The sequence below is a fragment of the Azospirillum sp. RU38E genome (genome assembly GCF_900188385.1).
In the GTDB taxonomy this organism is placed as follows: domain Bacteria; phylum Pseudomonadota; class Alphaproteobacteria; order Azospirillales; family Azospirillaceae; genus Niveispirillum.
In genome coordinates this window covers 113,098-170,768 of sequence record NZ_FZOI01000002.1, presented here as the reverse complement: position 1 = coordinate 170,768, position 57,671 = coordinate 113,098, and the positions used below count along the sequence as shown (strand labels likewise).

General features: G+C 63.6%; 51 protein-coding genes (2 of these 51 only partly in view). 25 read left to right on the top strand and 26 right to left on the bottom strand.

Translation table 11 applies throughout. The features are described from left to right. Window positions 1-854, bottom strand: the 5' portion of a protein-coding gene (locus CHB97_RS06015; protein ID WP_089287060.1) for a LysR substrate-binding domain-containing protein. Its footprint begins 16 nt before the window's first position; 854 of the gene's 870 nt are visible here — the first part of the coding sequence; the start codon lies at window positions 852-854; its stop codon lies beyond the left edge, outside the window. 150 nt (window positions 855-1,004) lie between these two features. Between CHB97_RS06015 and CHB97_RS06010 the strand changes: the two genes are divergently transcribed. From CHB97_RS06010 to CHB97_RS06000, 3 genes are read left to right on the top strand one after another with little or no spacing between them, the layout of a single operon-like run. Next, window positions 1,005-2,042 carry a putative 2-aminoethylphosphonate ABC transporter substrate-binding protein gene (locus CHB97_RS06010; RefSeq protein ID WP_089287059.1) on the top strand — a complete coding sequence of 346 codons (1,038 nt, stop codon included), beginning with the start codon at window positions 1,005-1,007 and terminating at the stop codon, window positions 2,040-2,042. Beyond that, a complete protein-coding gene (locus CHB97_RS06005) occupies window positions 2,039-3,175 on the top strand; it encodes an ABC transporter ATP-binding protein (RefSeq protein WP_089287058.1) in 1,137 nt (378 codons plus the stop codon). Before CHB97_RS06010 ends, CHB97_RS06005 begins: the two co-directional genes overlap by 4 nt. Window positions 3,176-3,177: 2 nt before the next feature. After that, window positions 3,178-4,875, top strand: coding sequence for a putative 2-aminoethylphosphonate ABC transporter permease subunit (locus tag CHB97_RS06000; RefSeq protein WP_089287057.1), 1,698 nt, complete (start codon window positions 3,178-3,180; stop codon window positions 4,873-4,875). Between the two features lie 18 nt (window positions 4,876-4,893). On the opposite strand, the gene CHB97_RS05995 is transcribed toward CHB97_RS06000, so the two are convergent. Together CHB97_RS05995 and CHB97_RS05990 are read right to left on the bottom strand one after the other, a co-directional pair. Beyond that, entirely contained in the window at window positions 4,894-5,769 is an 876-nt protein-coding gene (locus CHB97_RS05995) for an ATP-binding protein (RefSeq protein ID WP_244559423.1), read from the bottom strand. Between the two features lie 188 nt (window positions 5,770-5,957). Further along, entirely contained in the window at window positions 5,958-6,704 is a 747-nt protein-coding gene (locus CHB97_RS05990) for a response regulator (protein WP_200819854.1), read from the bottom strand. 128 nt (window positions 6,705-6,832) lie between these two features. Here CHB97_RS05990 and CHB97_RS05985 point away from each other — a divergent pair, with 128 nt between their 5' ends. From CHB97_RS05985 to CHB97_RS05955, 7 genes are all read left to right on the top strand, one after another. Beyond that, window positions 6,833-7,879 carry an efflux RND transporter periplasmic adaptor subunit gene (locus CHB97_RS05985; RefSeq protein WP_089287054.1) on the top strand — a complete coding sequence of 349 codons (1,047 nt, stop codon included), beginning with the start codon at window positions 6,833-6,835 and terminating at the stop codon, window positions 7,877-7,879. A gap of 3 nt (window positions 7,880-7,882) precedes the next feature. Continuing rightward, on the top strand, window positions 7,883-10,921 hold the full coding sequence (locus CHB97_RS05980) for an efflux RND transporter permease subunit (RefSeq protein WP_089287053.1): 3,039 nt from the start codon (window positions 7,883-7,885) through the stop codon (window positions 10,919-10,921). A gap of 247 nt (window positions 10,922-11,168) precedes the next feature. Beyond that, on the top strand, window positions 11,169-12,557 hold the full coding sequence (locus CHB97_RS05975) for an efflux transporter outer membrane subunit (RefSeq protein ID WP_089287052.1): 1,389 nt from the start codon (window positions 11,169-11,171) through the stop codon (window positions 12,555-12,557). Window positions 12,558-12,797: 240 nt separating this feature from the next. After that, window positions 12,798-13,970, top strand: a complete 1,173-nt coding sequence (locus CHB97_RS05970) for a hypothetical protein (protein WP_089287051.1) — start codon at window positions 12,798-12,800, stop codon at window positions 13,968-13,970. Beyond that, window positions 13,967-14,749: a glycosyltransferase family 2 protein gene (locus CHB97_RS05965; protein WP_200819836.1), complete on the top strand. Its 783-nt coding sequence runs from the start codon at window positions 13,967-13,969 to the stop codon at window positions 14,747-14,749. Before CHB97_RS05970 ends, CHB97_RS05965 begins: the two co-directional genes overlap by 4 nt. Beyond that, entirely contained in the window at window positions 14,746-16,056 is a 1,311-nt protein-coding gene (locus tag CHB97_RS05960; protein ID WP_200819835.1) for a lipopolysaccharide biosynthesis protein, read from the top strand. The genes CHB97_RS05965 and CHB97_RS05960 overlap by 4 nt, the downstream gene beginning before the upstream one ends. Then, window positions 16,053-17,153 carry a glycosyltransferase family 4 protein gene (locus CHB97_RS05955; RefSeq protein WP_089287050.1) on the top strand — a complete coding sequence of 367 codons (1,101 nt, stop codon included), beginning with the start codon at window positions 16,053-16,055 and terminating at the stop codon, window positions 17,151-17,153. Before CHB97_RS05960 ends, CHB97_RS05955 begins: the two co-directional genes overlap by 4 nt. Here CHB97_RS05955 and CHB97_RS05950 read toward each other — a convergent pair. Genes CHB97_RS05950 through CHB97_RS05920 form a run of 7 tightly spaced genes read right to left on the bottom strand, consistent with a single transcriptional unit; the run spans window position 17,134 to window position 24,789 of the window. Continuing rightward, window positions 17,134-18,015, bottom strand: coding sequence for a formyl transferase (locus tag CHB97_RS05950; protein ID WP_200819834.1), 882 nt, complete (start codon window positions 18,013-18,015; stop codon window positions 17,134-17,136). The genes CHB97_RS05955 and CHB97_RS05950 overlap by 20 nt on opposite strands. Before the next feature lie 12 nt (window positions 18,016-18,027). Continuing rightward, window positions 18,028-19,401 (bottom strand): sigma-54 dependent transcriptional regulator, encoded by a 1,374-nt coding sequence (locus CHB97_RS05945; protein ID WP_089287049.1) that lies wholly within the window; start codon window positions 19,399-19,401, stop codon window positions 18,028-18,030. A 2-nt stretch (window positions 19,402-19,403) separates the two neighbouring features. Further along, window positions 19,404-21,146 carry an ATP-binding protein gene (locus CHB97_RS05940; protein WP_089287048.1) on the bottom strand — a complete coding sequence of 581 codons (1,743 nt, stop codon included), beginning with the start codon at window positions 21,144-21,146 and terminating at the stop codon, window positions 19,404-19,406. Further along, a complete protein-coding gene (locus tag CHB97_RS05935) occupies window positions 21,143-22,291 on the bottom strand; it encodes a GNAT family N-acetyltransferase (RefSeq protein ID WP_089287047.1) in 1,149 nt (382 codons plus the stop codon). Before CHB97_RS05935 ends, CHB97_RS05940 begins: the two co-directional genes overlap by 4 nt. Then, window positions 22,281-23,141: a carboxylesterase gene (locus CHB97_RS05930; protein WP_089287046.1), complete on the bottom strand. Its 861-nt coding sequence runs from the start codon at window positions 23,139-23,141 to the stop codon at window positions 22,281-22,283. The genes CHB97_RS05935 and CHB97_RS05930 overlap by 11 nt, the downstream gene beginning before the upstream one ends. Next, complete coding sequence (locus CHB97_RS05925; protein ID WP_089287045.1) at window positions 23,138-24,091, bottom strand: arginase family protein; 954 nt, start codon at window positions 24,089-24,091, stop codon at window positions 23,138-23,140. Before CHB97_RS05925 ends, CHB97_RS05930 begins: the two co-directional genes overlap by 4 nt. Window positions 24,092-24,102: 11 nt before the next feature. Further along, complete coding sequence (locus CHB97_RS05920) at window positions 24,103-24,789, bottom strand: HAD-IB family phosphatase (protein WP_244559420.1); 687 nt, start codon at window positions 24,787-24,789, stop codon at window positions 24,103-24,105. Between the two features lie 323 nt (window positions 24,790-25,112). Between CHB97_RS05920 and CHB97_RS05915 the strand changes: the two genes are divergently transcribed. Genes CHB97_RS05915 through CHB97_RS05895 form a run of 5 tightly spaced genes read left to right on the top strand, consistent with a single transcriptional unit; the run spans window position 25,113 to window position 29,276 of the window. Beyond that, window positions 25,113-26,456: an aspartate aminotransferase family protein gene (locus CHB97_RS05915; RefSeq protein WP_089287043.1), complete on the top strand. Its 1,344-nt coding sequence runs from the start codon at window positions 25,113-25,115 to the stop codon at window positions 26,454-26,456. 11 nt (window positions 26,457-26,467) lie between these two features. Further along, window positions 26,468-27,265 (top strand): MipA/OmpV family protein, encoded by a 798-nt coding sequence (locus tag CHB97_RS05910; RefSeq protein ID WP_089287042.1) that lies wholly within the window; start codon window positions 26,468-26,470, stop codon window positions 27,263-27,265. 10 nt (window positions 27,266-27,275) lie between these two features. Further along, window positions 27,276-27,635 carry an EamA family transporter gene (locus CHB97_RS05905; protein ID WP_089287041.1) on the top strand — a complete coding sequence of 120 codons (360 nt, stop codon included), beginning with the start codon at window positions 27,276-27,278 and terminating at the stop codon, window positions 27,633-27,635. Beyond that, window positions 27,632-28,018: a multidrug efflux SMR transporter gene (locus CHB97_RS05900; RefSeq protein WP_244559419.1), complete on the top strand. Its 387-nt coding sequence runs from the start codon at window positions 27,632-27,634 to the stop codon at window positions 28,016-28,018. Before CHB97_RS05905 ends, CHB97_RS05900 begins: the two co-directional genes overlap by 4 nt. After that, window positions 27,999-29,276, top strand: a complete 1,278-nt coding sequence (locus CHB97_RS05895) for an aminotransferase class I/II-fold pyridoxal phosphate-dependent enzyme (protein ID WP_200819833.1) — start codon at window positions 27,999-28,001, stop codon at window positions 29,274-29,276. Before CHB97_RS05900 ends, CHB97_RS05895 begins: the two co-directional genes overlap by 20 nt. A gap of 26 nt (window positions 29,277-29,302) precedes the next feature. Here CHB97_RS05895 and CHB97_RS05890 read toward each other — a convergent pair whose 3' ends face one another. The 6 genes from CHB97_RS05890 to CHB97_RS05865 all read right to left on the bottom strand — a co-directional run bounded on the left by CHB97_RS05890 (window position 29,303) and on the right by CHB97_RS05865 (window position 37,124). Beyond that, window positions 29,303-30,274 (bottom strand): FecR domain-containing protein, encoded by a 972-nt coding sequence (locus CHB97_RS05890; protein WP_089287039.1) that lies wholly within the window; start codon window positions 30,272-30,274, stop codon window positions 29,303-29,305. After that, the gene (locus tag CHB97_RS05885) at window positions 30,271-30,783 is read right to left on the bottom strand and encodes an RNA polymerase sigma factor (protein WP_160105605.1); all 513 of its coding nucleotides are present in this window, start codon (window positions 30,781-30,783) and stop codon (window positions 30,271-30,273) included. The genes CHB97_RS05890 and CHB97_RS05885 overlap by 4 nt, the downstream gene beginning before the upstream one ends. A 223-nt stretch (window positions 30,784-31,006) precedes the next feature. Then, window positions 31,007-33,757 carry a TonB-dependent receptor gene (locus CHB97_RS05880; protein ID WP_160105603.1) on the bottom strand — a complete coding sequence of 917 codons (2,751 nt, stop codon included), beginning with the start codon at window positions 33,755-33,757 and terminating at the stop codon, window positions 31,007-31,009. A gap of 235 nt (window positions 33,758-33,992) precedes the next feature. After that, window positions 33,993-34,523: a molybdopterin adenylyltransferase gene (mog, locus tag CHB97_RS05875; RefSeq protein WP_244559418.1), complete on the bottom strand. Its 531-nt coding sequence runs from the start codon at window positions 34,521-34,523 to the stop codon at window positions 33,993-33,995. Between the two features lie 107 nt (window positions 34,524-34,630). Further along, window positions 34,631-36,670, bottom strand: a complete 2,040-nt coding sequence (locus CHB97_RS05870) for a TonB-dependent receptor (protein WP_200819832.1) — start codon at window positions 36,668-36,670, stop codon at window positions 34,631-34,633. Window positions 36,671-36,773: 103 nt separating this feature from the next. Further along, on the bottom strand, window positions 36,774-37,124 hold the full coding sequence (locus tag CHB97_RS05865) for a DUF2946 family protein (RefSeq protein WP_089287035.1): 351 nt from the start codon (window positions 37,122-37,124) through the stop codon (window positions 36,774-36,776). A gap of 272 nt (window positions 37,125-37,396) precedes the next feature. Here CHB97_RS05865 and CHB97_RS05860 point away from each other — a divergent pair, with 272 nt between their 5' ends. The 10 genes from CHB97_RS05860 to CHB97_RS05815 all read left to right on the top strand — a co-directional run bounded on the left by CHB97_RS05860 (window position 37,397) and on the right by CHB97_RS05815 (window position 46,150). Beyond that, window positions 37,397-37,879 (top strand): cytochrome c, encoded by a 483-nt coding sequence (locus tag CHB97_RS05860; RefSeq protein WP_089287034.1) that lies wholly within the window; start codon window positions 37,397-37,399, stop codon window positions 37,877-37,879. 13 nt (window positions 37,880-37,892) lie between these two features. Next, window positions 37,893-39,251, top strand: a complete 1,359-nt coding sequence (locus tag CHB97_RS05855) for a cbb3-type cytochrome c oxidase subunit I (RefSeq protein ID WP_089287295.1) — start codon at window positions 37,893-37,895, stop codon at window positions 39,249-39,251. A 69-nt stretch (window positions 39,252-39,320) separates the two neighbouring features. Beyond that, window positions 39,321-40,127 (top strand): CbbQ/NirQ/NorQ/GpvN family protein, encoded by an 807-nt coding sequence (locus CHB97_RS05850; protein WP_089287033.1) that lies wholly within the window; start codon window positions 39,321-39,323, stop codon window positions 40,125-40,127. A gap of 6 nt (window positions 40,128-40,133) precedes the next feature. Then, a complete protein-coding gene (locus tag CHB97_RS05845) occupies window positions 40,134-42,041 on the top strand; it encodes a nitric oxide reductase activation protein NorD (protein WP_089287032.1) in 1,908 nt (635 codons plus the stop codon). 262 nt (window positions 42,042-42,303) lie between these two features. Further along, window positions 42,304-43,431, top strand: coding sequence for a copper-containing nitrite reductase (nirK, locus tag CHB97_RS05840; RefSeq protein ID WP_089287031.1), 1,128 nt, complete (start codon window positions 42,304-42,306; stop codon window positions 43,429-43,431). A 69-nt stretch (window positions 43,432-43,500) separates the two neighbouring features. Next, on the top strand, window positions 43,501-44,322 hold the full coding sequence (locus tag CHB97_RS05835; RefSeq protein WP_089287030.1) for an SUMF1/EgtB/PvdO family nonheme iron enzyme: 822 nt from the start codon (window positions 43,501-43,503) through the stop codon (window positions 44,320-44,322). A gap of 106 nt (window positions 44,323-44,428) precedes the next feature. Continuing rightward, window positions 44,429-44,860, top strand: a complete 432-nt coding sequence (locus tag CHB97_RS05830) for a pseudoazurin (protein ID WP_089287029.1) — start codon at window positions 44,429-44,431, stop codon at window positions 44,858-44,860. Window positions 44,861-44,898: 38 nt separating this feature from the next. Continuing rightward, window positions 44,899-45,276, top strand: coding sequence for a hypothetical protein (locus CHB97_RS05825; RefSeq protein ID WP_089287028.1), 378 nt, complete (start codon window positions 44,899-44,901; stop codon window positions 45,274-45,276). Between the two features lie 35 nt (window positions 45,277-45,311). Next, complete coding sequence (locus CHB97_RS05820; protein WP_160105601.1) at window positions 45,312-45,887, top strand: cytochrome c oxidase subunit 3; 576 nt, start codon at window positions 45,312-45,314, stop codon at window positions 45,885-45,887. Window positions 45,888-45,892: 5 nt separating this feature from the next. Next, on the top strand, window positions 45,893-46,150 hold the full coding sequence (locus tag CHB97_RS05815; protein WP_089287026.1) for a hypothetical protein: 258 nt from the start codon (window positions 45,893-45,895) through the stop codon (window positions 46,148-46,150). A 57-nt stretch (window positions 46,151-46,207) separates the two neighbouring features. Here CHB97_RS05815 and CHB97_RS05810 read toward each other — a convergent pair whose 3' ends face one another. From CHB97_RS05810 to tssG, 10 genes are all read right to left on the bottom strand, one after another. Beyond that, window positions 46,208-46,843, bottom strand: a complete 636-nt coding sequence (locus tag CHB97_RS05810) for an SPOR domain-containing protein (RefSeq protein ID WP_089287025.1) — start codon at window positions 46,841-46,843, stop codon at window positions 46,208-46,210. Next, on the bottom strand, window positions 46,840-47,592 hold the full coding sequence (locus CHB97_RS05805) for a hypothetical protein (RefSeq protein WP_143270736.1): 753 nt from the start codon (window positions 47,590-47,592) through the stop codon (window positions 46,840-46,842). The genes CHB97_RS05810 and CHB97_RS05805 overlap by 4 nt, the downstream gene beginning before the upstream one ends. Before the next feature lie 118 nt (window positions 47,593-47,710). After that, window positions 47,711-48,736, bottom strand: a complete 1,026-nt coding sequence (locus CHB97_RS25795) for a hypothetical protein (RefSeq protein WP_143270734.1) — start codon at window positions 48,734-48,736, stop codon at window positions 47,711-47,713. A 167-nt stretch (window positions 48,737-48,903) separates the two neighbouring features. Then, window positions 48,904-49,293: a DUF4280 domain-containing protein gene (locus CHB97_RS05800; protein ID WP_089287023.1), complete on the bottom strand. Its 390-nt coding sequence runs from the start codon at window positions 49,291-49,293 to the stop codon at window positions 48,904-48,906. A gap of 3 nt (window positions 49,294-49,296) precedes the next feature. Continuing rightward, window positions 49,297-49,908: a toxin-antitoxin system YwqK family antitoxin gene (locus CHB97_RS05795; RefSeq protein WP_089287022.1), complete on the bottom strand. Its 612-nt coding sequence runs from the start codon at window positions 49,906-49,908 to the stop codon at window positions 49,297-49,299. A gap of 12 nt (window positions 49,909-49,920) precedes the next feature. Next, window positions 49,921-51,933, bottom strand: a complete 2,013-nt coding sequence (locus CHB97_RS05790; protein WP_089287021.1) for a type VI secretion system Vgr family protein — start codon at window positions 51,931-51,933, stop codon at window positions 49,921-49,923. Next, window positions 51,930-54,584: a type VI secretion system ATPase TssH gene (gene tssH / locus CHB97_RS05785; RefSeq protein WP_089287020.1), complete on the bottom strand. Its 2,655-nt coding sequence runs from the start codon at window positions 54,582-54,584 to the stop codon at window positions 51,930-51,932. The genes CHB97_RS05790 and tssH overlap by 4 nt, the downstream gene beginning before the upstream one ends. A 59-nt stretch (window positions 54,585-54,643) precedes the next feature. Then, window positions 54,644-55,324 carry a hypothetical protein gene (locus CHB97_RS05780; RefSeq protein WP_089367398.1) on the bottom strand — a complete coding sequence of 227 codons (681 nt, stop codon included), beginning with the start codon at window positions 55,322-55,324 and terminating at the stop codon, window positions 54,644-54,646. Between the two features lie 540 nt (window positions 55,325-55,864). Further along, on the bottom strand, window positions 55,865-56,881 hold the full coding sequence (locus CHB97_RS05775; RefSeq protein ID WP_089287018.1) for a DUF4157 domain-containing protein: 1,017 nt from the start codon (window positions 56,879-56,881) through the stop codon (window positions 55,865-55,867). 109 nt (window positions 56,882-56,990) lie between these two features. Then, a protein-coding gene (gene tssG / locus CHB97_RS05770; protein WP_089287017.1) for a type VI secretion system baseplate subunit TssG crosses the window boundary here: on the bottom strand, window positions 56,991-57,671 show its 3' portion. It continues 378 nt past the right edge of the window; only the last 681 of its 1,059 coding nucleotides appear in the window; its start codon lies off the right edge, out of view; the stop codon is at window positions 56,991-56,993.

The window sequence follows — 57,671 nt, the reverse complement described above, 5'->3', positions numbered from 1 at the left end:
GCCTCCCCCACCGCCAGAAAGGCGCGGACAATGCCCAGGCGGCTGCGGTCACGCAGGCACAGGACATATTCGTCCAGATCAATCCGCAGCCCCTGCAGCGGTCGCAGCACCATGTCGCTGTCGCCGCTGAATTCCGTCTTGCAGATGAAGGCCAGCCCCATGCCGGCCTTCACGGCCGCCAGTTGTGCCTCGCGGGAAGCGATTTCGATGGTGTCGGTCAGCACCAGTTCGGCTTCCGCCAGCACCCGTTCCACTACACGGCGGGTCATGGAACCCGGTTCCCGCACCAGCACCCGTTCCTTGGTCAGCTCCACCGGGTCCACATGGTCACAGGCGGCCAGCCGGTGACTGGCCGGCATCATCACCATCACCTGATCCCGCCCCAGCGGCAGCCCGGTCAGGCGCGGGTCGATGGTGGGGCTGGCCAGCACCGCCACATCCAGCCGCATCTCCAGCAGATCGCGGCGGATGGTTTCCGCATTCCCCAGCGACAGGCGCAGCTTCACACCGGGATGCCGGCGGGTGAATTCCGCCACCAGCGGGATGGCCAGCACCGGCCCGTCGGCCCCCACATTCAGCGTTCCGCCCGTCAGGGCCCGGTGACCGGACAGCAGTTCCAGCGCCTCCTGCTCCGCCGCGAACAGCCGGTGGGTAATCTCCTGCAAGGCTTGCCCGGCCTGGGTCAGTGTCACGCCGCGCCGTTCCCGCAGGAACAGCATGATGCCATAGCGTTCCTCCAGCGCCTTCACCTCTGCCGACAGGGTGGGCTGGGAAATGGCCAGCGCCCGGGCCGCCAGGGTGAAGCTTCCTTCCCGCGCCACCCAGTGAAAGGCCCGCAACTGTGTATGAAGCATGACCACTCCTATAGATTTTATCTATATCTGCCATTGATACGATGGATTTCCAATATAGTTCCCCCGCCTTCATGGTGCGGCCGGAATGGTCTGCCCGTCGCCAAAACGGCTCCCCGTCCCTGATCTGCTTCGTCCTTTGAGGATGCCCCCATGCGCCTCCGCCGCCTTTCCATCCTGCCGCTCGCCCTTGTCGCCCTGGCCATGGGGTTGGCAGCGCCGGCCAGCCGGGCGCAGGAAAAGACCAGCCTGACCGTCTATACCGGGTTGGAGGCTGATCAGTTGAAGGCCTACAAGGCGGCTTTCGAGGCGGCAAACCCCAGCGTGGAAATCCGCTGGGTGCGTGACAGCAACGGCGTCATCATCGCCCGGCTGCTGGCGGAAAAGGCAGCCCCCAAGGCCGATGTGGTGATGGGGGTGACCGCCACCTCCCTGATGCTGATGGACCAGGAAGGCATGTTGGAACCCTATGCGCCGGCTGGTCTGGCGCAGGTGAAGCCGGCCCTGCGCGACAGCCGGCCGCAACCCACCTGGGTCGGCATGGATGTGCTGAGTTCAGCCTTATGTGTCAGCAAGGTGGAACGGGAAAAGCTGGGGCTGGCCCTGCCCACCCGCTGGACCGACCTGACCGATCCGGCCTGGAAGGGCCGCATCACCATGCCCAACCCCGCCTCCTCCGGTACCGGCTTCCTGATGGTCAGCGCCTGGCTGCAGATGATGGGGGAAGAAAAGGGCTGGGCTTTCATGGATGCGCTGGACCGCAACATTGCCAGCTATTCCCATTCGGGTTCCAAACCCTGCAAGCAGGCAGCGACCGGAGAATTTGCCATCGGTCTGTCCTTTGAATATCGCGCCAGCAAGCTGATCGAACAGGGGGCACCGCTGGAACTGGTGCTGCCGGCGGAGGGGCTGGGCTGGGACATGGAAGCTGTCGGTATCGTCAAAGGCACGCCCAAGCTGGCGGCGGCCCGTACCCTGCTGGATTGGGCAGTCACCCCGGAGGCCAACGCGCTCTATGCGCAGAACTTCGCCATCGTCGCCCGGCCGGAGGTACAGCCCAAGGTGCCGCATATCCCGGCCGATCTGGAAAGCCGGCTGGTGAAGCAGGATTTCGCCTGGGCCGCCGCCAACCGCGACCGCATTCTAGCCGAATGGTCGCGCCGTTATGATGCCAAATCGGAAGCGAAATGATCCCTGGTTCTATTGCTGCCAACACCGCACCGGCCCATCTGGTCCTGTCGGGGGTCGGCCATCGTTTCGGTTCTTTCACAGCCCTGGCGGGCGTTGATCTGACGGTGCGGCGGGGGGAATTTGTCACCTTGCTGGGGCCGTCCGGTTCCGGCAAGACGACGCTGCTGCGCGCCATTGCCGGGCTGGCCCCGCCGACGGAAGGCAGCATCCGGCAGGATGGGGCCGATGTCACCGCCGTGCCGGTGGAACGGCGGGATGTCGGGATCGTCTTCCAATCCTATGCGCTGTTCCCCACCCTCAGCGTGGCGGACAATATCACCTATGGGCTGCGCGCCCTGTCGCGTGCGGCCCGGCGGGACCGGCTGGATGCCATGCTGACCCTGATCGGCCTGACCGCCCATGCCGGCAAATATCCCGGCCAGTTGTCGGGCGGCCAGCAGCAGCGCGTGGCGCTGGCCCGCGCCCTGGCCCCCGGTCCCGGCCTGCTGCTGCTGGATGAACCGCTGTCGGCCCTGGATGCGGAGGTGCGGCGCGATCTGCGCGGGGAACTGCGCCGCCTGCAGCGCCAGCTGGGCATCACCACGCTGATGGTCACCCATGACCAGGAAGAGGCGCTGACCCTGTCCGACCGGATCATGGTGCTGAGCCAGGGAAAGGTGGAACAGGTCGGCAGCCCGGTTGACCTGTATGACCGGCCGGCCAGCCTGTTCGTCGCCGGTTTCATCGGCGCGATGAACCGGTTGCCGCTGACAAGCGCGCCGGATGGTTCCCTGCTCCTCGGGCCCTGGCCGCTGCCAGGGCTGGAACTGGGTAACAACCAGCCGGGGCAGGCCCCCGTGCTCTGCCTGCGGCCGGAATGGCTGGGGCTGGATGATGCCGCGCTGGACCGGCCACAGATCGATGATGGCCATCTCTGCCTGCCCGGCCGGGTGACCGACAGCGAATATCGCGGTGCCCAGATCATGGTGCAACTGGCATTGGATGCGCCGGAACTGGCGGGCCTGTCGCTGACCAGCTTGCAACCGGCCTGGGCTGGTGCAGTCGCCGGTGGGGACTTGGCCCCGGGTCGCCGGCTCCGGCTGCGATTGCCTTTGGGCCGGCTGCGCTTGTTCGCCGATGGGGTCGCCGCGTGACCATGCCCCAAGCCCTATACCGGCCCCGCCTTGCCGGGCTGACGCGGGCGACCATTTCACTGCTGGCCATCACCCCCAGCCTGCTGTTCCTGCTGCTGGCCCTGGCCTTGCCGCTGGCCGCCCTGCTGTCGCAGGCGCTGCATGATCGGGCGGGGCATTTTGTCGGGCTGGCCAATCTGCGCGACTATCTGGCCAACCCGTCGCTGCTGGCCGCCCTGGGCAACAGCCTGATCCTGTCGCTGGTCAGCGCCGGCATCACTGTCACCCTGGCCTTTCTTTATGCCTATGGGCTGACGCGGACCCGGATGCCGGGGCGCGGCCTGTTCGCACTGATCGCGCAATTGCCCTTGCTGGCGCCGTCGCTGCTGCCCGGCATCGCCCTGATCTATCTGTTCGGTAATCAGGGCATACTGAAGGGGGCGCTGGGCGGGCACAGCATCTATGGCCCCATCGGGATCGTGCTGGGGGAGGTGTTCTGGACCTTTCCCCATGCCCTGCTGATCCTCACCGCTGCGCTGTCGCTGGCTGACGCGCGGCTGTATGAGGCGGCGCGCGCCTTAAAGGCGGGGCCATGGCGGCGCTTTGCCACCATTACCCTGCCATCGGTACGCCCAGGTCTGATCTCTGCCTTCGTCGCCGTCTTTGCCATGGTCATCACCGATTTCGGCGTGCCCAAGGTGATTGGCGGGCAAATGCCCCTGCTCTCCACCGACATTTACCGGCAGGTGATCGGCCAGCAGAATTTCCAGCGCGGGGCCGTGGTGGCCCTGCTGCTGCTGCTGCCGGCCCTGCTGGCCTTCCTGATCGACCGGGCAATGGCGGCGCGGCCAGGCGCCGCCTTGGGGGGTAAGGCGGTGGCGCTGGTGGCAGAACGCAACCGCGCGGTCGATACCGTTTTCCTGATCTTCTGCGCTGCCGTGGCCGGCTGCCTGCTGCTGATCCCGGTAACGGCCCTGTTCGCCTCCCTGGTCAGGCTGTGGCCTTATGACCTGACCTTGGACCTGTGGCATTATCAGTTCGACATGGCGGACAGCAGCGGCTGGGAAGCCTATGGCAATTCCGTGAAACTGGCGGCTTTCACCGCCCTGTGCGGCACGTTGGTGATTTTCCCCGGTGCCTGGCTGGTGGTGAAGGGCCGGGCGGCGGCGGCGATGCGCCAGGGCATCCATGCGCTGGCGCTGCTGCCCCTGGCCGTGCCGGGGCTGGTGCTGGGGCTGGGCTATGTGTTTTTCCTGGCCGATCCGGACAATCCACTGCGGATGCTGCAGGGCACGCTGGCACTGCTGGTGATCTGCACCATCGCCCATTATTACAGCGTGCCACACCTGTCCGCGATGACCGCCCTACGCCGGCTGGACCCGGAGCTGGAGGAAGCCGGCCGGGCGCTGAAAGTATCGCCCGCCGTGACACTGCGCCGTGTCACCCTGCCGCTGACGCTGCCGGTGGTGCTGGACATGGCCTCCTACCTTTTCCTCAGCGCCCTGACGACGGTATCAGCCGTTGTCTTTCTCTATGATCCCGACACAAGTCTGGCAGCCTTGGCGGTGCTGGCCATGGATGATGCCGGCGATACCGCCCCGGCCGCCGCCATGGCAATGCTGATCTTCGCCACCGGCGCCGTGGCCCGCATCGGCTGGGCCCTGGCGACAGCCGGGCTTCGGCGGCGAACAGCGCGTTGGCAGACACGGAAGGACGGTTGAAACGGGCGGCGCGGACGGTCACCCCGGCAAGGTAAGGTCAAAGATCGTGCCGCCCTGGCCGGATGGCAGGCAGCGCACATCGCCACCATGGGCGCGGGCAATGGCGCGCACCACGGCCAGCCCCAGCCCGCTGCCCTGCCCGGACCGGGATTTCTGGCCCCGGTGAAAAGCATCAAACACGCTTTCCCGGAACGCCGCCGGAATGCCCGGCCCCGCATCCTCCACCTGCAAATGGTAGAGACCATGGCGGCGGAAGGACCGGATATGCAGCGGTCCGGATTCGGCATGATTGATGGCATTGTCCAGCAGGGCCATCAGGGCCTGACGGATGCGCACAGGGTCGCACACCACCTCATCCGCCGCCATTTCCAGCACCGGCACCAGCCCGACGCTGCGGAGATTGGGCTCCAGCGTTCCCACTGCATCGCGCAGGCTGGCGGCCAGATCGCATTGTTCCAGCTGGATATCCAGCCGTCCGCTCTCCCCCAGCCCCAGCACGCGCAGATCCTCCACCAGCCGGGCCAACCCTTCCACCTGGCTCAACAAGCCCGCCAGCAGGGCGGGTGTGGGCTGGAAAACCCCTTCGGTCATGCCCTGCAGCCGGCCGCGCAGCACCGTCACCGGCGTGCGCAGCTCATGCGCGATGGCGGCGTTCCAGAAAGCCCGGTCCTTCGCCATGCTTTCCATCTGTTCGGCCAGATTATTGAAGTCCAGCACCAGCCGCGTGGCTTCCCCCATCGGGCTGCCCTCCATGCTGGCGCGGGCGGAAAGATCGCCCTCTGCCACCCGGCGCAGGCTGGCCGCCACGGAATTCAATGGTGCCAGGATGCGCCGGGCCAGTTTCACCGCAACGCCCGTCGCCAAGATCAGCGCGGCCAGCAGGGTGCTGGCCATCCAGATGATCTCTACCGGGTTGGGAACAATGTCATCGGAAATACTGGAAGGAAAATATGTATAAAAATATGCATAAAAAGCATAAGAACCCAGGATAACAAGCAGTACCACACTGGTTGCGACGGCTGCCATCGACAGGATGATTTGACGTCGCAAGCCAGAGCCCTTTGGAGGCGCGATCCTTGGCGTCATACATCACCCAGTCGGTAACCGACGCCCCGGACATTTGTCGGCACGCCCGCAATACCTTGTGCCTCCAGCTTTTTGCGCAGCTTACTCAGATGGCTGTCCACCGTCCGTTCCAGCGCCTCGCCTTCCGGCAGGCAGGCCTCCAGCAGTTCCATGCGGGTAAAGACCCGCTTCGGCATCCGGGCCAGATGCACCAGCAGCCGATATTCGGTCAGGGTCAGATCCAGGGGCAGGCTGTCGCCATCGGCTGTTTCGATCAGCGCTTGATGACCTTCCAGGTCGATGCGCAGGGGGCCGAAGCGCAGGACGCGCTGGGAACGGCCGCCACCCTCCCCGCTACAGCGCCGCAGCACGGCCTGGACGCGTGCCACCACCTCCGCCGGGTTAAACGGCTTGACAACATAATCATCCGCCCCGATGCGCAAGCCCATCAGCTTGTCGATATCCTGGTCGAGCGCGGTCAGCATGATGACGGGGGTATTGCCGCGATGGCGGATTTCGGCCAGCACCTGCCAGCCATCCAGCCGCGGCAACTGCACATCCAGCAACACCAGATCGGGGCGCAGGGTCAGATGCAGGTCCAGGGCCCGCCGGCCATCCTCGGCGCGGACCACCCGCAGCCCTGCCCGTTCCAGATAGGCGGTCAGGATATCGGCAATCTCCGGTTCATCTTCGGTGACAAGGATCAGCGCCTCGCCCGGCCGCCCCCGGCCGGGTGTCGCCGCTTCGTCATGCGCATCCAGCATCATCATGCTTTTTCGCCATCTCCATCATTTCTCCACACACCCTCGATTAAAACACAACGCTCCTCTCAGACTTTCCCGGCGAGCGCCAGTCGGCCGTCATCGCATCAATCGCGAGGCAAACAGAGAATATGTACCGTAAATTGGCAATAACCGCTCTGTTGTTGGGCGGGGCAGCCTCTCTGGGTTTCTTGGTCCTGCACAAGGGGACGAAAACCCATGCCGAAGTCGCCAATAAGGAGATTCTGAGCGTCACGGTGACCAGTCCCCATACACAGACAATCATCGACCATACCGGCGTTGCCGGCACATTGGTGCCGCGGGAAGAGACCACGGTGATGGCCGAGCTTACCAATGTCCGCATTCTGGATGTGTCGGCCGAGGTGGGCGATCACGTCAAGAAGGGCGATCCGCTGGCCGTGCTGGATACTGAAGGCCTGCGCCTGCAACTGGCGCAGATGGAGGCGGATTACGCCAAGGCCCGCGATGAGGCGACGCGGACCCTCTCCATCAAGGATACCGGCGCTGTCAGCGAAAGCCTGATCATGGAAAAGCGCAGCGCCCTGGCCACGATGAAGGCCAAGGTGGAGGAGGCCAAACTGGCCATCCGGCGCGCCACCGTGCACGCGCCCACCGGTGGGGTGGTGTTCGAACGCCGGGCCCTGGTGGGGGGGATCGCCAACGCGACCGATCCGCTGTTTCGTATTGCACGCGATGGTGAAATCGAAGCCGAACTGCGCGTGCCCGAAGGCCAGGCCAACCGTGTGAAGCCGGCCAGCAATGTGCATCTGACGGTCCCTGGCGTGCAGGGTTCCCTGCTGGGGTCCGTGCGGCTGGTATCGCCGCGCATTGATGCATCCGACCGTGCCGCCGCTGTACGTGTGACCGTCCCCAGCGCCCAGGGGCTGATGGTGGGCGGATTCGTCCATGGCGATATTGAACTGAACCCGGTGACGGCCCTGGCCTTACCGGCCACGGCCATTCAGCGCGATGGCGAGGGTGCCTTTGTCTGGGAGGTGGATGCCAGCAACCATGTCGTCCGCCATCCCGTCACGCCCCTGCTGCAACGGGATGGTATGGCCCTGGTCGAAGGGGTCACGCCCGATCTGCGGGTGGTGCAACGCGCGGGAACGCTGATCCGCGCGGGTGATTTCGTGAAGACGGTGGAGGCACGCTGAGCCATGTCCATGCCAATTTCCACCTGGGCCATCCGAAATCCGATTCCGCCCATCGTCCTGTTTCTTGTGCTGACAGTCGCCGGTCTGATCGCGTTCCGGCAGCTTCCCGTAACCAATATGCCCAATGCCGTGGTGCCGGTCGTCAGCGTCATCATCAACCAGCCGGGAGCCTCTCCCAGCGAAATCGAAATCCAGATCACCCGACGCGTCGAAGGCGCGCTGGCGGGGCTGTCGGGGGTGAAGCACATCACCTCCACCATCGCCGAGGGGTCCTCCATCACCAATGTCGAATTCCATCTGGGCACGGATTACGACCGGGCCACCAATGATTCGCGCGACGCCTTGGCCAGCATCCGTGACCAGCTGCCACGCTCCATCCTGGAACCGCAGGTGCGACGGGAAGAGGCGGATGGCGGGGCCATCTTCTCCTTCGGTGTCGAAGCACCGACCATGCGGCCGGAGGAACTGTCCTGGTTCGTGGATGACACGGTCAATCGCCGATTGCTGGCTGTTCCCGGCGTGGCCAAGGTGCAGCGCAATGGCGGCATCAACCATGAGGTGACGGTGACGCTGGACCCGGCCCGGCTGGCCGCCTTCGGCGTATCCGCCGCCGATATCAGCCGCCAGTTGGCCCAGACCAATATCGATCTGCCGGGCGGGCGGCTGGTGCAGGAAGGCACGGAATACAGCCTGCGTACCCTGGGCGGGGTCCAGTCCGTCAAGGCGCTGCGCCAGACCTGGATCAATCTGGGCAATGGCCGGGGGGTGCGCCTGGGTGAGATCGCCACGGTGACCGATGGCGGGGCCGAGCCCCGGTCCATCACCACCCTGAACGGCAAGCCGGCCGTCACCTTTGCGGTGTTCCGCGCCAAGGGGGCGAGCGAGCTGACCGTGGGTGCCGCCGTGCGGGAAGCGCTGGCCGATATTGCAGCCAACAACAAGGCCGTGACCTTCACCGAGCTGTTTTCCCTGGTTGATTTCACCCAGACCAGCTTCAGTTCCACCCTCTACACCTTCTTCGAAGGGGCGGTGCTGACGATCCTGACCGTCTTTTTGTTCCTGCGCGACGGGCGGTCGACGGCGCTGGCGGCCATCACCATTCCGCTCTCCATCATCCCCACCTTCCTGGCGCTTTATTTCCTGGGCTATTCGCTGAACCTTGTCAGCCTGATGGCGATCTCCCTGGTTACCGGCGTGCTGGTGGATGATGCGATTGTGGAGATTGAGAATATCCATCGCCACATGGCGGATGATCCGACCAAGAAGCCCTATGATGCCGCCATCATCGCCGCCGATGAGATCGGGCTGGCCGTGGTGGCAACCACGGCGGTGATCTGCGCTGTCTTCATGCCGGTCAGTTTCATGGGCGGCGTGGTCGGTCAGTTCTTCGTGCAGTTCGGGGTGACGGTGGCCGTCGCGGCCTTCTTCTCCCTGGTGGTGGCCCGGCTGCTGACGCCGATGCTGGCAGCCTATCTGCTGCGCGCACCCGCCACCCATCAGGGCCCGGCCGAAGGGCGCTGGGGGGCACGCTATCGCCGGCTGGTGGAATGGACGCTGGACCATCGCGCGGTGACCTTGCTGATCGCGGCGGCCAGCGTCGCCCTGTCCTTCGGCATGATCCCGCTGCTGTCCACCGGCTATCTGCCCTATGAGGATTATTCCCAGTCAACGCTGACCATCGAACTGCCGCGCGGTTCCACCCTGGCCCAGACCGATGCCACCGCGCAGCGTATGGCCGACATCCTGCGCGAACGGCCGGAAACGCTGTATGTGCTGACCAATGCCGGCGGGGAGCAGGGGGTGAATGTTGCCAACCTGCAGATCAAACTGTCCCCACCCAAGGAACGCGATGTCAGCCAGCGTGAATTTGAAGCGCTCGTCCTGCCGGCCCTGTCGGTGGTGCCGGATGTCCGCGCCCGCTTCTCCAATTCCTCCGGTGGCAAGGATATCAGCATCATCCTGACCAGCGAGGATACGCAGGCCCTGGAGCGGACGGCCAAGGCCGTTGAACGCGGAATGCGCGGGATTGACGGCATCAATTCGGTTGGCAGCACCGCCCCGGTGTCACAGCCGGAAATCGTCATCACGCCCGATTTCGCCAAGGCGGCTCAACTGGGCATCAGCGTTCAGGCACTCAGCGATGCCGTGAATATCGCCACTATCGGCGATACCGACGCCAACCTGGCCAAGTTCAACCATGACGGCCGCCAGCTGGTTGTCCGCGTCCGGCTGGCAGCCGCACCGGAAACGACGCTGGAGACGGTGCGCGAGCTGCGGGTTCCCACAGCCGGTGGCGGGTCGGTGCCGCTTTCCGCGGTCGCCAGCATCCGGTTCGGGGCGGGGCCCGCCAGCATCGAACGCTATGACCGGCGCCGTAAGATCGCGGTGGAAGCCAATGTGGATGGGCTGTCGCTGGGGGATGCGCTGGAAATGATCCATGATCTGCCGGCCATGGAGAACCTTCCCCGCAGCGTCGATGTCCGCAATGGCGGCGATGGGGAGGAGATGACCGACCTGTTCAACCGTTTCCTGGAAGCCATCGCCGCCGGGTTGATGCTGGTCTATGTCATCCAGGTTCTGCTCTACAAGGACTGGATCCAGCCGCTGACCCGGATGGCGGCGCTGCCGCTTTCCATCGGGGGTGCTTTCCTGGCCCTGTTGCTGACCAACACCGATCTCAACATGTCAGCCGCCATCGGCATCCTGATGTTGATGGGTATTGCCGACAAGAACTCCATCCTGCTGGTGGATTATATGGTGGAGCGTATCCGCAACGGGGTCGACCGTCGGCAGGCCATTGTCGAATCCTGCACTGTCCGGGCCCGGCCGATCATCATGACCTCGTTGGCCATGCTGGCCGGGATGCTGCCCATCGCGCTGGGTATCGGCCTGGACACGGCGTTTCGTGAGCCCATGGCGATTGCGGTGATCGGGGGGCTGATCTCCTCCACCGCGCTCAGCCTGATCTTCGTCCCGGTCCTGTTCGATTACGTGCGTGATGCGGAGGACTGGCTGGTGCCCCGGCTGCGTCGCCTGCTCTGATACTCTGTTACCATGATCAGAACCGATCGGTTCTGATCATGGCCCTCAATCGCCGGCGCCAACATCCGTTGGCTTGGCTTCACGCGGCACGTGCCGCGCGGCGGCGGTCGCCGCCGTACCAAGTTGCGATGCGTTCCGCTCATCGCAACTTGGTATGACCTGCCCCTTCAGACCGGCCACCCGGCAGACCCGATCCAGGGTCACCGGACGGCCGGTGACCCCGTTCCCTGGTCCAAGGACCGATCCCATGCGCCTGCCCATCCTGGTCGCCCTGATGCTGACCGTCTCCGCCTGCAAGACCGTGGCCCCGCTGGAAAAGCCGGAGCCGCCGATCCCCGCCGCCTTCACCCCGGCGCTGACACCCGATGAGGCCGGCGAAGCCCGACGGCTGACACGGGAGGAGATGTTCCGCGACCCGCGCCTGCTGCGGGTCATTGATCTGGCCCTGGAGAATAACCGTGACCTGCGGCTGGCCCTGCTGAATGTTGAAACGGCGCGGGCACAGAACAACATCCAGAATGCCGCAACCCAACCCGATATCGACCTCCAGACCTCGTCCAACGTGGAACGCACCAGGGTGCAGCGCAAGGGCAAGCCGGAGATGATCCTGCAGAACAATCTGAGCATTAATCTGAATGCGTTCGAGATTGATCTGTTCGGTCGCGTCCGCGCCATGACGGAGGCCGCCGCCGCCCGCTATCTGGCCAGCGAGGAAGGCTATCGCGCGGCGCGGGCCACGCTGATCGGGGCTGTGGCCGAGAGCTATTTTGCCCAGCGGCTGGCCGTTGAACAGCGGGCGCTGATGGAAAACATCCTGGCTGACTGGCGGCAATCGGCGGAACTGGCCAGCGCACGCTGGCGCAGCGGCACCGGGAACGAGGTGGATGTGATCCGCGCTCAGGCCCAGGTCTCCGCCACCGAAGCGGATCTGCGCGGGCGTGAACGGGCCGTGCTGCGCGCCGACAATGCGCTGCGCCTGATCGTCGGTGCCGACCTGCCGGCGGACCTGCCCCCCGCCCTGGCGCTGGACCAGAACCCGGTGGTGACCCGGCTGCCGGCCGGTCTTCCCTCTGACCTGCTGCTGAACCGGCCGGATATCCGGCAGGCCGAACAGGTGTTGCAGGCCAGCAATGCCGATGTTGCGGCCGCCCGGGCCGCCTTCTTCCCCCGCCTGTCCTTGACGGCCGCCGTCGGTTTCACCTCCCCCGCGCTGGGGTCCCTTTTCAGCCCCACGAACAATACCTGGAGCTTCGCCCCCCGGCTGGCCCTGCCGATTTTCAATGGCGGCCGCCTGGAAGGTGAATTGGACGTGGCAAAGGTGCGGCGCAACGAAGCCGTCGCCCAATATGAAAAGGCGATCCAGACCGCCTTCCGGGAGGTTGCCGACGGGCTGGCGGGCAGCGCCACGCTGGACGCCCAGATTGATGCCCAGCAGCGCACCGTGGCCGAGGTGAAACGCGGCGTGGCAATGGCCGACGCCCGTTACAAGGCCGGGCTGGAAGGCCGGCTGGAACTGTTGGAGGCCCAGCGGCAGCTGCAGATGACCCAACAGGCTCTGCTCGCCCTGCAGGCCGAAAATATCGTCAACGCCGTCGTCCTCTACAAGGCGCTGGGGGGAGAAGCGACCTGGAAATAATCGGGAAAAGGGTCACAAGGGGCCGCCATGCCGGCCCCTCTTTTCTCCCGCCGATATTATGAATTGTTTCCAATCAGGGGCATTTTTTCGCCGCCAAAAGAGGGGGTGACTTTTACGAAGGGCGCGATATAAAGTCCGGCGGCGCAATGGATATTGAAGGCGGTGCTGTTCTTAGGAATTTTTTCTCCGATAGAATAAACTGCCCGCAATCACATTGAAATACCCGGTCAGAGAATCACGATGCGTATCGGCTTTCTTTTCAACCATGACCAAATTCATCAGGTCGCCCATAGCCTTCCTATCGCCATTGCGCTGGCCGATGCTGGTTTCGCCGGTGAGATCATTGTTGCCACCACAACGGAACGGATGAAGCGGGAGGTTCTGCGCCTGGGCGGTGACCGGATCGGGCGCAGCATCCAGCATGTGGCGCTGGAGCTGAAGGGAAAATCCCAGACCCTGTCGCGCCTGCTGGAATTCGCCATACCTTCCCGCAAGCTTTTGATCTATGGCGATAATCTGGATTTCTTCCGCAGCCTGGACATTATGGTGGTGGCGGAAAAGACCTCCCTGGTGCTGAAGAAGCACTATGGGCTGACCAATCTGAAAATCGTCCATACCCGCCATGGGGCCGGCGACCGGGCCATCGGCTTTGACAAGGCCAGTGCCGGTTTCGACCATGTGCTCTGCTCAGGCCCCAAGATCAAGGAACGGCTGATCGCGGAGGCGGGCGTTCCGGCGGAACGGATCAGCATTGTCGGTTACCCGAAATTCGACACGCTCAACCCCAGCGTCACCCGGTTTCCGGTGCAGAACGCCAAGCCGGTGGTGTTCTACAATCCGCATTGTTCCGCCCATCTGTCCTCCTGGTTCAAACATGGGCGGCAGGTACTGGATTTCTTTGTCGGGAACGATGATTACCAACTGATCTTCGCCCCCCATGTCATGCTGTTCGAACGCAAGTTCGTGATGACCATCGACAAACTGCGGCTGGATCGGCCGGGCCGCATCGATGAACGCTATCTGAAGTCGCCCAACATCCATATCGATCTGGGCAGCCGTGCCTGCACGGATATGAGTTACACATTGATGGCCGATCTCTATCTGGGGGATGTCAGCAGCCAGATTTATGAATTCCTGCTGCGGCCACGCCCCTGCCTGTTCCTGAACAGCCAGGGCGTGGATTGGCGCCGTGACACCAATTACACCCACTGGCAGGCCGGCCCGGTGATCGACAGTCCGGCGCAACTGGCGGCGGGGCTGAAACAGGCCCTGGAAAGCCATGCGGGCGAGTATCTGCCTGTACAGCAGCAGATGTTTGCCCGCAGTTTCGATCTGGATGATCGCCCCTCCTCCCGTCGGGCGGCAGAGGTTCTGATGCGGTTGGCCGATCAGTCATCCGGCGCTATTGCATGAGCGCGCTGATCACGATCCTGCTGCCCTTCTTCAATGAAGAAGGTTGGATCGGGGCGACCATCGACAGCCTCATCGCGCAGCATGATCAGCGTTTCCATCTGATTTTATTGGACAATGCCTCCACCGATGGTGGTCGGGCGGAGGCAGAGCGACATCTGGCCCGCTGGGAAGCGGGCATGTCCCGCATCGTCCCGGTGGCCATTCCGGGGAAAACCAATGCCCTGAGCGCCGGCCTGTCACTGGTCACCACCCCCTATGTGGCCATTTGCGATGCCGATACCCATTACCCGCCCTGCTATATCGCCAATTGCCTGAAACTGTTCGCCGCCCATGCCGATGCAACGGCGGTCATGGCGATTGATCTTTACGATGCCGCCGACAGCGCGGCGGCCAAAAGGCGGATGAATCGCGTCCTTGGCAAGGCCCGCCGGAACCGTGACCGCTGTCATGCCGGGGGCTATGCCCAGGCCTTCCGTACCGATGCCTTGCGGCAGGCTGGCGGCTTTGACACGCAGCGCTGGCCCTTCGTGCTGGAAGATCACGAGATCATCCATCGTGTTCACCGGCTGGGCATTTCGCTTTATGATGCCGGCCATTACTGCCACCCGTCCACCCGACGGGCCGACAGGCGCTGTGTCAGCTGGACAAGGTTCGAACGTTTGCTTTATCGCTTCCTGCCCCGGTCCCGGATGGACTGGTTCTTTTACGAATTCCTGTGGCGCAGACTGGAACACCGCCGCGCCTTTGCCGCCGCTTTGCGAGAGAAGAATTGGACGTGAACCAGGGTGGGGCGCCGCAGGGCACGCTGCGGCGTATTTTCGGCGGGCTGGGGCTGGTGCTGGGGGGCAAGGCCGGGGCGGGGCTGATCAGTCTGGCCTATCTGGTCATCGCCACCCGCGCCCTGGGACCGCATGATTATGGCGTGCTGGTGCTGATCCATGGCTATGTCACCACCGTCTGCGGCATTGTGGAATTTCCCGCCTGGCAGGCCGTTGTCCGCTATGGGGCGGAGGCACGGCGTGATGAGGCGACCCACCGGCTGGCCCGGCTGCTGCGCTTTGGTGCGCGGGTGGAATTGCTGGGCGGGCTGGCCGCCATCCTGACGGCGGCCATCTGCGCGCCGTTGATCGGCCCCCGGCTGGGCTGGCCGGAAACGGCGCTGGTGCTCTCCCTGCCTTACAGTCTGGCCGTGCTGGGCTCCGTCCGCTCCACGCCGGCCGGATATCTGCAATTGATCAACCGGTTCGATCTGCTGGGGCTGCATAATCTGGTCCAGCCGCTGGTGCGGCTGACCGGTGCGGGTCTGGCGGCCTTTGCCGGCTGGGGGCTGACCGGTTTCCTGGTGGCCTGGCTGCTGGCGGCACTGGCGGAATTCGCCGTGCTCTGGGCCCTGGGCCTGTGGTTCGCGCATCAGCATCTGGGGCGGGATCTGCGCCACCCGGAGCCGGGCAATGCCGTGGCCGATAATCCGGGCATCTGGCGCTTTCTGCTGGCCAGCAATGCCGATGTCACCTTGAGCGAGCTGGCCGGGCGGGCGGCCCCGTTGATCGTCGGCTGGGTGCTGGGGCCGACGGCGGCGGGCCTGTTCTCCGTGGCGCAGCGGGCCACCGTGCTGATCGCCCAGCCGGCGCAGATATTGGGCAACACTGCTTATCCGGAGATGGCCCGCATGGTGGCCAGCGGACAGGGGGGCAGCGCCCTACGCCACACGGTGCTGCGCGTCACCGGCATCGCGCTGGCGGCCAGCCTGCCCATCATCGCCCTGGTCTGGCTGTTCGCGCCGCAAATCGTCCGGCTGATCGCCGGGCCGGAATTTGCCGGGGCGGCCGGGCTGATGGTGGTGCTGGTGCTGGCCCGTGCGCTGGCCCTGGCCGGGCCGCCGGCCACGGCCGCGCTGACGGCGCTGGGGCGGCCCGGCTGGTCCATGTCGGCCAACCTGACGGCCAGCCTGCTGTTCCTGCCCATCCTGCCGGTGCTGCTGAACCTGCAGGGGCTGGACGGGGCCGGTTTCCAGGCCATCGGACAGGCCGCTACCGCTAGCCTGCTGCTGCTGATTCTGGCCTGGAAACGGAGTGCGCAGGCATGAGCACCGCCCCCCGCATCGCCTATATCATCAATTCCGTGGAAGGCGGCGGCGCCGCCCTGCCCGTGCCCGCCGTTACAAAGGTGATGCGCGATGCCGGGGCCAGCGTGCGCGTCTTCGCCCTGACCCGCCGGGATGGCCGCGCCCTGCCGCCGATGCAGGCGGCCGGGCTGGACCCGCTGGTGCGTGACGGCGGCACGGGCGACCATGGGCAGGCGCTGCGCTGGTTGCACCGGGAGGTGCAGGCCTGGGGGGCGACGCATCTCTGGACCTCGCTCAGCCGCGCCACCATTCTGGGCCTGCTGCTGGGGCCCCATCTGGGTCTGCCCGTCATCTGCTGGCAGCACGCGGCCTTTCTGAAACCCTGGAACCGCCGCTTGATGCGGCTGTTGCAATCGCGGGCGACATTGTGGGTGGGTGATTCCGCCTCCGTCTCCGCCTTGACGCGGCAGCGGCTGGCGGTGGGCGAAGACCGGCTGATGACCTGGCCGATCTTTGCCGCCGATCCGGCCCAACCCGTCGCCCCCCCCTGGCAGCCGGGACAGACGCTGGAATTGGGCAGCCTGGGTCGGCTGCATCCGGTGAAGGGCTATGACAGCTTGATCGAAGCCATGGCCCTGCTGCGCCAGCAGGGCTTCACCCCACCCTGCCCCATCCGCCTGACCCTGGCCGGCGAAGGCGATGAACGGGAAAGACTGGCCGCCCTGGCAGCGCAGGGCGGGGTGGCAGATATCGTGCTGCCCGGCTATGTCGACCGGCCGCAACAATTTCTGGCTGGCCTGCATCTTTACCTGCAACCCTCCCGGTCGGAGGGCTTCTGTATCGCCGCCCATGAAGCCATGGTGGCGGGCCTGCCCGTGCTGGCATCGGCCGTGGGGGAAATCCCCTTCAGCATTCAGGAAGGCATTACCGGTCACACGGTGCCGCCGCGCGATGTGCCGGCCCTGGCCGACCGGCTGGGCCGGCTGCTGGCCGAACCGGGGCGGCTGCACGCCATGGGCAGCGCCGCACGGGCGCATATCCTGGACCGCTTCTCCCTCATCCGCTTCAACGCGGCCGGTCAGGCCATCATGCAACGGATCAGCGGAACCGGCGCCTGAGTTCCAGCCAGAGGCCGGCCAGCGAACGGTCGATATATTTCACGTCGATCAGGGTCACCCCGCCCCCGCTGCTCAACGTGTGAAACCCCTCCCGGTAGCGCCCGGCCGAGGCCGGCACATCCAGCGGCGCGCCTGCTGTGGCCGTGAAGCCTGTCTCATCCAACCGGTCGATCCAGAGCGGGCGCAGGGCGCCCCCATAGGTGCGGCTGCAATCCTGTGTCGGCAGCATGATCCGCCCGTCGATCTGCACCGCCGTCCCGCCGGGGCGGGCTGAGGCCATGTCGATGCGCACCGGGTTACCTGGATGCGGATGCCAGGGGCCGGTGATACGTTCCGCCCAGGCGACATGCAGATGCCCCATGCGGGTTTCCCGCCGGTCGGCCGGGGAATAGAACAGCCACCAGCGCCCCTGATGATAAAGCGGGGTGGCATCCACCGGCACCCGGTCCAGCCCGATCTCTGCTTCCCGCACCCAATCATGCAAGCCGTCGCGCATTCGATAGAGATACAGGCTGCCGGAGCGGTGCGCCTCCGGCAGCATCCAGACAGCGCCGTCGGCCGCGAACACGGTGGGGTAGGAAAGATGCCAGGATTCCGCCAGACAGGGCCGCCGCTCCAGCAGCCTGAAATCCGCATCCAGGGTCAGCAGGTCGATGGTGCCATGCCGGCTGTTATAATCATAGGCTTCGGCAAAAAGGTGAAGATACCCGTCCTGGCGCCAGGGAAAGGGATCGGCCAGGAAATGAAAACGGGGTTCTTCCGCCAGCCAATGCACCGGCTGATCCGCCAGCCCCTGGCTCAACACCTGCTCCACTGGCCGGTCGATGATACCGCATCTCCAGATATCTTTGCGGCGCGGCATCTTTCCCTCCCGTCACCCAGTACTGCGGGTGATGCGGATACCCAATTTCTTCACCCGGTGCCAGAGGCTGCGTTCAGTAATGCCCAGCCTTTCAGCGGCACGGGCCTGGATACCGCCGCATTCCCGCAAGGCGCGGGTGAGGATTTCCTTTTCCACCCGCGCCAGCTCGGCATCCAGATCGGCAGGCAAGGCCGCACCGGCGCCGCTGGCCAGTCGCGGCCGGTCCTCGAACAGATAGGGGGGAAGGTCGCCCACCTCCACCATCGGGCCCTGCGCCACGATGACGGCCCGTTCGATGCAATTCTGCAATTCGCGGATATTGCCCTGCCAGCGATAGGCCTCCATCGCCGTCAACGCCGGCTTGGAAAAGCCGGTCAGCTTTTTCGACATGAAGCGGGCATGACGGGCCAGGAAATGCGCGGCGAGCGCGGGAATATCCCCCGGCCGATCCCGCAAGGCCGGCACGGTGATGGGGAAGACATTCAGCCGGTAATACAGATCCTCCCGGAAGCTGCCCTTCTCCACCTCTTTGCGCAGGTCGCGGTGGCTGGCGGCGATGAAGCGGACATCCACTTTGATGGAACGGGTACCGCCCACCATCTCGAATGTCTGTTCCTGCACAGCCCGCAGCACCTTGGCCTGCAAAGCCAGCGGCATGTCGCCGATCTCATCCAGGAACAGGGTGCCGCCATTGGCCAGGGAGAAACGGCCATCGCGGGCAGCGATGGCACCGGTAAAGGCCCCCTTCACATGGCCGAACAGCTCGCTCTCCATCAGGTTTTCCGGGATGGCGGCGCAGTTGACGGCAACGAACGGCTTGTCGCGGCGCTGGCTGTTATCATGAATGGCGCGGGCGATCAGTTCCTTGCCGGTACCGCTTTCCCCATGCAACAGCACCGTGGCCCGGCTGTCGCACACATCGGTGACCTGTTTCAGCACCTGCTGGAACGGGGCACTGGTGCCGATCAGGCTGCCGAAATCGAACTTGTCGCGCAGTTCCTGGCGCAGCCGACGATTATCATCCTCCGCATCGCGCAGTTTCAGCGCCCGGCTGATGGTGGCAACGACATCGTCCATTTCAAAGGGCTTGGCGATGTAGTCAAACGCCCCCTCGCGGATCAGCGCCACTGCATCCCGCACAGAGGCATAGGCCGTCATGATGATGACGGGCAGCTCCGGACGGGCTGCCTGCAGCCGGTTCAGCAGATCCCGCCCGGAAGCACCCGGCATCCGCAGATCGCTCAACACCAGGCGAACATTATTTTCATCCAGAAAGGCCAGGGCGGCCGGCACATTATCCACGGCATGGGCTTCAAAGCCGCGGGCTTGCAGCCCTGCCGCCGTCACCTCCCCCAGTCGCGTCTCGTCATCGACGATCAGGATCACGCCTACCTCCCCTCCTCCGGCGGTGCCAAGGGCAGCCGCAGGGTGAAACAGGTGCCCACACCTGAATCACTTTCACATAAGACGGTTCCGCCATGCTGTTCGACAATATGGCGCACACGGGCTAGGCCAAGGCCCGTGCCGCGCGGCTTGGTGGTGACGAACGGTTCGAACAGGCGCTGCCGCACCTCCGGATCAATGCCATTGCCCGTGTCCGTGATGCTGACCAGCACCAGCTCCCCCTCCCTCTCCACCCGCGTGGTCAGGGAGCCCCCTTGTGGCATGGCATCCATCGCATTCAGGATGATGTTCAGGAAGACCTGATGGAGTTGTTCAGCATCGGCCTGGATAATGAAGGCACCGGGCTGACCGGCGCTTTCCACCACAATGCCGCGCTGCTTCAGATCATGCTGGGCGAAGGTCAACGTATTGCCCAGTTCCAGCGCCACATCGACCGGTCGACGCAACAGGATGCGCGGGCGGGCGAAATCCAGCAATTCCTGTACCAGATGATCGATCCGCCCCACCTCCTCCAACACGAAGCCGACCAGCCGGTCGCTGTCCGGTGGCAGGGGGGATTTCATCCGCAGCACCTGACTGGATGTCTTGATGATGCCCAGCGGGTTGCGGATTTCATGGGCCAGAACAGCCGCCGCCTCCCCCAACGTGGCCAGCTGTTCACGCCGACGGACCAGCGATTCACGCTCGCGCATCACCTCCAGCCGGGACGCCATGGCGTTGAAGCCTGCCGACAGCTCGGTCAGCTCCCCCCCGCCAGCCACGGGCACGCGCGCCTTGAAATCCCCCTCCCGCACATGGCGCAGGGCCTGATTCAACAGCGCCAGGGGGCGGGAGATCAGCTTGGACAGCCACAGTGCCACCAAAAGCGAAATCAGCGCCGCCCCCCCGGACAGGGCGAGAAACAGTTCCAGTGTGCGCACATGGGCCAGCAAGGACAGCTGGTTGGCCAGCCGGCTGGAAACAACGCCCACCAGCGTCCCATCCAGATCGCGCAACGGGGCAAAGCCGGTGGCCAGATGGTCATCATCCTCCACCGGGGGAGCCAGCAGACTGCGCGCGCCCGATGCCAGCTTTTCCAGCACCCCCGGCGGCAAATGTGCCGTTACACCATTCGCCAGCACGGTGCCATCATGGGCAATGGCAAAAACCTCGATCATTAGGCCGGGAACGCTGTCCGACATATTGATCATGATGCCGTCCCAGCGGTCGGCCACCAGGGCATAATAACGTTGCCCATCCCGTTCGAACCGGCGCGTGGCCCCCATCAGCAGGACGGGGCGGCCTTCATCATCATTCACCAGAAAAAAGCCGCTGCGTTCCCCCTTGGGCAGGCTGCTGCCATGCCCGACGGGACCGTTGGAAAACAGCAGATTGCCATCGGCATCATAGACGGCGACCGCATCGAAGCCGGCCGAATTCAACAGATGCGCGCTGAAATTCAGCGGCCCCTTGTCCAGGCCACGGTTCCCCAGCGTTGCCGCCATGATGCTGGCGGCCTGTCGTGCCTCCGTCTCGTCACTCTCCGATTGTTCGGCAAAGAAACGGGCCGATTCCTCCAGCCACCCCTCCATGTTGGAGGCGAAGGAGGCCGAAATAATATCGGCCGCGATGTAGCAGGCCAGCAACACCGGTACAGCGCTAACCAGCACGAAGGCAATAACTAGCCGCCAGCGCAGCCGCATATCCGGCAGGAATGACAGGACAAACGCCTTCCAGCCGATCTTCATGCCCCTTCCCCGCTGGCGCTGCGTGCCTTCAACTCCGGATCCCAGCGATCAAAGGCCAGCCAGGGGGCGAGCCGCCGCAGCAGACGGTTCAACAGGCCGATACGGCAGCGCACCAGGATGGATGACGGCAGCAGCCCGCTGCCGAACCTAAGCTTGGACGCGTAGGCTGTCTGGCCCGACTGGAAAAGGCGGCGCCCCGTTTTCAAAGTGAACCGCACATTTTCCATCCAGCTGACGGCATAGAGATTATGGTCGCGCGCCAAGGGATATTCCATCCCCAGAAACTTGTCGATCACCCGGTCGTCAGCCAACAATAACAGGTTGAATGCCGCCAGCCGATCCCCGACCCAATAGAGCACGAAACGCGCCCTGTCTCCCAGGGCTTGGGGAATTTTCTGGAAATACCCGGCGGGCAACTCCTCGAAATCGCCATAGCTCAGGCTGGAATGGGTCCGGGTGCTCTCATACAGCGCCTCGATGCGGGGCAGCAGGTCGCCGGCAGCCATCCGGTGCTCTATACGCACCTGCCCGCCGGCCGCCTTGAGTTTGCGCCGGATATCCTTGCGGGTGCCGGACGAAAGACGCTCCAGATAGGCGGTCTCGCTGGCCACGCCCTCCAGGTCAAGGGCGGCAACGGGCAGGCTGTTGATATGGGTATAGCCGGCCGCCGCCAGCAGCGGAGAGAGCCAGCCGGCCTCCGGTGCTGCAATATCCTTGAAGGCCAGCAGCCGCGCCTTGCGCCGCCCCGCCTCCCGCTCCAGCAGGTCCAGAAAGGCTGTGACGGCCCACAGGCGCTGGTCAGGCGAAAGGCCGGGCCGCAGGGCCACGGGGCAGCGCTCCGTCAGTGCAGAACCCACGCCCAGCAGACGCCAGACCATCAGGCCAGGCAGCAGGCGGGACAGGAAACCGGCCACCGCCGCTGCCCGGCCTTCCTGGAAGGGCGTATCCAGCCGGTATTCCATCTCGAACAGCGGGGCGGCCATCAGCAGGCCGTCGGCATCCATCACGGCAGCGATCTCGCCGCCGCAGGCTTTCAGATAGGCCCAGCCCTCCGCCTCGCCGGGGAAACAGGCATCCCATTCCGCCTGGGGCAGCCGGTCGATCCCGGAGAGAACCAGGGCGCGCAAACCGGTATCAACCGCCATTGGCCACCTTGGCACGCACGGACGGGGTGACAGACGCCCCGGAGAATCCCGTCAGGAAGCTGTTGACGCGGGCCGCCACCAGATCGCGCTGCCCATCGACAGTGACCAGATGATAGCTGTCATCCAAAATCAACGCCTCCACCCGCCCGGCCAGATGGCGCTGAATGTGGAACGCATTGGCCAGGCTGGCAATATCATCATTGCGGGCATGAACCAGCAGGGTCGGCTGGCGCACCTGCCCCAGACGCGGCTTCACATCATCGGTCAGGCGCCACATCTCCCGAATGGCCCCGGACGGGGTGGAGAGCAGCCCGGCGGCCGAGCTGTCGCCACTATGCATCGCCCGCACCACGGCGGCGCGGATGCGCTCATCCTTGATGCCATAGGGCGGCTTTTCCACAAAGGAAAGGCGGGGCCCGATGGGGGTATGGATCAGGATACGCAGCAGGAAGCCATACCAGGGAATGGACCAGCCATCATAACGCAGCGTCGGTGCCAGCATCACCAGCCCATGCACACGCTCCGGCTGCAAGGCCGCCAGGCGGGCGGCCAGCAACGCGCCCATCGACAGGCCACCGACGACAATCCGGTCACAATCCTGTTCCAGCCGGGCCAAACCTTCTTCGACCGAGGCATACCAGGACTGCCACGGGGTTCCGGCCAGTTCCTCCCCCGTGCCGCAATGGCCGGCCAGATGGCAGCACAGCACATCGGCCCCGGCATCGCGCGCCTTGCGGGCCAGCGGCTTCATCTCCACCGGCGTACCGCCCAGCCCATGCACCAGCAGCAAACCCAGGCGCCCGCCATTGATCCCGTTGCCGGTCATATGGATGCTGCGATCGGTCGTCATAATGGCCAAATCCTTTCACGGGCCATCTCATCGGCCATCGCCAGGATGCGCCGGTTGGTCCCGTCATTGATGCTCGATGTATTGTCGGGGGGCTGTACGGAATCCCGGTCGGTGGCCGACAGGAACCAGCGGAACGGATCACGGAAGACGGGCGGCGAATAATCGCCGCAGACATCCATGCCCAGCAGGCGCCGTTTCTGCGCCAGACGGCGCACCAGCCCCAGCACGGCATCCAGCTTCATGCCACCCTGGTCCCAGTTGGTGACGGCCTCCGCCGGGGTCAGCACATCCTTGTCCAGCGATACCCACAGGCCGCCGGACGGCAGCCGGCGGTCCAGATCGTCGCAGAACGCTTCCCAGTCGGCACTGTCCAGATTATGCCAGTGGATGGCACCATCACGCGTGCCGCAGCCCGGACCATCGACCGGCCGCCCCCAGATGCGGCTGGGTTCGGCGTGCCAGGGATGCACCTCCAGCCGGCCCGACCGAACCGCTTCCAGATTGGCGAACTGCCATTCCGGGCGCACAAAATCATCACTGGCCGGCCCGATGGTGACGATACGCTGCACCAGCGGGTTCTCCAGCGCCCGGTTCACCCAGGCGCCACAGTTCCAGGTGGCGGGAAAACCCGTCCAGTCCGGGTGATTGTCGAAATGCAGCACGGTGACCGGCTCGCGTACCGTCTGCAGGAAAAACGCCGCCAGATGGTGGAAGTCGCCCGACCCGTAGAAGATCAGCGGGGCAGCCCCACCCTGCGGTGGAAAGGCCGCGTCAACCCGCGCCCGCAATGTCGCCAGGCTCCGCCGCCCGCCGACAATGCGCAGACGCGGCCCCAGATCGCGGGCGGACACCAGCACAGCCTTCCCCTGCTGCACATGATCCGCCAGCGCCGGTTGCGCGGGAAGCGACCCATCCAGGTCCAATATCAGGCACGGTACACCCAACCCCATCACCCCTGACCTTATTCCGCCGCCGCGGCGGCCGGCGAGGCGTTCCGAACCAGCCAGTCATGGAACAGGGCCGTCAGATCGGCGAAGCCGGTAAAGGGCTGATGCGGAATGGCATGATCACGGCAATGCGCCGCCAGCTTGCCCTTGGCAAACACCTGATCGGCACTGCCGGCGCCGCAGAAATCCGACCGGCCATCGCCGATCAGGATGGTCAGACCGCCCGTGCGGCGCTGGCCGGCTTCCATGCAGGCGCATTTGCAATTGCCAGCCGCCGTGGCACAGCCGGCGCTGGCATAGGGGAAGGTCAAGCGCCATTCATCCTCGCCTACCGGTTCCATCCGGTTGGACAGGACCGGGGCATCAACCCCCAGCCGTTTCAGCACACCGCGCGCCACCACATCCAGCCCGTCGGACAGGATGGTGAAGGGCAGGTTCCATTGCCGGCAGAGTTCAACAAAGCCCATGAAGCCGGGATCGACGGCGATCTGCTGCACCATTTCGGCCATCGCCGCCGGCGTGGCCCGCAACAGGGCGACCTGACGGGCCATACATTCCCGCGATCCCATCTCCCCCCGTTCCCAGGCCGCTTCAACATCATGCCATTCCGGCAGGGCGAACCGTTCCAGGATCAGGTCCGTGGTATCGGTAGCGGAGATGGTGCCATCGAAATCGATATAAAGCTGGGGAAGCGCGCGCATTTGGCTATTCATCCGGGAAGTGAGGACGCCCCCTCTTTCCGCAAACTCTGTGCCAAAGGCAGCATTGGCGGATTTCCGCGCCTCACAACGTCCGCACTACCCCTTCCTCCAAAATTGGAGCTACAAATTTTGTAGTTTCCCTCGCCTTTGGAGGTACCGAACCATGTCGGATGGCGGGGGAGAAGCAGGTGAAAACATAGGTATTCCGCCATAAGCGGACAGCTGGCACTGCCGATGCGGACAGCTGGCACAGCCAGTGCAGTAAGGGGGTTACCGCCCGGCCGATGGCCCGGCGCTATCCACTTTCTTGCAGGTGTCGCAGCATGACCCAAAGCTACTGTCAGCCCGACCGTTATCGCCAGAGTGCAGCCTTGTTCGACAAGGCACGCGCCATCATCCCCGGCGGGGTCAACAGCACGGCGCGGGCAACCTGGTCCGGGTGGGATCCCCATCCGCTGTTCATTTCCCACGGCACCGGCTCACGCGTTACCGACGTCGATGGAAACGAATATATCGATTACCTGCTGGGCCTTGGCCCCATGCTGCTGGGACACCGCCCGAAGGCGGTGACGCAGGCGGTCATCAATCAGATCGAACAGCATGGCACCGTCTTTGCCCTGCCCGTGGCTGACGAGACGGCCCTGGCGGAGAAGATCCGCCGCGCCGTGCCCAGCATGGAACGGGTACGTCTGTGCAATACCGGCACCGAAGCGGTGCTCTACACCATCCGTCTGGCCCGCGCCTTCACCGGCAAGAACAAGATCATCCGGTTCGAGGGCATGTATCACGGCTTCTCCGACGGGATTTACTGGAGCAAGCACCCCAACCCGGAAACGGCCGGCCCCGACCGCGCGCCGCACCCCGTGCCGCAGGGTCCGGGGATGCCCAACGGCATCGGCGACAGCCTGATCATCCTGCCCTGGAATGATGTGCACGCCCTGCGGGAGACGCTGGAGCGCGAAGGGTCGAATATCGCCGCCATCATCACCGAACCAATCATGTGCAATACCGGCTGCATCCTGCCGGAAAATGGTTACCTGGAAGCCATGCGCACGCTGAGCGAGCGCCATGGCGTGGTGCTGATCTTCGACGAGGTGATCACCGGCTTCCGCATCGCCCTGGGGGGCGCCCAGGCCCATTATGGCATCACGCCCGACCTGTCCGTCTTCGCCAAGGGCCTGGGTGGCGGCTTCCCGGTGGCCTGCATGGGCGGTCGTGCCGACATCATGGCCCTGGTCGAACAGGGTCGTGTTTCCATGGCCGGCACCTATAATGCCAACGGCATTGCGGTCGCCGCTGGTAATGCGGCGCTGGATGAACTGGCCAAGCCCGGCATGTACGAGCACCTGTACAATGTGTCCGACCGGCTGCGGGAAGGGCTGACCAGCCTGATCCACGATCTGCGCGCACCGGCCCATGTCGTCGGCCTGGGCCCGGTCTTCCAGCTCTGGTTCTCCCGCGAGCCGATCCGCAATTACCGTGACGCGGCTCGCCATGCCGATCATGATGCCTTCCGCCTGTGGTGGGAAGGCATGTTGAACCGGGGCGTCATGTTCCATCCCGGCGCTTATGAGAACCTGTTCGTCTCCTTCGCGCACACGGTGGATGATGTGGATCAGACGCTGGCTGCAGCGCGTGAAACACTGACCGACATGCTGTCGCGTTGATCAGGACAGGCATGGTGAAGCGTCTGCTTTTGCTGGCAGCCCTGCTGGGCTGTACCCCCCTGCCTGCGCAGGGCGGATCACTGGCGGACGTTTTCACCATGCCGGAAATCCGGCTCTCGGCCGGGCCCGGCATGGTGCTGGGCCCGCATTATCCGGGGGCATCGGGCAGCCATCTGCAGCCCTATCCTTATGTCGATGGCCAGATCGGCAATAATATCAGCTTTGACAGCGAGAACGGGTTGCGCCTCACCCTGTTGTCGCTGGAAGGGCTGGAGGCAGGGTTGGCGGCCGGCTATCGTGCCGGCCGCGCCACCCAGGATATGCCCGCCAACCTGCGCCCCCTGCATGGGGTGGATGAAGCGATCACGCTGGGCGGTTTCGCCAGCTACAGCATCGGCCCCTTCTCCTTGGATGTGGAGGCGTTGCGCGACGCGGTGCCGGGGCGCCAACGGCTGATGCTGGAAATTGAAAGCGCCATCAACATTCCCTTCGGCGATCCGGCGGAACGCAAAGGGATTTCCTTCGGTCCCTATCTGGAAATCGCCAGCAACGGCTTTCAACAGACCTATTTCGGCGTCGATACCGGACAGGCGACGGATAGTGGCTTCCGCCCCTTCTATCCCAAGGGGGGACCGCTGATGGTGGGCCTTGATCTGGAAAGCTCCTTGCGATTGTACCAGCGCTGGTCGCTGGCAGGCTTCGTCAATTGGGGCCGGATGCTGTCGGATGCTGCACGCTCCCCCCTGGTGCGCCAGGGCGGATCGCGGGATCAGCTCAGCGCCGGCCTGTTCCTTGTTTATGATTTCTGACGGACACCCCATGTCTCAACTCGCCATCATTCTCTGGCTTCTGAACATGCTGCTCGATACCGGCGGGCAACTGGCCTTCAAGAAGGCTGCCACCGCCCCCGGCGACGGTCTGGCGCGCTGGCGCGCCATGGGGGGCCAGCCCTGGATCTGGCTGGGCGTTCTTTGTTATGGCGGCGAGTTCCTGGCCTGGACGGCGTTCCTGTCCACCGTACCCCTGTCGCAAGGGGTGCTGCTGGGCTCCGTCAATATCATCATCGTCATGATCGCCGGGCGGCTGTTGTTCGCCGAACGGCTGAGCCGGATGCGGGTTGCCGGCATTCTGTTGATCGCCGCCGGGGTCACCCTGGTCGGAATGGGTGGAGGGGCATGATGCGGCGCGGGATCATTATCGGCTTTATCTGCCTGCTGGGTTTCGACGTGCTGGCCCAGATCGGTTTCAAACTGGCCGCCGAGGCCGCCCTGCCCGTGGCGGCCAATGTGGATTGGCTGCTGCGGCTGCTGGCGCATCCCGGTGCCTATATGGCGGTGGCCGGCTATATCGGTGCCTTCTTCACCTGGATGTCGCTGCTGAAACACGCCCCCATCGGCCCGGCCTTTGCCGCATCGCATCTGGAGGTGGTGGCGGTCATGCCCTTTGCTGTGGTGCTGTTCGGGGAGGTGGTCAATCTGCCGCAATTGCTGGGGGCCGTCATCATCGTGGCGGGGATCATCTGTCTGGCGCTGGATGAAGACCATGCCGCCGGCCCAGCCTGATCCTTTCCGCGAGTTGCCGCCCACGGCGGGGCTGCCCCTCGGCTGGCGCGACCTGCTGGCCGGTTTCACGGCCCGCGAGGGCGGCTTTACCCGCGCTGCCGCCCGCTTCCTGGGGGTGGACCAGCTGCTGCTGACCTGTTCGGGCACGGCCGCCCTGGTCATCGCCCTGAAGACATTGGCTCGGCACAGCCCCCGGCGCGAGGTGATCGTGCCTGCCTATACCTGCCCGCTGATGGCCATCGCCGTGGCCCATTGCGGGCTGCGGCTGGTGACCTGCGATCTGGCCCCAGCCGGCATCGGCCTGGATCTGGACATGCTGCGGGGGCTGATCGGGCCGCAGACCCTGGCCATTGTGCCCACCCATCTGGCCGGCCGGGTCGCACCAGTGGCGCCAGTGCGCCATCTGGCCGCCCAGCACGGCGCCTATGTGGTGGAGGATGCAGCCCAGGCCTTCGGCGCGTTTCAGGATGGCCAGCCGGTGGGCACCCTGGGCGATATCGGCTTTTACAGTTTCGCCGTCGGCAAGGGGCTGACGCTGTATGAGGGCGGGCTGATCCATGCCGGCGATCCGGCCTTGCGGGCGGAGCTGGCGCGCAGTGCAGCGGAGATCCTGCGCCCGGCCCCCCTGATGGAACTGCGGCGCAGCCTGGAACTGGCCGCCTATGCGCTCTGCTATCGGCCCCGGCTGCTGCCCTGGGTCTATGGGGTGCCGCTGCGCCGGCATCTACGGCAACGGGATATGGTGGCCGCCGCCGGCGATGATTTCGGCATGGCTATCCCGCTGCACCCGGTGGGCCGCTGGCGCCAGGGTGTGGGCGAAAGCGCCCTGGCCCGGCTGGCGGATTTCCTGGAAGCCGGGCGGGAGCGGGGGGAAAGGCTGCGCAGACAGCTGGAAACGATCGGCGGTCTCAAGGTAATCACCGATGCGCCGGGGGCCAGGGGGAACTGGCCCGCCCTGATGGTGCAATTGCCGGATCGGCAAAGGCGGGATCAGGCCTTGCAAGCATTGTGGGGCGCCGGGGTGGGGGTTTCCTGCCTGTTTGTCCATGCGCTGAATGATTATCCCTATCTGGCCCCCATCGTCCCTGCCATCAGCCATCCCCGCGCCCGCCGCTTTGCCGGCACCAGCCTGCTGATCAGCAATTCGCCCTGGATGCGGGATCAGGATATGGCGCAGATTGTCGACAGGCTGGCCAGCCTGTCCTCCCGCCCCGTATCAGACCCTCCTGAACCCCGGAAACAATACCAGCGGGGATAGGCTTTGCCGGCCCGGCAAGGGGCCGATCAACCCAGCACCATGGCGTCCGTTGTCTCTGCCAGGGGCAGCTTGTGCAGCCGGGCCAGCAGGCGCAGGCTGTCAGCCGGGCGGTCCAGGGCGAAGCGACCGCTGACGGGCAGCGCCGCGAGTTCCGCCCGCGCCAGCCGCAACCCCGTCGTGGAATAGCGGGCGAGGCGGGCCAGCACCATATCCAGCCGCTGTTCATGCACCACCAGCCAGCCCTGCTGGAAGGAAGGCGCATCGGTCAGGCGGCCGCGTTCCGCCCGGTCGCCCGTGGTCAGCAGCCGCTCCCCGGCTGTCAGATCATAGGTTCGGCCGGCCAGCCGGGCCCGCAGCCGGCCGACGGTGACAGCGAGGTCCAGCTGGCCGGCGGCCTGGTCCAGGGTGAAGGCACCATCTGGCATCTCCAGCTCCAGCCCGCCAGCCCCGGCCTGGAAAGGCTGCTCGGCCGCCGTGACGGCCAGCGCCATCTGCCCTTCCAGCAGGGTCAGCAGACGCTGTCTGTTCCCAAAACGCCCGGTCACCCGGCTGGCCGCGTCCAGCACCAGCCGGCTGCCATCGGGCAGGATGGCGTCCCGCCGCTGTCCGTGTGGGCTGCTCAGGTCATAGGCTTGGGCTGGCGTGCCACGCAGCCACAGCCCCCCGGCCCCCATGACGGCCAGCCCGGCCAGCCCCGCCGCCAGCAGGCGCCGCCGGTCCAGCCCCGTGCTATTATTAGCTGGCTGTGCCTTCGCCAGCGGCCGGCCGGGGAAGGGCACCACCCTTTCGGCCGCCGCCTGCCGCAGCAATTGTTCCAGAACGGGGTCATGCCAGGTGGCGCGCACCTGTTCCATGGCCGGGGCATGGGCGGGGTTGGCCGACAGCCAGGCCAGGAAACGGGCCTGGCGCTCCGGCGTCCATTCCCCTTCCGCCAGCAGCCAGCCGGCTGCTTCCTCCAGCACGGGATCGGCGTCAATCTCCAGATCGAAGCGGTTCATCGCGCCACCCGTCGTACCGTGCCGGCATCCGGGCCGTCGCAATCCTGTTCCTCCAGCGAACGGGCCAATTGTGCGAGCGCCCGTGTCAGATGTTTTTTCACCGCTTCCTCATTCATGCCCAATGCCTGGGCGATTTCCTCCCGGCTCTGCCCCTGGATACGCTTGCGGGTGAACACCTCCCGCCGCAACGGCGGCATGGCATCCAGCGCGCGTTTGAAGGCGGCCAGCCGTTGCTGGTCGGAAAGCCGCTGTTCGGCCCCCGGCTGGTCGCAGGCAATATCTTCGTCCAGCAGATCGGATACGGGCAGCGCCGCCCGGTCCAGGATGACGCTGTGCGCAACCCGCAACGCATAGGGGACGGGTTGCTGGAGCGCGCCCGACCGGGCGCGCTCCAGCATACGGACCATGGTTTCCTGATAGACATCCTCCGCATCGGCCGGATTGCGAATCCGGTTGCGGATATAGGCCAGCAGCCGGCGATGGCCGGCCATCAGGTCTGCGATGATCATGGATTGGCCCATCATCGACAGGATTACCCCGCTCCCGTTCCCCATGCCTTGGTGCTTACATCTATCTCCCTTGATCGTGACCGATCCAGGGAGATTTTTTGTTCCCTCAGTCGCCGGGCGGGCGCATCCGCGCCCTTGGCTCACGCCGCTACCAAGCGGCGGGCCGGCAGTCGCCGGCCTCCAACCCGCCTAAAGGTCAACCTTTAGGCGGGTTGGTATTACATCAGTAGCTGTAGCGGACGCCCAGCAGATATTGCGCGCCGCTGCGGGTGAAGCTGTAAACCCGGTCGCCGACCGAGTCCACATATTGGTCTTCAGCCTGGTTGGTCAGGTTCACCCCTTCCAGGGTCACCTTCAGCTTCTCATTGATATTGTAGAACAGGCTGACATCCAGGTTGAGCGCGCTGTGATAGCCGGAGACGTCATTGCCATTGCCGCCCGGAATGGATTGCAGATAGCCGTCACGGTAATTGACCGAGACGCGGCCACCATAGACATCCGTTTCATAATAAAGCGTGGCATTGGCCGAATTACGCGACAGGCCCGGCAGGTCGTACTTCTTGGTCACGCCCGCCGCCGGCTGGAATTCCGCCCGCGAATAGGCATAGGTGTAGTTCAGGATATAGCCCAGCCCGTCAAACGGGGCCGGCAGGAAATCCAGACCCTGCTGATAGATCAGTTCCAGACCATAGATATTGGCCCCCTTGCCATTGACCGGCTGGTTGAAGCTGTAGGTCACATCCAGATCGTCGGCTGGCACCAGGGAGGTCGGCAGACCGGACTGGCGGAAGGTCATGGTCTGCACGCCATCGACGATGAAGCTCTTCACCTTCTTGTAGAAGGGCTGAGCCGCCAGGATGCCCTGCTTACCGAAATACCATTCGGCCGACATATCCACGCTGTCGGCGCGGAACGGGTCCAGGTCCGGGTTGCCATAGGTGATGGTCTTGCCTGAGGTGTTGACGCTGGAAATGGCCGGCACCAGGGAGTTCAGGCTGGGCCGGGTGACATTGCGGTTGGCCCCGAAGCGCACCCGCGTCTCCTCGCTGGTCTCCAGCACTACATTGAAGGAGGGCAGCCAGTCCGTATAGGAGCGGCTGATCGACACGGCCGGGAAGGACGGGTCGCGGTCATAGGCAGAGGTTTCGGTGCGGATGGCACGCAGGCCGATATTGCCCTTCATCGGCAGGCCGAACAGGCTGCGGTCCCAATCGGCCTGCACATAGGCGGCCTTGGTGGTTTCCGCCACCCCCTGCGGAAAGCCGGAGGAGACGGGCTTGACCACAGCGCCGGTGCCCAGCTTGGCAAAGGCATTATCCAGATCGGCCACGATCCAGCCGGTGGGCGTGCCGGCCGGTGCGTCCAGCCCCTTGCCGAACTTATAGGGGGTGGTGGTGTAGGTGCCGGCCAGGGCCGGATCGGTCAGGGAGACGCCGCGCAGGGCGCGACCATTCAGATTGGTGATGGAATCAAAGGCGTGGCTGGTGCTGTCATAGGTGAAACGGCGCCAGTCCAGGCCGGCCTTCAGATAGAACTCATCCGTCAGGGCGTAATTGGCATCCAGCCGGACGGTGCGGAAGCGGTTATCCACGGCCTGGTCACGCAACCGGGCCTGGAAGAACTGCCAGGCGGCCGGATCGGTGACATTGATGCCATAGGTCTGCGCCGCCACCTTGTCATTCTGGCGGAAATCATAGCTGAAGCTGGTATTGGGGGAGAAAACATACATCCCCTGCTGATCGTCGGTAAACTTGGCTTCCTGATAGCCACCATAGAGATTGATGGTCAGGTCTTCGGTCGGCGTCAGTTTGGTGTTCAGGGTGGCGGCGCGGAAATCCGTTTCATCCTGGTAAAGCTGGCTGTCGGAGCGCACATCAACATCGCGGAACTTGCCGGCGATGATGTTGTTGCGGTCGATGGTGACGTCATCGACCTTGATTTCCGGCAGGCCCTTACCGCTGCCATTGGTGTTATTGGTGCTGAAGGCGAAGGCGTCGAAATTATATTCGCGCCGATCCGACTTCAGCTTGCCATAGAGCAGGTCCAGATCCATCTGCACCCAGTCGGCCGGCTTGGCCTGGAAGGCGGCGGTCACGCCCAGCCGGTCCTGATCATGCACATATTCATTATAGCGGGCAAAGCGCGGGTAATAGAGCGCATCCGCCGCGCTGGAGGTCTTCAGCAGCCGGGTCTTGGTGGCCGGATCGATGCTGTTGGAAATATTGCCCGGCGTCCAGCCGCCGGCCGCCCAACGCACCGTGCTGTAGCCCTGCTCCACCGTGTTGCGCTTGCTGTAGGCGGCGGAGACCAGCGCGCCAAAGCGGCCATCGGCGAAGGTGTCGGCGATCAGCACGGCGCCGCGCGGGTCCACCTTGTCGGAATTGGCGCCGTAGGAGCCCTTGGCGGCGGCCGAGAAGGTGAACTTGTTATAGTCAAACGGCTTGGCCGTGCGCAGATCAATGGCGCCGGCGATGCCGCCTTCCTCCTCTTCCGCGGCGGTGGATTTGACAATATCCATCCGGTTGAACAGTTCAGAGGCGAACAGGTTGAAATCGAAGGAGCGGGAACGGTTGGTGCCGCCACGGCTGTCGATGGATTGGGTGGTGCCCAGCACTTCCATCCCGTTCAGCTTCACGCGGGTGAAATCCGGCCCCAGGCCGCGCATGGAGACCTGACGGCCTTCACCGGCATCACGGGTGATGGTGATGCCGGGCACGCGCTGCAGCGATTCCGCCAGATTGAGGTCGGGGAAGGCGGCGACATCGTCACCGACGATGCTTTCGCGGCTGCCCACGGCGTCGCGCTTCAGATCACGCGCCTTGGCCACGCTGCCCCGGAAACCGGTGACGATGATTTCTTCCAGTACTTCACCACCGGCATCGGCGCCATTGGCTACCTGTGCCTGCGCCGACAAGGACAGGGCGGAAACGCCCGCCGCAAACATCAGATAAAATGCACGATTTAGCTTGGACATAATGGTCATTCTCTCTGTTTTGGAATGGCTTTTCCAAAAAAAAGAATGACGAATACTTATTTTTTATAGAATGAAACAAGTTTATATTTGTTATTTTTCTATGACACGTCTTCCACTCGGCAAGCACCCCCTGATCCCACAAAACATGAAAAATTGCTCACACCGGTAAGAGGTCCGGTGCCGCCAAAAGGGGACACAGAAAAACCAGAATATTTTCAGGGGGGCCGATGCGGGATCAAATCGGCGGGCGAAAGGCGCGGCAAATGGCCGGATCGGTGTCCAGCCGTGCCGCACCGATCAGATCCAGGCAATAGGGAATGGCGGGAAATACCGCCTTCAGGCACAGGTCGATCGCCGATGGCTTGCCCGGCAGATTGACAATCAACGACCGGCCGCGCAGCCCAGCCGTTTGACGCGACAGGATGGCTGTGGGAACCTGTTTCAGGCTTTCCATCCGCATCAATTCGCCGAAACCCGGCAACAGCCGGTCGCACACCGCTTCCGTCGCCTCCGGCGTCACATCGCGCAGGGCGGGGCCGGTGCCGCCGGTGGTGATCACCAGACAGCAGCCATCATGATCACAAAGCCCGGCCAGCACCGCCTCGATCACCGGGGCTTCATCGGGGACACAGCGCCGCAGTACCTGGAACGGGGTGGCCAGGATGGCACGCAGGCTCGCCTCCACGGCTGGGCCGCCCTTATCCTCATAAAGGCCCTGGCTGGCCCGGTCAGAAATGGTCAGGATGCCGATACGGGGTTGGCTCATCTTCATACTCCTGGGGCAAAACGGCCGGGGTCGCCCGGCCGCACTGACCCTACCCATGACAGAATTGACCCACCGGCACCTTGCGGCGGGTCAATTCCGGCCCCGGATCAGAAGCGCAGGTTCACCGTGCCATAGAAGGCGCGGCCATCGCCCGGCGAGTGCAGGCTCTGCGCCCCATCCCACCAGACATACTCATAATCCGTGTCCGTCAGGTTCTTGACCTGCAAGGACAGGTCGACATTGTCATTCAGACGATAGGTGATTTCAGCGGCCAGCAGCACATAATCCCCGAATTTGCCGGTGCTGTTGGTCTGTTCCAGATAATAACGGCTCTGCCCATTGGCGGAGAGGGACAGGGTGATATCGTCCGCCGCCTGCACATCGATCCCGCCGGAGAACAGGCGTGCCGGGATATGGTCAATGCGCTTGCCCCGGCTGGCGGGGTTGGCCGGGTCCGGCGTTTCGATCACCGCCCGCTGCCAAGCCATGGCCATCCAGAATTCCAGCCAGCCCAGCGGGCGGAGATTGACCTGGGCATCCACCCCTTCCCGCTTGGTGCCGCCCAGATTGTCGAAATCGCCCAGCGGGTCGTTCAGCTTACGCTTCACCTCCCCCGTCGCCGTCTGCTGCCAATAGGCCAGCCGGCTTTCCAGCCAGCGGGCCGGAGCATATTTCACCCCCGTTTCCCAGCCTTCATTGGTGGAAGGTGCCAGATCGGTCACGCGCGGCGGGATTTTATAGGCACCCGATCCGGCACCGATCTGGAAGGTGCGGCCCCAATTGGCATAAAGCGTCACCCCGCCGCCAGCCGCCAGGGCGGCGCTGATTTTCGGCTGGTCGATGCTGCCATAGTCATTGATGCTGTAATCGCGCCCGGTCAGCCCGTCATGGAAATCACCTTCCACCTTGTCCACCCGATAGGCGGGCACGATGGTCAGATAGTCGGTGGGCTGGATCACTGCCTGCACATAGGCGCCATAGACATCCAGATCGAATGTCTGGTCACGGGTCTGGCGCAACCGCTGGCGCCGCAGCGTCTGGAAACGCCGGCTTTCATTATCCTGAATCTGGAAATCGCCACCGGCTTCCAGCATCACGCTGTGCAGGCCGATATCCGGCAGATGGTAATGGATGGCGGCGATGCCACCCCATTGCCATTCATCTGCCACCCGTTCCTGCTGGGCGACATTGGCGGAATATTGCACCCAGCGTTCATCCTTCAGCCGGTTGACATAGGTCTTGGCGGTGGCCCCCAGATGGTCGCCCAGATCAAGGTCCAGATGCAGGCTGGCCTGGGCCGTCTCCCGCTCCCCCTTGTCGCTGTCAGAGAAACGGTAGGATTGGGAGGGATTGCTGGCCGCGTCCGCCCGCGTCAGATAGCCCGGCTCCTGCGCCTCATGGCGGCCATAGCGGATGCTGGCACCGATGCGGCTGTCGCCATCGCCCAGCCGGTAGAACCATTTCGCCGATGCCGCCCCGCGTTCGGCCTTGCCGTGGTCGCGGTAACCATCGGTATGGCGGAAGGCGGCCATATAATTCTGGCTCAGCCGGTCGCCCTCAAAACCGGCCACGCTTTGCAGATCGATGGTGCCGAAACTGCCGACAGTGGCGCGGGCGCGGCGGTAATTGCCACCGGTCAGGGTGCGCATGTCGGCGCTGCCGGCAATGGCATTCAGGCCCCAACGCGGATCATTGGTGCCACGCACGGTTTCAATGGATGCCAGTTCCAACGGGAAGACGGCATCAATGAAGGGCATATTGCCATCATTGCCGTTGCTGGGAATGCCGTCGATCAGCAGCTTCACGGCATTGATCTCCCCTTCCCCGTTGAAACCGCGGAAGGAAAATTTGCCGGATGTGGTGCCCTGGTTGAAATCGGTTAACAGCACGCCCGGCATCCGGCCCAGCAGTTCCCAGCTGTTATCCACGACTTGCCGTTCCAGCTGATCAGCCCCCAGCAGATCGACGGAGCTGTAAAGATTGCTGCTGGAACGGGCCATACGCTGGGCGGTCACCACCACCTCGCCGATGGTGAAGCTGGAATCAGCACTCTGCGCGGTGGCGATTCCGGCCCCTGCCAGGGACAGGGACAAGGCGATAAGCGAGCCGCAGCCCAGCAGGCTGGCGCGGAGGGACAGGTTTTTCATGATGTCAACTCAAGCGTCATGGTGCGGAACAGACGCACATGGCCGTTCCGGCGGGCCGGCATTGGCCGGCCGCATGATGGAAATTATCGTGGCGATGGAATGGTCAGGCGGTGGGCGCGGCCGGCGGCCCCCGGGCCAGCCGGTGGCCCAGCGGGGCCGCATGGGCCAGCACCGGTGCCGCCGCCAGCCGCAGCCGGACAGGTTGCCAGATTGTGGCCGGGGCCAATGCCACCAGTGGCGGCGGCGCGATAAAGGCTTGCCCAACCACCAGGGCAAAGGGGCAGGCGGCCGCCATGGCCGCCCCATCCCCGCCGCTGCTGTCGCCCTGGCCGGGCACGGTCCCGCGGCAGATCACCAGCCCCGGCCCGCCCGCCGCCCAGCCAGCCAGATCCGGCATCATCCCGGTGGGGATGATCACCCGAAACAGCAGGATCAGCAGAAGAAGATGGCGCATCACCAGGGGGGCCTGTGGGGAAAGGGCATTGATGTTTGCAGGGCCGTCCGGCCCGGATCATCCCATCAATGGCAGATAAAACACCCCAAGATGTTGATCCAGGTCAAGTTTCTTCCAGCAGAAAGATTAATACCCACGCCCGCAAGGCGACCACCACCAGGGCAAAAGCCCGGCTGTTTGCGCCGTGGCAACGTTCGCGGCCATTAAAGCCCGTAGCTGTGACCGTGACCTCGACACCGGCCTTCGATGGACCAGCAACGGGAGAGCAGAGCATGTCGTCAACCCATGAACCGCATCGGCCACCGGTCGAGCGATTCAGCAAATCAGCCGCCCGGAACATATTTTACGGCGGATCGGTCTTCTTCTTCGCCATCTTCATCGGCCTGACCGCGCAGAGCCATTGGCACATCCTCACCAAATCCACCGATGAGGCGACGATGAGCGCCGGCGTGCTGCGCGGCAAGCATGTCTGGGAAAAGAATTCCTGCATCAATTGCCATTCGATCCTGGGGGAAGGGGCCTATTTCGCGCCGGAACTGGGCAATGTCTGGGTTCGCTTTGGCGGGCGCACCGATCCGCAATCCGCCCGCGAAGGGCTGATCGCCTGGATGCAGTCGCAGCCTTCCGGCATCGAAGGGCGGCGGCAGATGCCGCAATTCCATCTCAGCGATCAGGAACTCAACGATCTCGTCGATTTCCTGGAATGGACCAGCCGCATCAAAACCCAGGGCTGGCCGCCCAATGATGCCGGCTGAAGGGGGGCTGATCATGAAATATGCATCACAAAGAGTGGCTTACTGGTATTTCGTCTGCGCCATGATCCTGTTCGGGGTGCAGATTGCGGCGGGGGCGCTGGCCGGCACGGTCTATGTGCTGCCCAACACGCTGTCGGAACTGCTGCCCTTCAACATCATCCGCATGATCCACACCAACGCCCTGATCGTCTGGCTGTTGATGGGCTTTTTCGGCTGCGCCTATTATCTGGTGCCGGAGGAGGCGGAGCGGGATATTGAAAGCCCCCTGCTGGCCTATATCCAGCTGGGCCTGCTGATGGTCGGCGCGCTGTCCGCCGTCGCCGGCTATACGCTGCACATCCATGAGGGGCGGGAGTTCCTGGAGCAACCGCTCTGGATCAAGGCCGCCATCGTCGTGGTGGCGCTGATCTTCCTCTATAATGTCTCCCTGACCGTGCTGAAGGGCCGGCGCACAGCGGTGACCAATGTGCTGCTGCTGGGCCTGTGGGGCATCGCCGTCTTCTGGCTGTTCGCCTTCTATGCGCCGGACAATCTGGCGGTGGACAAGCTTTACTGGTGGTACGTCGTCCATCTGTGGGTTGAAGGCGTGTGGGAACTGGTGATGGCCTCGGTTCTCGCCTTCCTGATGATCAAGATGACCGGCGTGGACCGTGAAATCATTGAGAAATGGCTTTATTCCATCGTCGGCCTAGCCCTGTTCTCCGGCCTGCTGGGCACCGGCCACCATTATTACTGGATCGGCGCGCCGGGTTACTGGCAGTGGATCGGCTCCATCTTCTCCGCCATGGAGATTGCCCCCTTCTTCGCCATGGTGATCTTCGCCTTCAAGATGGTGTTCAAGGGCCGCAAGGATCATCCCAACCGCGCCGCCCTGCTCTGGTCGCTGGGCTGCACCGTGGGCGCCTTCTTCGGCGCCGGGGTCTGGGGCTTCCTGCACACGCTGTCTTTCGTGAATTACTATACGCACGGCACGCAGGTGACGGCGGCGCATGGGCATCTGGCCTTCTTCGGGGCCTATGTCATGCTCAACCTTGCCCTGATCAGCTATGCCATGCCCTATCTGCGCGGCAAGGCCCCCTATCACCAGACGCTGAACGTCGTCGCCTTCTGGTTGATGACCGCCGGCATGACAGTGATGACCTTCGCCCTGACCTTCGCCGGGGCCGTGCAGGTGCATCTGCAGCGGGTGATGGGCATGTCCTATATGGAGGTGCAGGACCATATTGCCCCCTTCTATTGGGTGCGTCTGGGCTCTGGCGCCATGGTGGCCGTGGCCGTGCTGATGTTCCTGTGGTCGGTGTTCGGCCCGGTGCGTGACACACGCACCCTGGTGCAGCGGCGCGCGGGTGCCGCCCCCGTCGCCGCTGAGTGACGTGCTGCCGGGTGCGGGGGGAGCCACCCCCGCACCCGGCCACCACCCCGACCTTTCAGGAGATGAGCCATGCCCATAGCCGCACACAAGCAGCCGGTCGATGCCGCCCCCTTCTATGCGCCCGCCGGTCATGAATGCCTGTTGTTCGAACAGGCCTATCGCAATCGCCTGCCGGTGCTGCTGAAAGGGCCGACGGGCTGCGGCAAGACCCGCTTTGTCGCCCATATGGCGGCCCGGCTGGGCCGCCCGCTCTATACCGTTGCCTGCCATGATGACCTGACCGCCGCCGACCTGACCGGCCGTTACCTGCTGAAAGGCGGGGAAACCGTGTGGGCCGATGGCCCCTTGACCCGGGCGATGCGCGAAGGCGCCGTCCTGTACCTGGATGAGGTGGTGGAGGCCCGCAAGGACGTGACCGTGGTGCTGCACCCCGTCACCGATGACCGGCGCGTATTGCCGCTGGAACGGACGGGGGAGATGCTGACGGCGCCGCCGGAATTCATGCTGGTGATCTCCTACAATCCTGGTTACCAGAATGTGCTGAAGGCGCTGAAACCTTCCACCCGCCAGCGCTTCATCGCGCTGGAATTCGGCTATCCCGACCCGGAGACGGAGGCCGCCATCGTTGCCGCCGAAAGCGGCTTGCCCAAGGACCGTTGCCTGCCGCTGGTGCGGGTGGCCAATGCACTGCGTGACCTGAAGGGCCAGGATGTGGAGGAAGGGGCATCGACCCGGCTGCTGGTCTATGCCGCCACCCTGATCCGGTCCGGGATCAAGCCGGCCGCAGCGCTGGAGGCCGCCTTGCTGCAACCGCTCAGCGATGATCCGGATGTGCAGGCCGCCCTGGCCCGGGTGGCCGAACTGGCCTGGGGGTAAGCGCCTATGTCCATCTTCGAACCGGAAGAATTTATCGGCACCCGCTGGCATCGGCTGGTGGGTGGCCTGACCACCCTGCCGCACCATCCGCAAGCCGCCATCCGGCTGGCGGATATCAGGGGGCGGCTGGGCGTGCTGTTCCGCGCCCTGGGCGGGGATGGCGCCATCCGCCTGGCCGAGGCCGCCGCCGCCCCCTCCCCCCACCGGCTGGGCTTCATGCAGCGTGTCGGGCTGGGGCAGGAGAAGCTGGAACGCGCGGTGCTGGACAGCAGCAGCCTGCGCCTGCCCGCCTGCATCGATTATTTCCCCGACGCGGCGGATAATGCCGCCCTTTATGAATGGCTGGTGGCTTGGTTTGCCCATGCCGGGCCGGTCCCCAGCGCTGACGATGCGCTGGCCCGCGACATCCTGGCCCTGCGCGCCGCCGTGGCCGGCACGCGCGCGGCCTTGCGGGCATGGCCCGGCCTGCGCCCGCTGTTCCACCGGCTGCGCGCCGCCACCCTGGCGGCCCGGCCGGAACGCCGCCTGCCAGCGGTGGAAGCGCAACTCGAAACCGCGATCCGCGCCATTTTGGGCGGACGCCGCCCGACGGATCATGGCTTTCTGACCCTGATTGAGGAGCCGGGGGCGGATATCAGCACCCTCCGTGCCCCGCGCGGCTACCGCCCCTTCCTGCCGGTTCCCCTGTTCGGAGAGGTGCGGCAAATGCCGGGCACAGCCACGCCCGACGAGCGGGAGGAAGAAGCCGGCAGCACCGTCACCGCCGATCAGCGCCGCCGACAGGCGGAACGGCGGCAGACGGACCAGAGCGACCGGGACGACCCGCTCTGTTTCCACCGGTTTGAAACCATCTTCTCCCTGGCGGAAATGGTCAATGTGAACCGCCGGGTGGATGAGGATGATGAGGAAGGCGCCCGTCAGGCCGCCGACGATCTGACCGACCTGACCATTGGCAGCAACAAGCAGCGCACCGCCGCGCGCCTGAAACTGGATCTGGACCTCGCCCCCTCGGCCGTGGAAGAAACGGCCCTGACCCAGGGCCTGACCTACCCGGAATGGGACTGGAAGAAGCAGGCCCACCGGCCCGATCATTGCCGCATCATCGCGGCCCGCGCGCGGGAGGATGGCGAGGCATGGCTTCCCACACCGGAAATGCAGCACCAGATCCGCGCCGTGCGCCGCCAGTTCGAGGCGCTGCGCCCCCGCCGGGTGGTGCTGCGGGGCCAGCCTGATGGCGACGATCTGGACCTGTCGGCCCTGGTGCGCGCCGCCGCCGACCGCAAGGCCGGCGGGCCCGGATCGGAGAACCTGTTTATTGCCGGGCGCACCATCGAGCGGGATTTATCCATGGCTGTGCTGATGGATGTGTCGCTGTCCACCGATGCCGCCATCGGCAAAAACCGGGTGATCGATGTGGAAAAGGCGGCCTTGCTGGCACTCAGCCAGGGGCTGGATGCCTGTGGTGATGCCCATGCGATCTTCACCTTCACCTCCCGTCGCCGCCACGATGTGCGGGTGGAATTGGTGAAAGATTTCAGCGATCCGGTGGATGCCAGGCTGGTCCGCCGGATCGAAGGGTTGAAGCCGGGGCAATATACCCGCATGGGGGCGGCGGTGCGCCATGTCACGGCACAGCTGGCCCAGCGCCCGCAGCGGCACCGGCTGCTGCTGCTGCTGACCGACGGCAAGCCCAACGATATCGATTATTACGAAGGCCGCTACGGCATCGAGGATACGCGCGCCGCCATCCGGGAGGCGCGCAAACAAGGGCTGAAAGTTTTCGGCGTCACGGTGGATGAGGCGGCGCAGGATTATTTCCCCTATCTTTTTGGCCGCGGCGCCTATGCCATCATCACCCATCCCGAACGGCTGCCCGCCGCCCTGCCGGCCATTTACCGGCAATTGGTGGGGTGAAAGGCGCACATGATCATTCGTGATCAAAAACATGTGGGCACGATAAATAAATATCCAATCTGTATGATTGACGCCTGATTAATTTCCAGCATCATGCTGTTTGACTATCAATATTGACTTCAATACCTGCGACCAAATGGCCTTCACTACCCGCACGGGTGCTTTCCTTGTTTTGGCGCAAATACCGCGTCGATGCTTTGTCGTCTAATCGGGTCAACAGAAACGGCAATCGCCAGACGCAATAGCGAAGAAAGGAAGAGCCATGTTGACCCTCCGTGCAGCCCTTTGCGGTGCCGCTGCCATCGCCCTGCTGATGGCGGCCCCCATCCAGGCCGCAGAAGGCCCGAACCCGGCAACCAGCGCCAAGGCCCAGACCGACCTGACCGTCGGGTTGCCACGGGTGAAGGCCAAACTGGTGGCCCCGCCCCAGGTCATGGAACATGATCAGGTGGCCAAGGGCGGGCCGAAGGTGGTGGAATTCACCATGAAGATTGAGGAGAAGAAGATCGTCATTGATGGCCAGGGCACCACCTTCCAGGCCATGACCTTCGACGGCTCCATGCCCGGCCCCACCATGGTGGTGCATGAAGGGGATTATGTCGAACTGACGCTGATCAACCCCGACAGCAATTCCATGCCGCATAATATCGACTTCCACAGCGCCACCGGCGCCTTGGGCGGGGCACAGCTGACCCTGGTCAACCCTGGCGAACAGGCAACCCTGCGCTTCAAGGCCACCAAGGTGGGGGCCTTTGTCTATCACTGCGCCCCGCCGGGCATGATCCCCTGGCATGTGGTCAGCGGCATGTCGGGCACCATCATGGTGCTGCCGCGCGATGGGCTGAAGGATGAAAAGGGCAAGCCGATCCATTATGACCGGGCCTATACGATCGGTGAATTCGATCTCTATGTGCCCAAGGATGCCAACGGCAAATTCAAGAATTATGAAAGCGCCGGCGACGCCTATGCCGACACGGTGGAGGTGATGAAGGGCCTGATCCCCAGCCATGTGGTGTTCAACGGCGCTGTCGGCGCGCTGACCGGTGACAAGGCGATGAATGCCAAGGTGGGGGAAACGGTGCTGTTTATCCACAGCTCCGCCAACCGTGACACCCGCCCGCACCTGATCGGCGGCCATGGTGATTATGTCTGGGAACGCGGCAAGTTCGGCAATGCCCCGGAGAAGGGGCTGGAGACCTGGTTCGTGGCGGGAGGCAGTGCCGCCGTGGCGGTCTATACGTTCCAGCAGCCGGGCATCTATGCCTATGTCAACCACAACCTGATCGAGGCGGCCGAGCTGGGGGCCACCGCCCATGTCAAGGTGGAAGGCAGCTGGAACAATGACCTGATGAAACAGGTCACCCCGCCCGGCCCCATTGCGGTGAACTGAAAACAGTCTCGGCGGCCCGCCCCGGAGGACGGGCCGCTTTGCTGTGTTTTCCCTGGATGGAGATGTGCCATGGCACTGTCCAGCAGCCTCAAAGCCGCCCTGATCGGGCTGGCGGTCATGTCAACCCTTCCCGGCTTATCCCGCCAGCCGGAAAACAGCGCCGTGGCGCGGATCGAAACGGCGTCGGTGACCTATCGGGAACCGGGGGAGTTTCTCCGGCACGGGCTGCCGGTCAATGGGCCGTTGAAGGCGATCATGCTGCAAGCCCCCATCACCATCATGCGCAATCAGGTCACGCGTGGGGAGTATGATCAATGTGTCGCCGCCGCCGCCTGCCCCGCCCTGGACAAGCCGGGCAAACCTGATCGCCCCGTCACCGGGGTCAATTATGAGGATGCCAGCGCCTATGCACGCTGGCTGTCGGCCAGGACGGGGGAGCGATGGCGGCTGCCGACCGATCAGGAATGGGCGCTGGCCGCCGGCTCACGCTACAAGGATGATGCCTATACGGAAATCAGCGATCCCGGCAACCCGTCCAAACGCTGGATTGCCGTCTATACCGCTGAAGCGCAGACGCAGGGCGCCATCGACCCCACGCCAATGCCGGCCGGCCATTTCGGCCGCAATGAACATGGGCTGGCCGATCTGTCGGGCAATGTCTGGGAATGGACCTCCACCTGCTATATCCGCCACCATGTGAAGCAGGATGGCCAGACCCAGGTGACGGAAAATTGCGGCGTGCGCGTTGCCGAAGGCCGGCATCGCGCCCTGATGATCGGCTTCATCCGCGATCCCAAGGCGGGGGCCTGCTCAGTCGGCATTCCGCCCGCCAATCTCGGCATCCGGCTGGTGCGGGAAGAAAGCGGCCTGCGGCGCTGGCTGGGCTTCTGATGCAACGGTTTCCCGCATAGGGAAACGATCTCCTGTTTGCCCTGGCGCAAAGGGCGGCGGCCCCATCCGCGCTATCGATTGGCGCATTCAACCGATGGAGCCTCTGATGAATTGCAAAAGCCTGCTGCTTGCCACCACCCTGATCATCGGCCTGCCCGGCATCGCTGCCGCCGCCAATCATGAAGTGAAGATGCTGAACAAGGGGGCCGGCGGCGTGATGGTCTTCGAACCGGAGCTGATCCGCATCGCCCCCGGCGATACAGTGACTTTCAAGGCCACCGATCCCGGCCATAATGTGGAAACGATCAACGGCATGTTGCCGGCCGGCGCACAGGCCTTCACCGGCAAGACCGGGCAGGACACTACCATCACCTTCACCGCCGAAGGTATCTATGGCGTGAAATGCAAGCCGCATTACCCGATGGGAATGGTGGCCGCCATCATTGTCGGCAAGCCCGCCAATCTGGACAGCGCCAAGGCCGTGCAGAACCCCGGCAAGGCGGGCAAGAAATTCGAGACCCTGTTGGGTGGTTTGTAAGAACCCGGCTGGCATAGGCAGAGGGGAGAATTCAAGCCATGATCCTGTATGGGTTTCCCCTCTGCCTGCTTTATCTGGTCACCGGGCTGGCCCGCACGCTGTGGCTGGATCACCGGATCGGCGCCCTGGCCGGGGCGTTGGTCGAACTGTCCAGCTTTCTGGTGGCGGGGCTATGCTGGCTGATCGTCACCGAGGGCGGCCGGGCCGGCGGGATACGGCTCAAGCAATATCCGCTGGGCGCCGGCATGGCCGCGCTGGCCCTGTTCTTCATCACTGACGCGGCCATTGCCACCTGCCTCTGCGGTGTTCCCCTGTTCCTGCATCTGGCCCGCTTCACCACTTTGGCGGGCCTGATCCAGCTGATGGGGCTGGCGGGTTACGCGGCCCTGCCGCTGCTCTGGCACGGGCGGGAATGACAGTATTCTTTGGCGGGCCAGAAGCGGAGCCAACAATGCATCCACAGGCACCTGCCCTTTCAGCAGGGTACGCGGACGATGGCGAACCGGTGCCGGAAACCATCCCCGGCAATTTCATGATGTGGATTTTCATCATCGGGGATGTGCTGGTCTTTTCCGGCCTGCTGGTCGGCTTCTGTGTCGCCAAATGGCTCGACCATTCCGCCTTCCTGGCCGCTCAAGTCCAGCTGGTACCGTCCATTGCCGCGCTGGAGACGGTAACGCTGATCCTCAGCGGCTGGCTGGCGGCAATCGCGGTGGAGCATCAGCGGCAGCAGCGGAACACAGGGCTGCCCCTGGCGGGGGCGATGGCCTTCGGCGCCCTGTTTTTGCTGCTGAAGGTGCGCGAATATGCCCACAGCGCCGCGCTGTTTGATTATGAGACAGGGTTCGCCCAGCTTTATTATCTGATCACCGGGTTTCATGCCCTGCATGTGGGGCTCGGCCTCACCCTGTTCGCCCTCTCTTTTCGGCGATCCCAGAAACAATATCTGCCGGATTATGCCCGCTACTGGCATTTCACCGATCTGATCTGGCTGATGATCTTCCCGCTTCTCTATGTCATCCGGTGATCCCGATGCGCGACATTCATCGTGCCGCTTTTGCTCTGCTGAGCCTTACCGGCCTGTCGATGGCGGTAACGGCACTGCCGCCCGCTGCCCTTCCGCTGCTGTTTTTCATCAGCTTTGCCAAGGTCATGATTGTCTTGCTGATCTTTGCCGAGTTGCGCCGGGCCGGCCGTTCCTGCCAAGTCGCCCTTGGCGTCTATTTCCTGTTGCTGATGGGACTCACCACCGCCCTGTCAATCCCGCACGCGATCACAACAGCCGGATAATGCCCGTCGATCAAGCACCCGGTGCCGTTGCGGCAGGGTGCCAGGGCCAGAGCCATATCAGGGGGCCGGTTTCGGCCAACTGACGACGCGCGCCGCCAAGCCGGTCGCGCGCGCCGCCTCAATGGCCAATTGATGGGCCGTCTGCTCATCCGGCAGCGGCCCCAGCGTCACCACATGCCAGGGCGGCATACCGGGAAAGCTGGCCGTCACCGTCTCCGCCGTGAAACCTTGTTTCTTCAACTGGGCCACCAGATCGGCGGCAGCCGGGGCCAGCAGGAACCGCGCTACCTCTACCGAAATGACGCGGCTGGAGAGGGGCAGCTCCCCGGGCCCCTGTACCGCCAGTGCCTGGGTGGCCAGGGGGCCCAGCGGGGTGCCCGGCACATCCGTCACCGCCCCGCTGCGCAACCCCTTCACCATCGGGCCACCGGACGCGGCATCCGGGCTGGTGGTCGCCGTCGGCGTTGGTGGGGCGCTGCTTGCATCAATCGCTGGTATCGGCGTGGTGGGGGCTGTTGCGCCGGGATGCGGGGCCACCCCGCCCAGCGCCGCCGTGCCGTGTGCCGCCTGTGTGCGCCCTTCCTCTGGCTTGTCCGCCAGGGACAGCCCGACCAGCAGCCCGGCCAGAAAGGTCAACAGGCCGAACAGGGCCGTTCCAGCAATGATCCATAAGGGATGCAGGCGCGGTGTCACCGCACCCTCCCCGGCGGGGCGGGCGGCAGGGCTGCCTGTGGTGCCCGCGGGGGAACGCTGCGGGTGGGCGGCGCAGCCGCGTCCGGTTTGCCGGCCGCAACCACCGGCTTGGCCTGGTACGCCTGCGGTTGTCGCAAGGAGGCAACGGGCTTCTGCGCTGTTTCCTTGGGTGCGGCCTTCACCGCCAGCATCGGCTTCACCGGTGCGGGGGCCACGGCGGCTGGTTTGGCCGGCTCCGGAACCTTCGGCTTTTCTGGTTCAAGCGCCTGACGCTGGTCACGGAAAGTGTTGCGCTGCATCCCGATGCCGCCCATCTGCAGGCGCTGCCACGGCGTGAAACGGTCCTCCGGCAGATTGGCCTGGCCACGGAAAGCGGCGATGGGCTGATAGGTGCCGGAATAATTGCTCCACCAATCCAGCGCCCCATTATCAAACCGCATGGTGCCGGCATAAAGCACCGGCCGGCCAGCGGCGATGGCGGCATGGCCCGCCTTGGCCGAGACCAGGGTTTGCGATTGCGCCCGCGTCTGGCCCGCCACGCGCACGAAATTATAGGTGCCGTTGGGCCGCACCATCACGCCCCGGTCGGGCTGGCGCAGCTGGAACATGTCCTGGGCGGCCTGAACCAGCTCCTCCCCCGCACTCACCCGCGCGCCACCCTGCTGGGCGGTGCGGATGGCATCGAAGGTCTTCATCGGCTGGACGACAGCGCCTTGCGGCGTAAAACGGCGATTGGGCGGGCTCATCATCACCCCAGGAACAATATAAATATTATTGTTGCAAAAATATCGAGCCGCTTCAATCGCCTTGTTTGCCCCAATGACTGAAGTCCAAATCGTTGGGGCAAACAAGTTTCTTCAATTAACCCTAAGAAGGATTGACCGTAAAAAGATCTATATTATTGTTATTGTCAAGAATTGCAACAACAATATATGTATTATCTAATAAGTTAAGGCAGCCAAGACCAATAGCCATTCCATAGTTATTTCCAGATCCTCCAAATATTGGATCAAAACTATTAATTTCCAGAGACCAGTTATTGTTATTAATTATGACTTTAACTGTAGAAATGTATGTATAATATACATTTTCAGAATCAACTCCAGTATTGGCGACATAAAAATTTCCATCCGAATCAACAGTGATAGCACTTCCTGGAATTGAAGATGTTGACAATGAATTATTAACAGTTCCACTTATCTGAACATTAAATGTAGCTGTTGAAACATCATAAGATCCAGCATAAATTTGATTTGAGCCGTCAACAACAGATAGTATATTATTATAATAAGCTGCCATTGGATTCTGAGCAGAAATAGTCGATCCTAAATTAGAAGTGCTGGAAATGACAATTGACACAGGAGACCAAGCGAGAGCATAGCCACCATTAATTGTTGGAAAAACTTGAAGTTGATAAGCGCAAAGTGATTTTCCAGTGGCACTCATGTCCGCAGACACGGCAGTTACAACAAAAAGTCCCGGTCCCACATTTGTGATGGAGGGATTAACCCCATATGCTATATTGGGGCTCGATTCAAGTTCAATATCCCCATAATATGAATTCGTAAACCCTCCAACTCCATTTTTGATTTTTCCAACATTTACAATTATCATATTATATATGCTACTCTGATGAACTGAAACAATCATTCCATATTGATCAATAGCGACTGACGGTGGATTTTGACAATAATCAAAATAATTACCACTTGCCAAATTGGAAATTGATATAGAATTCTGAGAAAATTCTAAACATCCGGAGGCGGAGTAGGCACTCAAATCATTGGAATTAGATGAAATATAGGCTGACAAAATGCTTCCATCACTACCGACGCAAACAGAACAATTGTTTGCGTTTTCCACAAACGAAGCCTGCAGAGATGCGAGTTCCATGATTTTCTCCATCAATTAGTGATTTGATATTTGATAAAATGCGCACTCAAAAGGCAACTTAAAATATGTTATAAAATGTGATAAATAGTGGTCGAATTTATAAAATTAAACAAAAATCGCACTATGAAAACTTTTGTAAAATTCCTGTAAATATACATAAATCGAGATCAGGGCACCTGAACCATCACCTGTCCGGCGAAATTGATGGAGATGACCCCGCCCCAGGCGCACATGCATTTGGAGCTGTTATTCAGTGCCGGCATATTGCCGATCAGCACGGTGGGCGCACCGGGTGCCCAGGGGGCCACCGTTACGGGCATACAGGGCATGGGCGTCAAGGCCCCCATGGCAGCGGCCGTCGCCGCGATCACCATCGGATTGGCCATGCTGTTGCACATGGCGAAGGGCGGAATATTCAAACCAGGGGCAAAATCCATGATATTGGCGGCGCACGGCCCGCCCGCCATGGTGCGATTGATCGGCAGCACGGACAGGGCCGCCGGGGCCGCCCCGAAATTGCATTGCAGCAACGCCCCCGCCACCACCTGCTGGCCCATCGCTTACCCCCCTTTTCCAAACAACCGATCCATCAGGCCCGGCTTGCTGGCCGCCACCTGATCGCCCAGCGGGTTCTGCCGCACCCCATCAACATAAAGGGCGCGTTCCAGCACCTGACCGGCCGTATCATAAACGATCAACTCGCCGCTCAGCACGCCATCAACATAGCTGGCCTTCTGCCGCAATTGTCCGCCTGGATGGTAATCCAGCGCCTGGCCTTGCAGCAGATCATCCTGATAGGTTTCCACCCGCATGGGCCGGCCATCGGGATAGAAGATGGTGGCCGTGCCATGTTTGCGCCCGGCCAGAAAGGGGGTGATGGCCACCTTGCGCCCAGCGGGGTCAAAGGAATGCACCTCCCCCGCCAGTAGCCCATCCTGATAGGTCATTTCCAAGGACAGCCGCCCCGCCTGCCAGATGGTGGCCAGCCCATCCAGCACGCCCAGACGAAAAGACTGCCTTGTTTCCGGCCGCCCCCTGGCGTCGAAAATCTCCATCACCCCATCCAGCAGCCCGTCGCGCAGGGTGAAACGGCGGCGCAGCGTGCCCGCCGCGTCAAATTCCTCATGCAGGGCCGGTGCGCCGGCATCGGGGGCGGTTTGCGCCTCAGCCATGCTGCATCATCCTCAATTGATCTTCACCAGGCCGCCCTTCAGGGTCAACATGCCGCCGCCATCAACGGTGCCGCTGGCGCTGCCCTTCACCTGGGCCGATACGCCCCCTTGCAAGGTGGCGCCGACATCAGCCTTGGCGGTGACATTCAGCCCCTTCACCGTGGCATCGGTGCCGGCCTGCATGGTGGCTGCTGTGCCAGCCTTCACCGTTGCTTCGGTACCGGCCTGCATCGTAGCACTGGTGCCCCCCTTCAAGGTAATGGAACCACCGGCCTGGATGGTGATGTTGCCATTCACCTTCAAGGTGAAATCACCCGTTACGTTCCAGGTCACGTCGGCCTTGCTGGTGTGGGTCTCATCGCCTTCCACCGTCACCGCCCGCGTGCCCTTCACCGAATGGGTCTCCTTGCCCTTGGCAACCTGGGTGGTCAGGTCGCCCTCGGAAATGGTCAGCGTGTCATTGCCCTTGGTGATGGTGGTGGTGCGGTTGCCCTTGTCGATGGTCAGCAGATCGTCAGCTTCATTGATCGTGGCCTTGCGCTGGTTCTTCACCAGTTGGGTGAAGTCCTTTTCGGCCTGCAGGTAAACTTCCTCCTCCCCCTTCTTATCCTCGAAGCGGAATTCATTGTACCCGCCGCCGCCCTTGGAGACGTTGGATTTCACCGTGCTTTTGGTCTGGTTGTCCGGCAGGGCATAGGGGACGGGCTGTTCGCCATTATAGACCGATCCCGTCACCAGGGGCCGGTCAGGGTCGCCCTCCAGGAAGCTGACCACCACCTCCTGCCCGATGCGGGGCAGGAAGAAGGAGCCCCAGTTCTTACCCGCCCAGCCCTGGGCCACACGCACCCAGCAGGATGAATTTTCATCCTTCTTGCCTTCCTGGTCCCAATGGAACTGCACCTTGATGCGGCCATGCTTGTCGGTCCAGATTTCCTCCCCCGCCTTGCCCACCACGATGGCCGTCTGGGTGCCGGCGATGCGGGGGCGATGGGCGGTGCGCGGCGGGCGGAAGGTGGCGCTGGCCGGCAGGGCGGCGAAACTGTTGCTATAGCTGCCAAACCGGGCGTGATGATCCACCTGATGCAGCACATAGGCGGCATTGGCCGCCGATTTGGGATGGCCGGACAGGGTGAATTTCAACCCCGCCGCCATGGCCCGCACCGACCCGGTGCCGCTGGCCCGGCTGGCCGGCACTTCCAGTTCGGCCAGCCGGATCTTGGCCAGGGCGTCGCCCTGGCTTTTCTTGCTGTACAGGCCGGGATACTCATAGACCTGTAATTTGCCCTTGCCGGACACGCTGGTCTTCAGTTCCGTCGACGGCGTATCGAAAGCGAAATCATCGGCCTGATACTTGCCGCTGACCATCATTGTTTCGATTGTGAAACTTTCCACCCGGTCCAGATCGACCCAGCCCTTTTCCGCCGGCAGCGGGATATAGGGCAGCGTCGCCGTGCCGGGAATATTGCTGTGGGCCGAGGCATCATCAGCCAGCACCAGCGTATGTTTGCCATCGGCATGGGTGAAGAACCAGAAGATGCCTTCATCTTCCATCAGCCGGCAGACAAAATTCAGCGCCGTTTCATTATATTGCACACAATATTCGCGCGCCTGATATGTGGCCGTCAAACTATCCTTGAAATCGCTGAAGCCCAGATCGCTGAAAACCGCTTTGATGATCTCCGGCGCTGTCTTGTTCTGGAAGATGCGGCAGCCGCTGGTCAGCGATAATTGCCACAGCCAGGGGCGCAATTGCAGCTGACAGGTGCTTTCCATCTGCACTGCCCGCACACAGACGCCGTTGATATAGCGCTTGGCCCCGTCCGGGCCGATCAGCGTCACCGTCGGCGACTGGCCAATCAGGCTGGAAAGGTCGGTATCGGCCGTTTCCGCCGTGGCGGTAATGTCAAAGCTGAACAGGGAACAGACGCCCTCCTGCCCCGTGAATTCGCGCAGGACCAGCTTGTCCTTGCCCAGCGATGTCGACAGCGACAGCGACTGGCCACCCTGCGTCCAGGCATCACTCATGCGCCCTGCTTCCCAAACCGAACCACCAGCCCGGCCCCGGCCGGATCGGTGGCGACATGCACCAGATCAATGGCGGCCCCATTGGCCAGCCTTTCCAGCACCTCCCCCGATAATTGCGGCAGCAGGTTATTGGTCAGGATCTGGTCAATAGCCCGCGCGCCCGCATCCGCCGCCCGGCAGCGGGCGACGATATAGGCCACCACAGCCTCATCATAGGTCAGTTCGGCCTGATAGGCATCGGCCATGCGCGCCTGGATGCGGGACAGTTTCAGCCGCACAATCTCCCCCAGCCGGGCCGGCGGCAGTGGCAGATAGGGCACCACCACCATGCGGCCCAGCAGGGCCGGCTTGAAATGCCGCACCAGGGCGGGGCGGATCGCCTCCACCAGCATCTCCGCCTTGGCCCCGGCGGCGGCGCGTTCATGGATGATCTCGGCCCCCAGATTGCTGGTCAACAGGATCACCGTGTTCTTGAAATCAACAGGAACGCCCTCGCCATCCTCCAACACACCCTTGTCGAACACCTGATAGAACAGTTCCAGCACATCAGCATGGGCCTTTTCCACCTCGTCCAGCAGCACCACGGCATAGGGGTTGCGGCGCACCGCCTCCGTCAGCACCCCGCCGCGCCCATAGCCGACATAGCCGGGCGGCGCCCCCTTGAGGCCGGAAACGCTGTGCGCTTCCTGATATTCCGACATGTTGATGGTCACCATGGCCCGTTCGCCGCCGAACAGCAGGTCGGCCAGCGCCAGCGCCGTTTCCGTCTTGCCCACGCCGGACGGACCGACCAGCAGGAAGACGCCGGTGGGTTTGCCCGGTTCGGCCAGGGAGGCGTAATAGGTCTGGATGCGCCGGGCCACGGCGTCCAGCGCGTCATCCTGCCCCACCACCCGTTCCGCCATGCGCTGGCGCAGGCGGCGCACGGCGGCGATATTGTCGGTCAGCATCCGCCCCACCGGAATGCCGGTCCAGCCGGAAACAACGGCGGCAACGGCGCGATGATCCACCGACAGCGGCACCAGGGTTTCATCCTGCTGGATCTGCTCCAGTTCCAGCCGCAACCCTTCCAGATCGTCCAGCGCTTTGCTGAAATCAGCCCCGCGCAGGGTGCCGGCGGCCAGCCTCTCCTCCAGCTCCCGCACGCGGGCGGCTAATGCGCCCTCCTGCACCCAGCGCTGGCGCAGCTGTTCCAGCCGGTCCTGCGCCTGCTCGCGCCTGTCTTCCAGCGCCTCTATCCGCTCCCCATGGTCGCGGCCGCGCGCCTTTTCCCGGCCCAGCAGGGCGATTTCATCGGTCAGTTGCCGCACCTCCCGCCGTGCTGCCTCCAGCGCCGGCGGCTCCCCATTCTGGGCGATGGCGACACGGGCGCAGGCCGTATCCAGCACGCCGATGGCCTTGTCCGGCAATTGTCGCCCGGTAATATAGCGGTGGGACAGGCGAACGGCATCGGCCACCGCCTCATCGAGCACGCGCACGCCGTGATGCGCCTCCAGCTTGGGCACCAGCCCGCGCAGCATGGCCACCGCCGTTGCCTCGTCCGGCTCATCCACCTTCACCACCTGGAAGCGGCGGGCCAGTGCTGGGTCTTTCTCAAAATATTTCTTATATTCGGCCCAGGTGGTGGCGGCGATGGTGCGCAATTCGCCGCGCGCCAGGGCCGGTTTTAACAGGTTGGCGGCATCGCCCTGCCCCGCCGACCCGCCGGCCCCAATCAGGCTGTGCGCCTCATCAATGAACAGGATGATGGGACAGGCGCTCTGCGCCACCTCCTGGATCACCCGTTTCAGCCGATCCTCAAACTCCCCCCGCACCCCGGCACCGGCCTGCAACAGGCCAAGGTCAAGCGACAGCAGCCGCACCGGTTTCAGCGGCGGCGGCACCGCCCCTTCAACAATGCGCTGGGCCAACCCCTCCACCACCGCCGTCTTACCGACACCGGGATCGCCAGTCAGGATGGGGTTGTTCTGCCGGCGGCGCATCAGCACATCGATCAACTGGCGGATTTCGCCATCCCGCCCCACCACCGGATCGGACTTGCCTGCGCGGGCCTGGGCCGTCAGGTCGATCGTATAGGCATCCAGGGCCGGGCAGGGCTGGGTGGCGGTGCTGGACAGGATGGGGTTGTTCGTCGCCTTGGGCGATGTGTTGGGCAACGCCGCGCCCAGCCCCGGCACATCCTCCGCCGATCCCTTGATCAGCTCGGGCAAATCCTCTGCCAGCCGCCCGCGCGGGATTTTCGCCAGCAACGGCACCGGCTCCAGCAGCAGGCCGCGCAGGGCATCATCGTCCAGCAGCGCCTTCAAAATAGCACCCGAGCGCACCAGCGGGGCCGACAGATCCAGGCTGGAGACCAGCCAGGCTGATTGCAGCAGCCGCACGATATGGTCGGAAAAGGCCGGCGTGCGGCTGTTGCCGCGCTTCAGCCGGTCCAGCGTGGCCGTCAGCTGGGCCTGAAGCGCGCCGCTGTCGATCCCGTAATAGCGCAGGATCGGCGGCAGATCGCCATCCCCCTGCTCCACCAGTTTCAGCAGCAGATGTTCCACCTCCACCGCGAAATGCGTCTGCGCCAGACAAAGCTGCGCCGCCCCCTCAAGCGCCCGCTTGGTGGAGGGGTTCAGGCGGGCGATCAGGGTGGCGAGGGTGGACATGGACAACCTTGTAAATCACTGCACCAGAACCCGGAAGAACCCCAGAAATATACAAATTTCTAAATAGTCGGAATGGTCAAACCACCCGTAGCGGCACGTACAATTGGCGAATCATTACTCACACTGTTCAATCTAATTGCACCATTGTTAGCATTCCTCATCGCTTCGAACTGGGCGAAAGATATCTGTAAGTCCACATTGCCATAGTTTGGGTCGCGGTAGGTAATTGTATCTGTAGCTGTATTTACATCCACCAAAACAACCAAATGAGCACCACCCCGATGGAGGGGACTGGCCTTCAGGTTGACCGGCCCTCCCGCCAGAAGCTGGGCGCCCGTGGGGAGGTAGCGACCGGTTACAGACATCGACGCGCTAGCATGATGCATGCTGACATCCAACAGTGTACGTAAGGTGCCAATATCGTTGTCCGCACCGAATTCGACGCCCGCATACCCATATATGCTCGTAGTGTCCTCCCCATGCTGCTGAATTTCGTTGCGAAAGTCAGCAGCATGATCGCGAGCCACTGTCAGCACCTCAACAGCCTGCATGACGGTGTAGTCGTTACTGACGAAATAGCGCCGGAAGAATTCAGTCCCATCCACGGATTGCCCGACTGAACGAAAGCCACGGCGAACGAACTCTCGGACCTGGTCGCGCGTGACGCGGACATTGCCCCTGAAACGGTGAGCGTTCAGCCGAGCAATGGCACTATCCAGGGCATTGATAATCATATCCATGATTTCCGCCCTTCCCCGACCAGAAGAATCCAGCGGGTACAGTGAGATCAGCGCGTCAAGATTGGATCGGTCGTGGTTACGGGCCCCGACCAAAGCAGTGCCGACAGCCAACCAACAGGATGGGCCCCTTTGTGTGTCAAGCACAAGGGCGCGTTGCAGAACTTTAGCTGCGGCAGCAAAGGTCGGCTTGCCCAGTATACTCCTGGCGGGCTCAGCCTTTAATTTTGTCGGCTCCCGGGCCAACGACCCTTGCGGCAATCTTTGATTTTCTTTCAATTGCACAGGCAGATTGGTTGCATGCATGATTGTCGGCGCAACATGCTGACCCCTTGGTGGGTTGGTCCCCACCCCGACATGTTGTGTCTGCATTGATGCCACATGGTGAACCCTAGGCTGAATATGACCGTCGGGTCCAAATTTGGTTGGCGGTCGGGCACACGTTCCGAATGGAGGCTGTACCGACACGGACTTGTTCTGGACCGTGCCTGTTGAGCCGAACTTGGTTGGTGGCGGCAAGTGCTTACGCGTCATCGTGCCCCCTCAAATCTTCCGATACCATTCGCGCGGGCTGGCCACCCTGGCGCCACTGAAATCATCAACGCCCGCCGCCCGCGCCACATCCATGGCGAAGCTGCTGCACTGGTTGCGGGCAAGGCTGAACTGCACGCTGCCGTTACGATATTCAGCCACCTTGCCCATGGCCTGCTGCGCCTGTTCAGCGCTGATGGCATAGGCGCGGGTGCGCACGCCGGGTTTGCTGAAGGCACCGTCATCGCCATGCACCTTGCCCGGCACACCGGCTGTCAGGCGGCCCAGATCGCGTTTCGGGTCCATGGTGCTGAACCCGGCGGGGGAAAAGCCGAACGCTTCCCGCTTGCCGCCGGGCCGTTCAATGGCCACAAAACCATGGCCCGCCATGGCATCCGGCAGACCCTTGTCCTGATGCAGGTAACCGCCGACGATCAACCGATACCCACTGCCCTGCGCCTTGGGCCCCGGCAGGGCAGCCTTGGGCTGCACGGGGGCGGCAACGCCAGGGCGGGCGAGGGTAGCGGGCTTGGCCTGCACCGTTTCCGGCAGCCGGTGGCTGGCGGCGCGCTGGCCCATCCGGTCCGCCTCTGCCTCCAGATGGTGATCCTGCACAACGGCGATGCCATTGCCGAACGGGTTACGTACCCGGCCGGCCCGCTGCTGAATCACATGAGTCAATTCATGCCCCAGCAGGGCTTGGCCCTGCGGGCTGTCCGGATTGTACTGGCCGGGGGCGAAGTAAAGGCTACTGCCCATGGTGAAGGCCAGGGCGCCGATGCTGGGTGCCTCCGGCCCGACATGCACCCGCACATCAGAGAAGTCGGCCCCGAAAAAACTCTCCATCTTCGTGCGCACCGCATCCGGCAGAGGGCGACCACCGGCGGACGGGCGCAGCAGGCCCGGCGGCAATTGCTGCGCATCCCCGCCTGGGCCGCCAGCCCGCTGTTGTACCACACCCGTACCGGGTTTCCCCGGCAGGCGCGGCCCTGGTCCCTGGAAACGCCCCTGTATCACGCGACCAGACATGGAGACCCCACCAGCAGAGGTAGCATCTTTTCATTCACCCATAGCAACGCATCAACGTCAAGCAAAGCACAGGGTAATCGTCCCGCAATCGAGGTTGAAACAGCCATATTTATCCCCCCTCGCCCGGCCGGATGGTCACCACCATCTCCCGTTCCGGCGACCGCCCGCCCAGCAGGGTGGTGCGGCCTAGCGCCCGGCCAGAGGCGTGTTTCAGGTGCAGTTTCGGCACCTGATCGCCCCGCAGGCGCAGGCGCAGCGTGACCTCCAGCTGCGGGCCGGCATGGAAGGCCACCAGGGCCAGCAATTCCCGCAAGGCCCGCTTGCCCGGCATGAAGGAGAGGTAATGGCGCAGGCCCAGCGGCCCCAGTTCCACCAGAATGCCCGCCGCCTGATCCCACACCCGCGTGCCCAGCACGGCCCCCCGGCCCAGCCGGGTGCTGTCAGTCGCGCGGCCCAGGCGGCTATGATCCTCCGGTTCCAGCGCCATCCAGTTGCCCTGCAGGGGATGGATGCGCACCTGCAGGCCGAAATGCCCCGCCAGCAGCCGTTCCAGCCCGTGCTGGCTGGCCGGCTGGCGGTTCAACAGGCCGGCGAACCGGTAAAGACCCCGGTCCGCCACCGGCAGCCGGCCTTTCAGGGCCGGCGTGCCGATACCGCAGAGTGCGGCGGCGAATTCCGCCAGATTGGTCTCCCATGGCGCCAGTCCGGCCAGTTCCGGCCGGTGCGACCGGCGGGACCGCATCTGGATGGAAACCAGCCGATGGTTGAACAGGTCCAGGAAATCACGCAT

Coding starts and splice junctions, on each gene's coding strand:
- CHB97_RS05995 (WP_244559423.1), bottom strand. CDS start 5,769: ATGGCCAGCACCCTGCTGGCCGCGCTGATCTTGGCGACGGGCGTTGCG.
- CHB97_RS05965 (WP_200819836.1), top strand. CDS start 13,967: ATGAGCGCGCTGATCACGATCCTGCTGCCCTTCTTCAATGAAGAAGGT.
- CHB97_RS05920 (WP_244559420.1), bottom strand. CDS start 24,789: ATGCGCGCGCTTCCCCAGCTTTATATCGATTTCGATGGCACCATCTCC.
- CHB97_RS05815 (WP_089287026.1), top strand. CDS start 45,893: ATGCGCGACATTCATCGTGCCGCTTTTGCTCTGCTGAGCCTTACCGGC.
- CHB97_RS05930 (WP_089287046.1), bottom strand. CDS start 23,141: ATGACGACCGATCGCAGCATCCATATGACCGGCAACGGGATCAATGGC.
- CHB97_RS05830 (WP_089287029.1), top strand. CDS start 44,429: ATGAATTGCAAAAGCCTGCTGCTTGCCACCACCCTGATCATCGGCCTG.
- CHB97_RS06005 (WP_089287058.1), top strand. CDS start 2,039: ATGATCCCTGGTTCTATTGCTGCCAACACCGCACCGGCCCATCTGGTC.
- CHB97_RS05880 (WP_160105603.1), bottom strand. CDS start 33,757: ATGTCCAAGCTAAATCGTGCATTTTATCTGATGTTTGCGGCGGGCGTT.
- CHB97_RS05925 (WP_089287045.1), bottom strand. CDS start 24,091: ATGGGGTTGGGTGTACCGTGCCTGATATTGGACCTGGATGGGTCGCTT.
- CHB97_RS05910 (WP_089287042.1), top strand. CDS start 26,468: ATGGTGAAGCGTCTGCTTTTGCTGGCAGCCCTGCTGGGCTGTACCCCC.
- tssH (WP_089287020.1), bottom strand. CDS start 54,584: ATGTCCACCCTCGCCACCCTGATCGCCCGCCTGAACCCCTCCACCAAG.
- CHB97_RS05980 (WP_089287053.1), top strand. CDS start 7,883: ATGTCCATGCCAATTTCCACCTGGGCCATCCGAAATCCGATTCCGCCC.
- CHB97_RS05985 (WP_089287054.1), top strand. CDS start 6,833: ATGTACCGTAAATTGGCAATAACCGCTCTGTTGTTGGGCGGGGCAGCC.
- CHB97_RS05900 (WP_244559419.1), top strand. CDS start 27,632: ATGATGCGGCGCGGGATCATTATCGGCTTTATCTGCCTGCTGGGTTTC.
- CHB97_RS05780 (WP_089367398.1), bottom strand. CDS start 55,324: ATGGATATGATTATCAATGCCCTGGATAGTGCCATTGCTCGGCTGAAC.
- CHB97_RS05790 (WP_089287021.1), bottom strand. CDS start 51,933: ATGAGTGATGCCTGGACGCAGGGTGGCCAGTCGCTGTCGCTGTCGACA.
- CHB97_RS05855 (WP_089287295.1), top strand. CDS start 37,893: ATGAAATATGCATCACAAAGAGTGGCTTACTGGTATTTCGTCTGCGCC.
- CHB97_RS05860 (WP_089287034.1), top strand. CDS start 37,397: ATGTCGTCAACCCATGAACCGCATCGGCCACCGGTCGAGCGATTCAGC.
- CHB97_RS05950 (WP_200819834.1), bottom strand. CDS start 18,015: ATGCCGCGCCGCAAAGATATCTGGAGATGCGGTATCATCGACCGGCCA.
- CHB97_RS05970 (WP_089287051.1), top strand. CDS start 12,798: ATGCGTATCGGCTTTCTTTTCAACCATGACCAAATTCATCAGGTCGCC.
- nirK (WP_089287031.1), top strand. CDS start 42,304: ATGTTGACCCTCCGTGCAGCCCTTTGCGGTGCCGCTGCCATCGCCCTG.
- CHB97_RS05775 (WP_089287018.1), bottom strand. CDS start 56,881: ATGTCTGGTCGCGTGATACAGGGGCGTTTCCAGGGACCAGGGCCGCGC.
- CHB97_RS05800 (WP_089287023.1), bottom strand. CDS start 49,293: ATGGGCCAGCAGGTGGTGGCGGGGGCGTTGCTGCAATGCAATTTCGGG.
- CHB97_RS06000 (WP_089287057.1), top strand. CDS start 3,178: ATGCCCCAAGCCCTATACCGGCCCCGCCTTGCCGGGCTGACGCGGGCG.
- CHB97_RS05915 (WP_089287043.1), top strand. CDS start 25,113: ATGACCCAAAGCTACTGTCAGCCCGACCGTTATCGCCAGAGTGCAGCC.
- CHB97_RS05990 (WP_200819854.1), bottom strand. CDS start 6,704: ATGCTGGATGCGCATGACGAAGCGGCGACACCCGGCCGGGGGCGGCCG.
- CHB97_RS05935 (WP_089287047.1), bottom strand. CDS start 22,291: ATGGCGGTTGATACCGGTTTGCGCGCCCTGGTTCTCTCCGGGATCGAC.
- CHB97_RS05845 (WP_089287032.1), top strand. CDS start 40,134: ATGTCCATCTTCGAACCGGAAGAATTTATCGGCACCCGCTGGCATCGG.
- CHB97_RS25795 (WP_143270734.1), bottom strand. CDS start 48,736: ATGGAACTCGCATCTCTGCAGGCTTCGTTTGTGGAAAACGCAAACAAT.
- CHB97_RS05905 (WP_089287041.1), top strand. CDS start 27,276: ATGTCTCAACTCGCCATCATTCTCTGGCTTCTGAACATGCTGCTCGAT.
- CHB97_RS05975 (WP_089287052.1), top strand. CDS start 11,169: ATGCGCCTGCCCATCCTGGTCGCCCTGATGCTGACCGTCTCCGCCTGC.
- CHB97_RS05870 (WP_200819832.1), bottom strand. CDS start 36,670: ATGAAAAACCTGTCCCTCCGCGCCAGCCTGCTGGGCTGCGGCTCGCTT.
- CHB97_RS05825 (WP_089287028.1), top strand. CDS start 44,899: ATGATCCTGTATGGGTTTCCCCTCTGCCTGCTTTATCTGGTCACCGGG.
- CHB97_RS05955 (WP_089287050.1), top strand. CDS start 16,053: ATGAGCACCGCCCCCCGCATCGCCTATATCATCAATTCCGTGGAAGGC.
- CHB97_RS05805 (WP_143270736.1), bottom strand. CDS start 47,592: ATGATGAGCCCGCCCAATCGCCGTTTTACGCCGCAAGGCGCTGTCGTC.
- CHB97_RS06010 (WP_089287059.1), top strand. CDS start 1,005: ATGCGCCTCCGCCGCCTTTCCATCCTGCCGCTCGCCCTTGTCGCCCTG.
- CHB97_RS05795 (WP_089287022.1), bottom strand. CDS start 49,908: ATGGCTGAGGCGCAAACCGCCCCCGATGCCGGCGCACCGGCCCTGCAT.
- CHB97_RS05885 (WP_160105605.1), bottom strand. CDS start 30,783: ATGATCATCGCAGACCTGATGGCCGGCCATCGCCGGCTGCTGGCCTAT.
- CHB97_RS05895 (WP_200819833.1), top strand. CDS start 27,999: ATGCCGCCGGCCCAGCCTGATCCTTTCCGCGAGTTGCCGCCCACGGCG.
- CHB97_RS05820 (WP_160105601.1), top strand. CDS start 45,312: ATGCATCCACAGGCACCTGCCCTTTCAGCAGGGTACGCGGACGATGGC.
- CHB97_RS05890 (WP_089287039.1), bottom strand. CDS start 30,274: ATGAACCGCTTCGATCTGGAGATTGACGCCGATCCCGTGCTGGAGGAA.
- CHB97_RS05850 (WP_089287033.1), top strand. CDS start 39,321: ATGCCCATAGCCGCACACAAGCAGCCGGTCGATGCCGCCCCCTTCTAT.
- CHB97_RS05835 (WP_089287030.1), top strand. CDS start 43,501: ATGGCACTGTCCAGCAGCCTCAAAGCCGCCCTGATCGGGCTGGCGGTC.
- mog (WP_244559418.1), bottom strand. CDS start 34,523: ATGAGCCAACCCCGTATCGGCATCCTGACCATTTCTGACCGGGCCAGC.
- CHB97_RS05865 (WP_089287035.1), bottom strand. CDS start 37,124: ATGCGCCATCTTCTTCTGCTGATCCTGCTGTTTCGGGTGATCATCCCC.
- CHB97_RS05940 (WP_089287048.1), bottom strand. CDS start 21,146: ATGAAGATCGGCTGGAAGGCGTTTGTCCTGTCATTCCTGCCGGATATG.